We start from the raw sequence: 57671 nt of genomic DNA, 5'->3' as shown, positions 1-57671 counted from the left end.
GTATAGGTATTGGGTTTGGCATGCTGTATCGCTTTGCTGCGGTGGAATTATGTAGCCAAGGCCAACAAGCTCGAGCTATTTCTGCCATTATGGCTGGTGGCGTTATCGCCGCTATTATAGGCCCAAGTTTAGCTATCTATAGCCAAGACTGGTGGCCGCAGCAGCCATTTATTGGTGCTTTTTTAGCTTTGCTGATTTTATACATTATTGCCTTATTGTTGTTGCTCACTATTCGCTTTAAAGAGGCACGCTTAGCAGAGCAAAATCACTTAGCGGCTAGGCCATTAATCGAAGTGATAACATCGGCAAGCTTTGTGGTAGCGGTGATGGCGGCTGTCGTCAGTTACTTTGTGATGAACCTTTTGATGACTGCAACACCGTTGGCAATGCATCACCACGGTTTTGGCTTTGCACAATCAGCGAGTGTGATTGAGTGGCATGTACTAGGCATGTTTGCGCCTTCATTCTTTACTGGTCGGCTAATATTGCGCATTGGTTTGTTCCCCACCATGTTGTTGGGTTTGTTGTTAATGTTTGGCTGTGTAATGGTCAATTTATTGGGAACCAGTTTCAAGCATTTTGTTGTTGCTTTAACTTTGCTGGGTATTGGTTGGAACTTTATGTTCATTGGTGCCACCCAGATGTTAACTCAGTCATACCAGCTTAGTGAAAAAGCGAAAGCACAGGCAGTTAATGAATTTCTGGTGTTTTCGATGGTGGCGATTTCTGCTTTATCAGCAGGCTGGCTAGAACAAACCTTGGGTTGGCAAGTGGTTAACTACAGTGCGCTACCGATGTTGGGCATGGGCTTGGTCTGCTTGGTGTATTATCAGTATCAACATAAAAAGCAACTATCTAGTGAAGTTTAATTGTAGCGAGTTATTTTGTGCTGGGAATCAAAGATTATTTTTTTTAATGATTAAGTTTTAGCAGTATCGAAAGTGAATGCTGTTGTTATTTTGACTATTGCTCTTATCCTTATGATTTTTAGTTAAAAAAAAGCCACTGCTAAAGCAGTGGCTTGAAATTCTTTTTGACAGACAGGGTCAAAATAAGAAACAGGGAAGTCAGCAAAAGGCTGACAAATGCAAACACAACATAGCAATCAAAGTAATTACAAATCCGGTAACTACTTAAAGAGGCCTGACATAACACCTTGATATACGGCGCTGTGTCAGACCCCTTCGCTTGATTGCGTGTGCATAGTAATCTGCAACTGGTTGTTCAACAACAGATAATTTATAATGCCCATAGATTAGAAAAACTTATCCGTTAATAGGATGTGAATATGGCGCGTCGTTTGCCACCACTGAATGCCCTTAAGGCTTTTGAAGCTGCTGCGAGACACTTAAGTTTTACTCGCGCCGCAGAAGAGCTATTTGTGACTCAGGCCGCAGTAAGTCACCAAATTAAAGCCTTAGAAGAATTCTTAGGCTTGAAACTTTTTCGTAGAAAAAACAGGTCATTACTGTTAACAGAAGAAGGCCAAGGTTATTTTTTAGATATTAAAGATATTTTTATTTCTCTCACTGAGGCAACAGATCGTTTGTTAGCGCGTGGCGCTAAAGGGACGATAACAGTGAGTTTACAACCTAGCTTTGCTATTCAATGGCTAGTGCCACGTTTGTCTCAATTTAGTGAGATGCATCCAGATATTGATGTGCGAATTAAAGCTGTCGATCTCTATGAAGGCTCATTAACCGAAGATGTAGACGTCGCTATTTATTATGGGCGAGGTAATTGGTCAGGTTTACGGGCTGATAAGCTTCATACTGAATATCTGGTACCGGTATGCGCGCCAAGTCTACTTGTTGGGGATAAAGCCCTAACCAAGCCTGAAGATTTGCAACACCATACCTTGTTACACGATACCGCTCGTCGTGATTGGAAAGCGTGGTTTAAACTGGTGGGTTTACGTCAAATGAATGTTAACCATGGGCCGATTTTCTCCCACTCTACTATGGTGTTACAAGCGGCTGTTTATGGTCAAGGTGTGGCTTTAGGTCACAGTGTATTAGCCAAACCTGAAATTGAAGCTGGGCGTCTGATATGTCCGTTTGAGCAAGTATTGTTAAGTAAAAACGCCTATTACATGGTGTATAAACCTAGCCAAGCAGAGCAAGGAAAATTAGTCGCGTTTCGAGAATGGATGATTTCTCTAGTAGAACAAGAGCAACAAGAGTTTGTTAATGAAGGGTTGATTGAGACAGAATGAACAGTATTCGTAGCTTTAATTGGCCAATGCGCCTATTTGTTGGGCTTACTGGCGCTTTTGTTGTGGTTATGGGAGCAGGTGCCGCGCATGGTTTTAGCCGCTTCTTAGGAGAGGCGCAACTTGCTTGGATAGAAACCGGCGTGACTTATCAGCTGATCCATTTAGTGGCTGCTCTCGCGATATTCAATCAGCACCGACTCAGCGCCATCTTGTGGTTGGTGGGTAGTTGGATGTTTGCTGGTAGCTTATATGGTTTAGCTTTCTGGGGGGCGACGTTTTTGGGCCCTGTTACACCGTTAGGCGGGGTAGTGATGATTCTTGGCTGGCTATGTTTGGTTTTGCCCTCGAAGAATTCATGTAGTCGGTAATAGCTATCTTAGTCACCATAGGGTCGGATTTAAGTAGCAACAATGCTTAGATGTTAGGGGCATATATATAGCTGTACTGTATAGGGCGGCAATTAAAAAGGCAGCTAAGATAAGCTGCCTTTTAGTGTTTTTAGCCGCTTTACAAACGGTCTAAAATCGCTTGAGTAAATTCTTTAGTGCCTGCTGTGCCGCCTAAATCTCGAGTGGTTCTATCTCCACTTGATATTACGTCTTTAACAGCACTTAAAATGTTGTTAGCTTGTTCTTCCATACCTAAGTATTCAAGCATTTGAATACTGGCTAAGATGACCGACGTCGGGTTAGCAATATCTTGCCCTGCAATGTCAGGTGCGCTACCGTGTACCGCTTCAAATATTGCCGCTCGTTCACCAATATTGGCACCAGGAGCCATACCTAAACCGCCCACTAAGCCAGCACATAAGTCTGACAAAATATCACCAAATAAGTTAGTGGTAACCATTACGTCAAAACGTTCTGGATACATCACTAGATTCATACAAGCCGCATCTACAATCATTTCTTCAGATTCAATATCTGGGTATTGCTTAGCGATTTCACGCGCAACCTCGAGAAAGAGTCCCGATGTTGATTTCATGATATTAGCTTTGTGGATAGTGGTGACTTTTTTGCGATCTTCTCGACGCGCTAATTCGTAAGCGAATTTTACGATACGCTCAGCACCATCACGCGTAATAATGCTCATGGCTTCCGCACTGTCGCCGTCTTCACTGCGTTTTTGGCCAACGCCTGAATACATACCTTCGGTGTTTTCGCGAACGGTAATGATATCGATGTTTTCATAACGGGCTTTGGTTCCAACGAAGGAACGCACAGGGCGGATATTTGCGTAAAGATCAAAGTGCTTACGCATTGATACATTAATAGAGGTAAAGCCGGTACCAACTGGAGTGGTTAACGGGCCTTTAAGAGCAATACCGTTCTGTTCTATTAGCTGCAGTGATTTTTCAGGTAGTAAGCTACCATCGCTTTCCAAAGCAGCGAGGCCTGCGTTGGCAAAATCATACTCGAAATTACAACCGGCCTTGTCCATAATTGCGATTGCGCTTTCGATAATACTAGGTCCAATACCATCTCCAGGTATGACGGTGATTCGTCTTGTTGACATATATCTTCCTAATTCGTAGGCATTTTTATTATATAAGGGGAGGAGGTAACACTCCGTGTTATTACCCAACGCATGTATGGTTTGGGCAACACAGAGTTTACATTTATTTAACTCAATACTCAAAAGGATTTCGCTTAGACTAAGGTATTAGCTGACGCTAATGTGAAGCTTTGAATGCTGGTTTTTTTGGGCGGATGATATCGCTGGTTGTTTAGTTAGAGTCCTTATGTAGCCCATTTTGGGGGCTTAGACGCTCCCAAATAGCGAATGACGTGATAAGCTGTTTTGCAAAATGGCGGATTGCCGAGTTTGTTTGTTACTGAGATAGGTAAATTGCAGATGTTAACGGTGCCACGAATAGTTTCGTCAAATAGGCTTTTTGAGGTAGTTTTAACGCATTGTTATGGGATAAGCAGAGTTTAAATGAAAGATTTAAATGCGTTACATGTTTTTTTGGCATTAATGCAAACACGCTCAGCCACCAAAGCTGCACTTAAGTTAGGGCGGTCGCAGTCCTATGTATCTAAAGTGCTTGCCCAACTAAGAGAAGAGCTCGACGACCCTTTGTTTGTAAGACATGCCGGTTATTTACAAGCTACCAGTTATGCCGAGTCTATTACGCCTAAATTAACGCGCGCTCTAGTGGATTTAGATATTGCGCTAGAACCTGATGAGTTTGACCCTTCTAGCTTAAGTAAAATTACCCTACACATCGTTGAGCCTTACTTAATTACCTTGGGTAAAAACATCATCGATGCGATTAGAGCGCAAACCCAAGCAGTCATTGAAATAAGGCAATGGGGCGCAAACAGTGAATCACTTATTCTGCTTGAAGATGTGGACTTAGGCATACATATTATCAATGATAAACCGAAATCTTTTTATCAGAAGAGAATTCACTCAGGAGCGGGGTTCTTTTGTGGCAACCAAACGGGTGAATACGTCAAATTTATTATTTCTGGGGTGAACGAACATCAGGATCATTTTAAAAAACTTGATCCTACTATCAAGGCCGGCATTATCGTTGATAGCCACATACTGATGGATCAACTGATGGACACCTGCTTCACTCTTAAGTACGAACCCTATTATGAAAAAAGCCAGCAGCACCCTTTGAATCTTGATGTGGCTTTGATTATCAAGGCTTCACTGCGTTATTCAGCTAAAACCCAATGGTTATCAGAACTGATCACATCAATTATTGAGGCTCATACTCATGATTTGCTGCACTCTAAAGTTGGCAACTAAGCTAGCGTTAGCCACGTTAGCTTAGTATTGTTACCGGGCTTAGATCGCAGACAGGTAGGACTTAAAGGCTTTTAACCTGACTGTTGCGCCACCGATAATGTCCATAAAGCCAAGAGCGGGGTGTGGCTTATTTGCTGAAACCCAACCTGAACCTGTTGCGCCAATCGGTACATTATATCCTTCAGGCTCATCAAACTCGATGATGATGGTGCGCCCATGAGATCCCATGTTGTTACCAACGTGCCGACGAACTTGCTGTGAGCCGTTTATCACAGAGACTCGAGCTTCACCGGTACCGGTGGTTAAGCTGTGTACTCGGCCGCGAAATATTTCCCCTGGGTAGGCGTTAACATAGAATTCGGCAAATTGACCTACCTCTATGCCGCGATAAGTTTGGTCTGCAATACGCATTTCAACAAATTTTTTGTTGGTGTCGTATAAGTGCATGTTACCGACACGCGTTCCATTTACGATGTTAGTAATTGATAACTGACCATCAAAGGGGGCTCTGATTTCACGACGTTCATGTTGCCAATTGGCGGTGGTAATTTGCGCATCTAAGTTTAATATTTGCGCTTTAACCGACATAACATTGGCTTCAGTTTGTTCAATTTTGGTTCTTAGATCGTCCCGCTGATACTCTTGAGCATACTCACTCAAATTTTCTAAACGTTGTAGGTTCTTCTTATCGTTATCAACTTGATAAATAAGCGCTAGAATTTCCGCTTGGGCTGCTTTCTTCTGCGCTTGTAGGCTCACGACCTGGGACGCGGTATCTTCCGTTTTAAGGGTGTAAATCAGGTCTCCCTTTTTCACTAATTGGTTATGTTCTACGAATACCTGTTCAACTTCTTGGCCAATCAGCGGGCTTAATACAGCATGTGGGGCCTTCACTGTTGTGCTGTCGGTAAGATCGGCGGGTGACCAAAACCGGTGAGCAGTAAAGAGGGCCGCTGCTAGCAAAACTCCGATGCTTACCGTTAGTACTGCGTTACGCAGAGTCCACTGAATAACACCCGTTTTGACTAGGATCCAACAGATTAAAATATAGGGGAGCATTATTTCTTTCATGGTTTATTCCTCAACTCGCTTAGTCATCGCGCGTCCGTTACGTATGATGTTGGATAGCTCTCTTGCTAATACATCCCACCGAGCAAAAGCGATAATGATGGCTAACACCCACCATGTTTTATCGATGAATAGACCACATAAGGAGAGTGCAAAAATAATCTGAGTATGGGCGCTCGACATTTTTGCGGCTTTATGGACAGCCACTTCGTGCAAACACCAAAATAAGTAGGCTAGATACACAAGAATCGCGACGGTAACAAAAAATACAAAACCCATGAATATTTCGGAATCAAGCAACTTTAATATGGAGGGGTAGCCTTGAGAAAAATAGCTTTCGGGCAATTGCTTACCGTGGATAGTAGCAAGTTTTGAAAGTAATAGAGAAGAGCCCACTAGCACGCATAGTGCTATGACTAGCTTAGAGATATAACTAAGGGTTGCTTTTACGGACCATGCCGATTTTTCTCGCAGCGATCTGCTGGATTCTGTTGGAGTCGAATTATTAGACATCTAGCGTTTGCCTTCAATTAATATGATCGGCTCAAGCTTATATAAAACGATACATTTTTTTGGAATATCCAATATTCCCTATAGCTTACGCAGGTTTTTAGGGAGGAGTCGTGGATGAGGCGAGGGCTTAGCTTTGTTGGGTAACGGCCTGATAGCGAAGTTGTTTTAGTGAAAAGCCTAATTTTAAATCGGTTTTAAGGCTGAGCAGTTGCTGAGCAAGCAGCAACTTGTCACTGTTTGCTTGAACTTTAGCGACCAGCTTATTTGGTTTGGTTTCCGCTAAAATATCTGCCGTACTGGCGTAATTCTCTAACAGTGTTTGAGCACCTTTGTTTCCAATTCCCGGCACTCCGCTCACGTTAACACCGCTAATCCCAACAAGAGCCCAATAATCGGTGAGTTGGTTTATTTTTATTCCAAACTTATCTTCGACCATATTCACCGACACATACTCGCGTTTAAAGTAGTCGTATAGATATACGCCAGCGGTTAACAAAGAATAATAGCCGCGATCGGTAGAAACGATAGTGACGGGGTAGTGTGCCGTAGCCGCTTTACTGGCTATAGTTGCACAGATATCGTCAGCCTCTTCGTTGGCGGCAGAAACAGAATCGATGCCTATATCTAGAAGGTGGTCTTTTAGCGCCTCTAATTGCTTAGCCAAGGCTTCTGGCATTGGGGACCGACTCTGCTTGTAGGCGGGGAATAAATTCTCCCGCCAAGTCGATTTTTCTCCATCAAATACCGCAATGATATGGGAAGGTTTTAAACTTGATATTATCCGTTTACAGGCGCTTAACAAGGCCTGTTCGGTGGCTTTTTCTAAGGAAGCGTTAGGTGTTCTTTGTTGCTGCACAGCGTAAATCCGGCGGATTAAATTTAGTGCATCAATAATCACCAATTGTTTAGGCACTAAGTATTCCTTTCACTGTAATAGCCATCAACATTTAAGACTGACTGATCTTATAACAAGGTTCATAATGTGAGCCTGGTAGTTTCATTCTATGTTGGCTAACGAAGTCTTGTAATAATTTATCCATCATTTTCATTATTTTAGGGTCTCCGTCAATAATGAATGGCCCGTGCTGTTCAATCTCCTTGATGCCTTCATCTTTCACGTTACCACTTACAATTGCTGAAAAGGCTCTTCGCAGATTTGCAGCCAGCTGCTGTGGTGGCTGGTCGAAGTGTAGGTTCAACGTTTTTACATTTTCGTGTAAGGGTAAAAAGGGTTGCTGAAAATCGCTGTCGATCTTCAAACTCCAGTTGAAAGAATAGGCATCACCAATGGCTCGACGGTAGTCTTTTACCTTAGGCATCATTTGTTTGATAACTTGTGCAGCTGCAGCGGCATCGTCAATGATTATTTGATAGCGCTGTTGAGCCTCAGGCCCTAAGGTTTCGCCTATAAACCTATCGATACTTCTAAAGTACTCTTCACTAGATTTAGGGCCTGTTAACACAATAGGTAGCGGTTGGCGCGCATTTTCGGGATGAAGCATTATACCAAGTATGTATAACAATTCTTCTGCAGTGCCGGCCCCTCCGGGGAAAATAACAATGGCGTGTCCGGTTCGCACAAACGCTTCTAATCGTTTCTCTATGTCCGGTAAAATAACCAATTCGTTTACGATTGGGTTGGGTGGCTCAGCGGCGATAATACTCGGTTCTGTTAGGCCTATGTAGCGGCCATCATTAACACGTTGTTTGGCATGGCCAACGGCAGCACCTTTCATTGGTCCTTCCATGGCACCTGGTCCACAGCCGGTGCAAATATTAAGTTCTCGTAAGCCCAGCTGGCTGCCGACTTCCCGAGTATATTGGTATTCTACTTCGTTTATCGAATGACCACCCCAGCACACAACCAGGTTTGGCTCTGCTTTAGGGTGAATAACCCTAGCATTACGCAGCATTGAGAAGACTAAATTTGTGATGTGAGAAGATTGGCTTAAATCTAAGTTAGATTGCTTTTTGAGTTGATTCGAGACGTACAATATATCACGCAAAACACTAAATAAGTGCTCTTGTATTCCGCGAATAATAGCACCATCAACAAACGCTTCTTCTGGGGCGTTGGCTAATTCTAACTTTACCCCACGCTCACGACTTAATACATTGATTTCAAAACTCTGGTAGCGTTCAAGCATTTCGCGGCTACTGTCAGTTTTACTGCCAGAATTGAGTACTGCTAAGCTACAGTTTCTATAGAGAAGGTAGATATCTTTTGAAGCGCTTAAGGTGAGTTGGTCTACTTCTAACTGAGACAACAAGTTCATGCTGCCTACGGGATTTATATGGGTAATCATCAACACCTCACTGATTAAAAGCTATTTGCTTATTACAGTATAGCGTGAGGTGTGATGTAAGCGATGACTTATTTTACAAATTGCTCAACTAACTAGCTGATTATGTTAACTTTGTCTCTACCACTGCTCTTAGACTCGTAGAGTGCTTGGTCAGCACGCTCAAAGGCGTCCAAGGGCTTGTCGCTTTCTTTAAATAAAGTCGCACCAATGGAAACCGTTATCGATACTTGCTGGTCTTTAAACCTGAACGGCAATGTTTTGATTTGTTCCCTGATATTATCTAAAGGTACCATGACGGCATCAGGAGAAATATTTGGCATTAGCAGTACAAACTCTTCACCGCCAAAACGCGCTAAAAAGTCGGTGTCACGAAGGTTGTTTTGCAAAGCCCTAGCAATCACTTTTAGGGCTTTATCACCAGCCATATGACCAAATTTGTCATTAATGGACTTAAAATGGTCAATGTCGATAATCGCCATACCCAGGTTGTAGCCATAGCGTTTCCAGCGTTTATATTCTAGCTCTAAACGCTCGTCTAAAGCGGCCCGGTTATAAACCTGAGTAAGGCTATCTATAAACAACTTATGCTTATGTGCGTTTAAGCGTTTCTTGTATTCATGGGTTTCTTCACGTACCAAGCGTAGTTTCAGTTCCACGCCGTTTAGTTGCTCTAGCAACTCCGTAGTACGTTCTTCTAGCTGTTCTTTCTCTTTAAAGACATCGGCAATTTGAATCAGGCGGCTTTGTATAGAGCTTTTAAGGGTATCTAAATCATTACTGGAGCGAACTTCAGCACCTAATTCCAAAAGTTTACTTTTAAGCTGACCATCGCTTTGTTTTTGTTCTTTATAAACCAATTTTGACTGAGTTAACGAGTCGTTAAATTGGTCATGAACGCCTCCTAAGCTCTCATTTAAAGAGTACAAAAACTCTTGAGAGGCTTTACGTTCTTCACGACTGCCCTCTATGACCAGTTGTATGACTTTAATACATAGGCTAGGTAGTTCTTCTGGCTCTATACCAACCAGTAAGTCGGAGCGAACTTGGCCTAACTTAGTACCCACGTCACCAGAATAATCTAGTTCTGTTATTAGGCGTTGTAAATCGTCGCATATTCGCTTGTGTAAGCGATGATTTAATATACTTTCTTTAGGCTTTAATACGGCGTTGTCACCCGATGTTGGTGCGGCGCCCAAAATAGGTTTATTGAGTAGTGCTTGATAATAATAATTAAGTAGCTGCTCTAAACGCTGTTGGTTATCGTTATGCGTATAGGCTGGATCTTGCTCTAAGAAATCAGTGAGCTTACGACGCAACTGCGGGGGAAGGCCATTGATTCGCTTGAGTGACTCGCCCGATGTTTTGATTATACGTTGATTGTGCGCGAGTAATGTTTTTAAGGTATCACTGTGTTGCTTAAACAACCCATCTAATTCATTTTGGTATTGAGAAATAGCCGACAAATCATCATTTTTTTCAACTTCTTCTATGAGTTGTTGAAGTTTTTGATCGAGTTGCTCGTCTAGACCATAACAAATTTTCGATAGGCGCGAAATTAGCTGGCTTACTGCTTTTTTATCCATTCTAACCTTTGCATCTATACCTGAAGCATTCTTATTGGAATTGTCTAAGTTATTTCTCACCAATGCGAGTCGCTTCTTAATTGTGATGATATCGCTCATCGTAGAAATTAATACTTCCTAGCATGCCTAACAACAAGATTTAGCATACCATGAGATCTGCGATAACGACAGACGCTGAACTAGCAAATATTATAGTTAATGTTTGCTAATCTTTACCAGTTAATTAGGTTTTTATCAGCAGAGGCATTAACTTTTACTAAGCCCTTCGTTATTGCTTGTTTTACATCTTGAGTGACATTGGTACAGAAAAATGCCGCGTGGGAGCCACTCATTGCTGTTAACTCTACCCACTGGTTTGTTTGGGTATGAGCATAAAGCTGTTGTGCGCCTTCTAAGGCTAACCATACAACTTCTGTCATTCCTTTATCGTCAATGGCATCTTTAGCTTTAGTTAAAAATGGTGAAACACAGGTTCCGATTGCAATCTTTATTTCAATTTTCAACTGTTGAGCACATTTTTGTGTGTGTAACATCAACTGTTCGCAAAGTTGTTGTGGTGAACGTTGGTGTTGCTCAATGCGCAGTAACATTTGCTGGTCGTTGACATGGCCTAGTTGATAGCTCTCTTCAATGCTTAACATTAATGCGTCAACAAAATCTTTAATCAGTATACGTCGTTGCTCAAAACCGAGGGTGTGCTGTGATTCTGTCTTTAGCTGCTCAATCGATAACAGTAATAATATTGAGGTGCTATTTGCTGATGGCGCAGGCACAGAAGGGAGGCCATTTAAAGGCGCATCACAGTGGGCAAGTTGCTGCCAGCCGGTAACTGGGTGCTGGTTTAACTGCTGCGTCAGTCCGTTAACCGAGGCATTTCTTAATAACAATTTTTGTCTGGTGACTAGAAATAGAAACAGTAGCATTATGCCAAACACACACACTAAAACGAGGATCAGCTGTTGAAAACTACTTTGCTGCTGGGCAATCGCTTTTTCTCTGGTTAGATCTGATAGGCGTTGTGCTTGCTCAATATATTGGTAGTGTTGTTTGAATTGTTCGCGCTTTAGTTCGTTTCTGATCTGTTGATACTGCTGATTTAAACTGTGGTAAATCTTAAATTGTTCAAGCGCTAAGGCGTAATTACCATTTTTTTCATAGGCTTGGGTGAGCAATTTATACACCTTACTATGGCTACTGGTTAGCCCCATAGTATTGGCTAAAGCTTCAGCTTTCTCCAATTGTAAGATAGCTAAGCCATTTTCTTGATTACTAATGTGTAACTCGCCTAACAACAACAAGCTTCTTAATACTTCATTCGGTTTGTGAATACTGTTAAAGAGCTGCCGAGCAATTTGCAGGTGAACTAAAGCTGGGGTGTAATCAGAAAACTCCATATATGTTTGCCCCAAGCGAAGTTCTATTTGAGCAAGTAGTGGAATATTCCCATTTGATTTTGCGATGTCTTTTGCATTTAAGTAGTGCACCAAAGCCGCATCAATGTCTCCTGATAGCTCGGCCATATTTGCCAAGGTGGCGATCTCTTCTGCTTGTAGGTCTGGATTACCTAACTCAACAGCATGGGCTATCGCATCTTGTTGAAACTGTTCTGCAATGGCTAGTTCACCTTGGTCCAAATAAACTTTAGCGATATTGGCTTTTACTTTACTACTTAGAAACAGAGATTCGCTAGTGGGTTTAGCTAGATCATCCAAATCGGCTTCACTTAAGTGATTAAGAGCGAGTTCAGGTTGATTATTAGTGAGGTAGTAATTTGCAAGTAAGGCTTCTGACCAAGCCCGCAAGGTTACCGATTTACTGGTATAAGCTTCTTCTTTTGCTTTTAATAAATAGTTTTTTGCCTCATTACTTTTTCCTTGGTTCTGCATGAAACGTGCGATGACTTTCTGCAATTGAAAGCGCATATTGGGCAATGGAAAGATTTTAAGTTTCTCTAAATTAACACTGGCCAGTTCGATAAACGACTCCGCCTCAGAGCTACGGTTAGGGTCTTCACTTAATATTAATGCGGCTACGATATAGGCTTGCGTTAAGTGAGCTTGATGTTGTTGCTCTTGGGCGAGTCCGATAGCAAGGTTGATGTAGTGTTGAGCTAAATCGATGTTATCTATTCGATAAGCACACAGTGCGCCTATTTGATTACTCAACAAGGTAATGTTTTTTGTTTCAGTTGTTTGATGGACTAAACTTTTTTGTTGTTCAAGTTTTTGTTCTATTTGCTTTAAACAAACACGAGGGTTAACAATTAGTTGTTGGCGTAATGGTTCTAGTTCTTTTGGCACGTGAACAAAACCGTACTCATAGGCAGAGGCACTCAGAGAATGAAAACAAGTAACTAGCGCCAAAATACGCCAAATATAGTTTGTGTAGTTCAACTTGATTCCCACTCTATTGACGCAATAAGCGCCAGTTTCCTAATTTGCCTAAGGCATTGGGGTCGTTACTGCGCATAGGGTTGATGTCTAAACCCCCTCTACGTGTATAACGCGCATAAACGGTTAGATAGTTGGGTTTGCAATAAAGGTTAATATCGGAAAATATCCGCTCTACACACTGCTCATGAAATTCATTGTGCTGGCGAAATGATACCAAATATCTCAATAGTGCTTCTTGACTAATTTTAGGGCCTTGGTAGTCAATATAGACGCTTGCCCAATCTGGTTGATTAGTCACAAGGCAGTTTGACTTGAGTAAATGGCTGTTAAGCGTCTCTGTCACTGGCGCTTCAATATCAGCGGCATTCTCTAATAAAGATGGAGTGAGCTGGTAGTTTGAAATAGAAATATCTTGAGCGTCAATATTGCTTCCCGGTAGCGGGCTTGTGTCTATTAGGCTATTGATATCGAATAGTTGAACGCTAACTTCGCCTTCAGCGCAAGCACTTAAATCTTTGCTAAGTGTTTTTTCAATCGCGGCAACATCAGAAAAATGGCTTTGATTGAAGCTATTCAAATACAGTTTGAAAGATTTTGACTCAATTAAACAGCGTGAGCTCGCGGCCACTTTTACCTCCGCTACAGCGACAATCGGTAAGCCTTTTTCATTTAACCAAGAAAGCTCGTAGAGGTTCCATAAATCATAGCCTTGAAAGGGCAGGGGCTGCTTTTCATCCACATTAATTTGCTGACGGTTTAATGACCTTGGTACGCCTTGCAGCAATTCAGGAGAGTATTGGCTTATATAGTCAGTAGGTTTACCGAGGCTTAAGCTATTAATGAGCTGTTCAGAGGTACTTAAAGGCTTCTTTTTCATGGTGTTGTTACGTCTAATTAGTTAGGCTTAGTCTATCTCAATTCTAATCGAAACACATCTATGAGCAGCCTGATATCAAAGCCTTTAGCTACAATTTTTTCTGAGTTTGAGCGCCAATGGCAAAATACTGCCTATCCGCAAGTTGACTACGATGCGAAGTGGTTGTCTCCTTGCATTATCGGTGAGCCCTTATCACAAGTGGTATCTTGGCACCCTGTAATCCGAGATATTGCTGGTGATTTCTCTGGCATAGAAGCAGCATTAGAGCTCCAGATCCACCCTAGTATCAAAGCGTTTTATGGTGACTATTTCTCAGAAATACTTGCGGTCGATTTTCAAGACAACACCATTGAACTGGTGCAAGCCTGGAACGATCAAGATTTTGATATGTTACTAGAAAACATCATTGGCCATGTTTTAATGCAACGTCGTTTGAAACAAGCTGAAACGGTCTTCATTGCCAGTACTGAAGATGAAATGCAGGTGGTCAGTATTAACAATAACTCTGGCGAAATAGTGCTTGAGCAATTAGGTAAAGGTGTTGACCGTGTGCTGGCTAGCACATTGGAAGAGTTCTTAGCGCAGCTCAGCTTAGCTAAGTAAGCACGAGTTAACGCTTAAAATCCCATGATATATTCGATACTAGGCGGCAGGTGTCGCATTTAAAATCAAATATCTCGTGTTCGGTTTCTTGCAAAAGCCAAACTTGATTGCACTTTGGGCAACAACGGGCTTTTTCAGTCGCTAGGCTTTCACCGCCGACACGGTATAAATACAGATAACTGGGCACTTTTGTTAGATACTCTAGCCGTTTACATAAATCACTACCGCGCTGATAGAGTCGGCTAGTGATATTACTCATTTCTTGCAATGCCGAATATTCAAGTATGCTGCCATTCATTTGTAATTGATCGCAGGCAGACCAATCTTCTTGCCACTTTATCAGTTGTTTTTGGTCACCGTTGGCTATCGCGGGTAAATGATAAAGGGGGACTGGGGTAAAGTGGTCGCCGCAGCGCACCGGCGAGCAACTCTGCAAATAGTTGGTATATAAAACCAGCCAACTGGAAGATTCACACTGGTCGCTATCATCAGAGTTTATGTCTCTGCCAAGGCTTTTTACCTTCGGGCTTAGTAAGCCTACATCACTTAAGGCCAGTTTAGCGCGCTTAACTTGGGAGCTTTGGTAGCGTTCTAACAAACTATCCGCTTCGGGGCAGACAACTCTGGTTGCAAAAGTCGCCTCCTTTAATACCACTGGGAATTCTCTACCAATAATTTGACCATTGTAGCGCCAGCAGTCGAGCACTTGATTAATGGCTTTTTCAGCTTGGCTAATGGTGGTGTCGGCGTAACACTCAAATTCAACAAGGCTTAAATACATGGTTAGTCTTTGGCTTCTAATTGGCTTAGGCGTCTAAGTAACAAAGCAACTTGGCTTTCTAAGTCATCCACTCGCTTTTCTAGAGAGGGCGATTTGGATGGGCTAAGCGTTGGCTGCAGCGGGCTAAGTGTCTCAATGATACTCGGATCGCGTTTATAAGCATTGAGCGCTTCGATAACGATAGGCATAGGCTGGCGAGTGCTAAGCTTACCTTTTACCAGTGCTAGGGTTGGCTGCTTATTATCGTCGATGAGTGACTTGATGGCTAAAAGAACAACTTGTTTCGACATACTGATTTCCTCAATGATGACGTGGCGAGTGGTACAGCTGCAATAGTGTCTCAATGGCGGCTTGCAGTGTCGCTGAATTGGTCGGCTCTCTTAGTTGTGCTAATACAAAACTACGGAGTGTTGGAATAAACACTAAGTCAGCAAAAATTTGTTGGAACAACTCAGGGTCTTGCTGCTTGGCGATAGCTTCCAAAAATATCTTGAGTATTTTTGGGTCTTCTAGCTGTTGCCATAAGCGGCCGGCGATGGCGATAAAGCTATGAATAGAAGTGGCGTTTTTTAATTGGGCTAGTAGAGCTTTGTTAACCAAAGGCTTAACGCTTGAGCCAGATAAAGCCCGTAAATAAAGACTAGCAAGTTCTTCGTTGTCGGCAAGGTGTTGAGCATGAAGCTTGGCAAGGCAATGGCTAAGTTGTTGGTCAATTCTACTGTGCTCCAGTAACTCCAAGGTTTTATTGGCTACCTCTAAGGGTAAGTGCTCAAAAGCGTCGGCTAAAAGCGTACTATTTTCGTCCCTATCTAAGCGAGCAACAACATCTGCGAGGCCTTGTAAGGCGAGTTCTTGCCAATCAGCCCAATTGCCATCGCAGCTTAAGTAACGGCGAACTCTTAGGTAATGCTCCGACGGTGCTAATTGACTATCTTTTTTATACAGTGCGTTAAAGAAAGCGAGCTTTTCTTCGATAGGCTTGTAGATGTATTGGTTGTTAGCCAAAGCGTGTTGTTGGTCTTCAGTTGGAGTGCGATTTAGCTCTTGCCCCATGGCTTCTACTACCAGTTGAATAAACTGATCACGAGCACCTAAGTTGATAAAACCTTGCTCATCAACCGGCAGTTGCAAAAACCATATATACGGTGTAGTTGATTGATTTTTTTGCCAAAAACATACTGCAAAGCGAGCGTGTTGTTGGATGGGCGCAGGGTAGGGCCGTTGCGCTGTCTCAATCTGATAAAAATCTTGATTGGTGATGTGATGTATTTGTCGGCCCATTTCATAAACGCGCAATTCACTGCCCGACAGCTGAAGGATTTCACTTAAGGTAGTTATTTTGTCCATATTCTTTGCTTCAGTCATCAATTTGGCCGTCAGTATCCACATTTATAGGGGCGAGGGCAATAATAGTCAGGCATGCCACTGGTCGCTTAGCAATGATATAATCCCCCCTTTTTCAAAGATTCCGCTTAATGAGTAAACCAATCTTGCAACTATTAGATGAACTGGAACAATGTTTACGTAACAACGCAGTCTGGCAAAGCGCGCCTTTGGCCCCTGAGGCATTAGAGAGTACCTTACCTTTTAGTGTCGGTAGCCTGAGCCTACCCCAATGGTTACAGTTTATTTTTCTGCCACGAATACGCATTTTGATTACTGAAGGTAAGCCCTTGCCTCAAACCCTTGAGATTAGCCCCTATGCTGAAGAGGCATTAAGAGATGCTGATTTTGATACCCAGCCACTGTTGGCCATATTGACGGCACTTGACGAGAGCTTTACAAATGACTGAATTAACTGAATTGAGCGAAGAACTTATCGAAGTTATTCCTGATGAGCTAGACATATTGTTTCAAGACGAACATTACGTCGCCATTTATAAACCAGCGGGTTTATTGGTGCATCGTAGTTGGATAGCCAAAGAAGCCACTCAATTTGCCATGCAAATTTTACGGGATCAGCTGGGTCACTACGTTTATCCGGTGCATCGTTTAGATAGGCCCACTAGCGGAGTGTTAGTGATGGCCACTTCTTCAGAAGCGGCCAGAAAACTGTCTGAGCAATTCTCTACACATACCATCTATAAGCAATATTTAGCGGTAGTAAGAGGCTATATAGAAGGAGTGCATGATCTAGATTACCCGCTTAAAGAAAAACTCGATAAAATGGTCGATGCTAAAGCACAGCAAGATAAACCCGCTCAGTCGGCGTTTACTCAGTATAAAGGACTACAACTGGCGGAGTTAGACTACCCCTCAGGAAAGTTTGCTACATCACGTTATAGTTTGCTTAGCTTAGAACCCAAAACTGGAAGAAAACACCAATTGCGTCGGCATATGCATCACTTAAGTCATCATATTATTGGTGATACCACCTATGGTGACGGAAAACACAACCGCTTGTTTAAACAATTGGGCCACCCAGGTTTATGGTTGATATCTAAGCAACTTGGCTTTGTTCAACCCTACACACAACAGCAAATTCTTATCGATTGCCCCCTTCCGCAGCGCTGGAAAAGCCTATTTCAATTAATGTCTTGGAATTAGTTCCCTTTTTGTTGGTGATCAAGGTCACATTTTTGGCATAGGAATTGAACTTTGAAAAGGCTTTCATTGGCGTGTAAAAAAATTACATTTTTAGCATCGTAACCTTAAATATTAGCCTAGTTTTTGGTTTTTTTTGGTAATTCACCTACTGAAAGGGTTTTCTTTGTGATTGAGAGCGTTTTCATGGTCTTTCTTGTGGTGTTGGTGAGTTGTGATCTAGAACAAGTTTTACTGTTGAAAAACAGGGTTTTCAAGCGATTTTCATAACAACCAAACTGTGAGCCAGTTCAAGGTTGAACTGAACTTAGCTACCTATAATCCTCCTCAGTTAGCGGATATAAGCACGAATATAAATGCACCGCTGGCTCTTACTAAATAAAGGTAAGGGACTTGGTAGTTCTAAAGGAAAAGGAAAGGATTATGAAACTGAAAACACTTGCTATTGCAATTACAGCTGCAACAGTATCTTCAAGTGCATTCGCTCTTGATTTTAACGGTTACTTCCGTGCTGGTTTTGGCATGAATGCTGACGGTGGTTCACAGCGCTGTTACGGTACTGGCGGTCCAAACGCTCACGTAGTAGGTCGTTTGGGTGATGAGTGTGATACTTACGCTGAGCTATCTTTTAGCCAAAACGTTGTAGAACGTCCTACCGGCGAAAAATTCTCTGTTCATACTTTGCTAGCTTTCGGTACGTACGAAGATTGGCAAGGCGGTACAGATACCCGTGGTAACTCTTGGCAGGGTGTAACTGATGGAGCTTCTGAAGACGGTTCTCCTTGGTCTGGCCAACGTATGTCATTCCGTGAAGCTTATGCTAAATATGCAATGGCTAGCGGCACTGAAATTTGGGCGGGTAACCGTTACTACGGTCGTAAAGACGTTCACGTAAACGATTGGTACTACGTAAACGGTTCTGGTTACGGTTTTGGTGTTGATAAAATCGATGTGGGCTTAGGTAACATTGCTGTTGCTGTTCGTCATACTAAATGGCATGACGTATCTGGCGGCGCTGACGCTAACAACACTATGGCATCTACCCCTATTCTTGATCTTCGTTGGAATAACGTAGGTATTGGTCTAGGTTCTTTAGATATCATCGGTATGGTTGGCAAAGCTAACTTAAGCGATGCACAAGAAGCTGGCGTTGATGACGGTAACTGGAACAACAAAACTGGTTTCAGTGGTACTGTTGAGTGGAACTTAGGTTACGCTGGTGGCTTCAACAAAGTTGTTGCACAATACAACACTGAAGGTTTCGCTTGGGCTGGTTACGGTATGAATAACCACTTAGGTGACTCATACAACATCGGTGGATACGACAACGGCGGTGATGCTCAACTTGGCCGTAAATCTTGGCGCTTAATCGACCACGGTGTATACGCGTTTAGCCGTAATGTAGATATGGGCTACTCAGTGTTCTACTCTAAAGTAGAAGATGACTGTTGTGATGCAGGACCTGGTGAGCGTTACGGTGCTACATTACGTCCTCGTTACTTGTGGAACGATACTATGAGCACCCAAATCGAAATTGGTTACTACAACCAACAAGACCCATGGGAAAGCGTAAGCTCTACAATTAACAAAGTTACTTTAGCGCAAGCTTGGTCACCTCTTAAAGAAAAAGGCGGTTTCTGGGCTCGTCCTGAAATCCGTGTTTTCGTAACTAAGTACGGCGGCGACAAGCGCAGCGATGGTACTGGTGAAGACGGCGGCTGGATGGGCGTTCGCGTAGTAGAAGACAACGATACTTTCTACGGCGCACAAGTTGAAGCTTGGTGGTAAGCCATATAAATTTAGTTAAATAAATTTGTATGCTAGTCAAGGCCCTCAAAATGCATTATTTTGGGGGTCTTTTTATTTGGTTCGATGGAGATTGAAGTGCGGAAAAAAATAGGTGTTGTTTTAGGCGCGACATTGTTAGGGCTGACGGCATGTAGCTCCGGTGACTTATTAGATATGAGTAGCGATACACGTCATTTGTTCGGAGATGCCAAACAAGCAATCGTCAGCCTAGAGGGCGCTCCTGTATGTTGTGAGCAGCTAAGCCAATTATCTTATCAAGCTGTGACTTTTGATTACGTAGCTGAAGAAGGGATCGACACCAACCGACAAGCCTTTGCTTTTAATTCAGGAAAAAGCTTCGTTCTGGCTTACAAACTTCCTATATTAAATACCAATGTGCCGGTCAAAATTGAAAGTATTATAGGCGAAACACTATTCGCCCCATCAGTGGCACTTCTTGATGAAAATTTCCAAGTGACACGAGTTATTCCGGCTAATGCATTCAAATACCAAGAGTTAAAAGGTTTTAGCGGTAATATGTTGAGCGGGACTTTTAGGGTCAGCACTGAACAAAGAAGTGACCGAGTTCGAGAGGCTTACATGGTGGTATATACCACTGACCAATCACTGTTTGAAAGTACCCAGATTGTTCATCCTGAGCGTTCGCGAGCAAAGGCACAAGCTAAAGCTGATCCCGGTTTACCCGATCCGTTTATACCGCATTCACCTCTAGGGCTGGTTAACGTCACTTTCAACCCCGACTTATCTAAAGGTATTTTTGCTGATGAAGCATGGTTTGGTGGAAAGAATTCAGAGCTTCAGCCTGCATCAGTAGAACCTGTGGCTGTTCAAGGATCCAATACTGTTCAAGGATCAAATGCTGTTGGGGCAGCGGTTGTTGCAAGCTCTGTAGAGCCAGCGAAGAAATCTAATAGCCTAAAGAAGGCGATGCTGCCTGAGACAGAAGCATTTTATAACAAGCTGATTGAAGATATGATTAAGCAAGGTGAAATTGATAAAGCCCTTAAGTTAGTTGAAGAAGCCGAGTATGCAGGCTCTCGCTCAGCAAGAAACGTATTTATTGACGCGATCAAAAATAACTAGATTTGCAGATTTTCATTGTTTAAGAAGCCAGTCGTAGACTGGTTTTTTTATGCGTGTAACGAATAGGCTCATGGTGCGCTTAGGTGGTCGTGTAAGCTGATTCTTAGGGTTATAGCATGTTGTACGTGCGTGGCTAGCGGGTTTCACCTTGAGTTGTTTTCGGTGATTTAATCGGTCTTAATTGGGAGGTTTGTTGGGATGGGAATGATAATAAAAAAAGCCCTCAGAGAGAGCTTTAAATAGGCATGTTAACGTGTCTAGCTTACCACCAAGCTTCCGCTTGGAAGCCAAATGTTACTTCATCTTTCGAGCTGGTATCAGCGATATTTTTATCTGATTTAGCATAAGTAGCAAAGGCGCGTAAAGCGGGGCGAGCGAATACATTAGGGCCAGCTTGCCACTGTTGGGCAATGGTTACTTTGGCCAGTTTATTGTCTTCGTCGCCATTGATAGCTTTAGCTGCATCTTGGAATTCAACTACATCGTAGCCTAGGTCTAGGATAGTAGATAAGTTATTGCTCCAGTTGTACTGAGGACGAACACCAACAGTAAACAAGGTAGAGCCTTTGTTATCATCTTTGTCGTAGTTTTCGTAGTTAACTACGTAAGACATGGCTGCTGACTCGCCTAAATCAACCACACCCCAGTTCATTAAGCGGTACCAGCTGCCTTCATTGCTGTCGGTGCGGTAAGCCGGATCATCACCTTCGTTAGCCATATTTTCGTAGCCAAATCCGCGAAGTTGACCACTTGCGCCAATACCTGCCATAGCATCTGTTGCATAAGATACAGAGAACTTGTTAAAGCCACCAAAGAAATCACCTTGAGTGTGCTCAGCCATAACAAACACGCCGTTGTCTTTTTGGTTTTCGATGTTGAAATCTTGGTCAGCCGCTTCAGAGTACATGCCGTAAATACCTACTAAGCTCAATTCGCCGTTTGAGTTAGTAGAGATACCGTCTAGGCGTAAATCTAAGTTGTTACCAGAGAAATCAGCCATAGTTTGACCAGAGCCGGCAACGTTTGCATCAAATAATGCTTCAGAGGTATTGCGTACCCAAGCCGCAGATAGCTTAGCAAAGCCTACGTCGATGTTTTCAATACCGGCACCGGCCCCTGCGTTGGCTAGGTAGTAGTAATCGATTTGGTGTACGTCACGACGTTGATAAAAACGCTTACCAGCCCAAAGGTTTGAACCTTCGAAAGATTCAACCATGTTTTGGCCTGATACATACATTTCACGCACTGCCGATGGGCTTTCTTCCCAATCATTTCGTTGATCTACAGAATGAGCAAGTAGGGTATGTACACCCATTGCTTTGTTGCCTTCTTCATAGAGTGGAGCAGACAATGCAATTTCTGCATAAGTTTCACATTCGTTACCCAAGCGGTGCTTGTACGGAGAACCGTTCGCTTGGAAGCACATTTGCTCGCCACCAGAGCCGGTTGCGCCAATACCAGAGCGCATGTAACCATGAAATTCAGGCGTTGCTGCTATTGCTTGAGTTGACATCGCTGCCGATGCGATGGCGATTGAAAGTGTTTTTAGTTTCATTACATAAACCTTATGTGTATTAAGTTCCAAATATGGACATAAATAAGCACCCTGTTCTGTAAAATCCAATTCCTATGGAACATTATGTCGATCGCATTGTCTCAGTAGATTTCGGTTTTGTCTTGTGAACTGAATCACACTAATGGCGTGAAAACCGTTTCATGTTCTTTTATTTTTTATTTTGGTGGTTTTTTGTGCTTTGTTTGGTTTGTTTTGTGGTTTTTTATTTTAAATTGGATGGTTTGGACAGAGTAGCTATCAGTAGATACAAATTATTGCAAAAGCCCTCTTAGTAGAGCTGATTTGTTACCAATAGACAGCAACGTATCTGGGGGGATATAGCTTGTTACAAAGTGTTACAAAAAGTGGGGTTTAACATGTGCTGAATCGCATTTTTATCCAGCTAGTAGGCATAAACTATGCCTAGAAATCGTAATACGGCCAAGTTTGCGGTTACTTCATAATAATTAAAGAAAATGCGTTATTAATTAGCCTTTTTGATATTTTTGGCTAAGGCTATATTCAGTACACTAACAGCCCTCTAGGAGCTTACTATGTTTAATAATTTATTTGCGCAAGCGCAAAAGGTAGGTAAAGCACTGATGCTACCCGTATCCGTGCTGCCAGTTGCTGGTATTTTACTTGGGGTCGGCGCCGCTGACTTCAGTTGGATACCCTCTATTGTTTCACAATTAATGATGAATGCGGGTGACGCAGTATTCGGTAACATGGCGCTTCTTTTCGCCGTTGGTGTTGCTTTAGGTTTTACCAATAATGATGGTGTTGCGGCGCTAGCATCTATTGTTGGTTTCACCATCATGGAAAAAACACTGGTTGTTATGGCACCAGTTATGGGCGTAGAAAGCATCAATACTGGAGTACTTGGCGGTATTTTAGCGGGTGGTGTAGCTGGTTGGGCGTTTAATCGCTTCTTTAGAATTCAGTTACCTTCTTACTTAGGCTTCTTCGCTGGTAAGCGGAGTGTACCTATTATTACCGGTTTCTTGACCATTTTCTTAGGTGTGTTACTTGCCTTTATTTGGCCTCCTATTGGTAATGGCATCGCAGTATTCTCCCACTGGGCAGCAGAACAAAACCCAACCTTAGCCTTTGGTATTTACGGCATTGTTGAGCGTTCATTGATTCCATTTGGTCTTCACCATGTTTGGAACGTACCTTTCTTCTTCGAAGCGGGCCAATGTACTAATGCTGCTGGTGATGTGGTTAACGGCGTACTAACTTGTTACTTACAAGCCGACGAAGCTTCACGAGCTGCGGGTAATGGCTTTGGTCAATTAGCTGGCGGTTACATGTTCAAAATGTACGGACTACCTGCTGCTGCTATTGCTATTTGGCACGCGGCTAAACCTGAAAACCGCGCTAAAGTTGGCGGTATTATGATTTCAGCTGCGCTGACTTCATTCCTAACAGGTATTACCGAACCAATTGAATTTGCATTCTTATTCGTAGCGCCAATTCTTTACGTTATCCACGCGCTACTAGCTGGTTTAGCTTTTGTAATCACTAACTCGTTAGGCATGGTACATGGTACTTCGTTCTCACACGGTTTGATTGATTTCATCGTATTGTCTGGCAACTCTCAGAAAATGTGGCTGTTCCCAATAATTGGTTTGGGCTATGCGGCTATTTACTACACCGTATTCCGTGTAGTTATCGCGAAACTAGATTTGAAAACGCCAGGTCGTGAAGACGAAGACAGTTCAGCGGGTGCTGCAGTACTTAATGAAAGCGAAATGTCTAAAAACTTGGTTGATGCATTTGGTGGAAAAGACAACATCGTTAGTTTAGATGCTTGTATTACACGTCTGCGTATTCAAGTTAAATCTATCGAATCTGTTGACCAACCTCAGCTTAAAGCTTTGGGAGCGGCAGGGGTGGTGATTGCTGGTCAAGGTGTTCAAGCTATCTTTGGTACTAAGTCAGATAACTTAAAAACCGACATGGAAGCTTATTTGCAAACCATTTAAGGTTTGGTAAATACTAAAAAAGGAGGCTGAGGCCTCCTTTTTTGTTGGTTGATTTGCTTAAAGCCGCTCTAGTTTAGCCTCTATTTCCGCAATTTTGTTTATCACTACTTTTTCAAGATGCTTTAATTCGGCCAATACTTGTTGTTTGGTATCTTTTTCTTGTTGTTCACGCCGCGTTATTTTATCTAATTCTTCCACGATGAAACGTAAGTTAGTATTGATCTCTGATACGTCTTTATAAGTACCACGCCCCCCGTCAACCAGCACCGTTTTCTTTTGGCGAGGATACTTGAATTTTACGCTTCGCGTTAAAAAGTCGCCTTTTTCCTTGTGGAAGTAGATTTTGAGTGTGTCAGAGTTGGCTTCTTGACGAAGGCTGTAGCGTTCAATGTCTGATGGATTGGTGATCCCAATGCTTTTTAGGTTTTTGTACATAGACTTTCCTTCATAACGAAACGTTTAACTAATGCTGGAACAGTTATCACCGCAATACGCTGCGTAGCCTGTTAATAGCAGCATAGCTTATTCATTATGGAAGCGTTGTGAAATAGGAAGGTTTTTATCGCTGAGGAGGTATTTTTTAGATATTTTGAGATATTTAGCCAAGTGAGTTACTCACTTGGCTAATGCCTTTAATTAGTTATGAGCGTGTAGCTCTTCATTCAACTCAATAGCAGACTTGTTTGTTAAGCACTCAATTGCACCATTCACACTATTACGTCGGAATAATAAATCAGGTTTACCTGCTAAGTCGCGGGCTTTAACGGTACCAGCGGCTTGTTTATTCTCATCAATAAGCACCACTTTAGTGCCTGCTGTGATGTATAAGCCTGACTCTATGATACAGCGGTCACCAAGTGGAATACCGGTACCTGCATTGGCACCGATTAACGACTCTTCACCTACCGAGATGATGATGTTGCCACCGCCTGATAGCGTCCCCATTGTTGAGCAGCCACCCCCTAAGTCAGAACCTTTGCCTACAAATACACCCGCTGAAATGCGACCTTCAATCATACTGGTGCCAGCTGTTCCCGCATTAAAGTTACAGAAACCTTCATGCATTATGGTGGTACCTTCGCCGATGTATGCGCCTAAACGCACTCGAGACGTAGCGGCAATTCGAACGCCGCTCGGTACTACGTAATCGGCCATTTTAGGGAATTTGTCTACCGAGGTAACTTGCAAAAGTTCGCCTTTAGCACGTGCTTCTAGTTGGCGAGCAGGTAGTTCAGCTAAGTCAATGGCGCCCTGATTTGTCCACGCCACGTTAGGTAATACTGAAAAGATACCGCTTAAGTCAGTACCGTGAGGTTTCACCAAGCGGTGCGATAATAAGTGTAGCTTTAAGTATGCTTCAGGGGTTGATTCTGCGGCATTGTCTTCATTTAGTAAGCAGAGTACTCGTGGTTGTTCACTACCTACTAAGGCCTGAAGAGCGGTTACTTGTTGCTTAAGGTCTAAAGCGATGGCGTTGGCGATTAAAATATTAAGACTGGCATCGTCCAATTCGATATTCTGTTTGCCATTGGCGTAATCTAAGCCTTTGGTTAAGTGAGTGACTTCTGCATGACTTGGGTTTAACACAGGAGCGGGGAAAAAAACTTCTAGCCATTGGCCATTTGCGTTCTTACTTCCCACACCAATGGCGTAACTAAAAAAGTCTTTAGACATGGTTGTCTCCAAATAGTGGTTGAGCTTGCTATATATTATTGTTTGAGTGCTTGTTCCAGAATACTTTTAAGCTGTTGCTTTTGTTCCGGACTTAGTTTTTCTCGTTCACAATTACTTATGCTAAAGAAATCTTCGGCTTTTTCACCAATAGTAGATACTTTAGCAGCATGAATTGTGTAGTTGAATGATTGAAATACGGCGCTTATTCTAGCCAATAAGCCGGGTTTGTCCAAGGAGACTATCTCGATCAGCGTTCTATTCCCTTTGGTGGGCAAGAATTCTACTCTTGGTGCAATAGAAAACTGCTGAACTTGCCGTGGCACCCGTCGTTGTTTTAAATCTATAGGAACTGCTACATGCAGCTTGGTTGCTAAGGTTTGTTGTAACAGAATGCCGCGCTCTAATGATAGGGGTTCGCCATCTCGGTCTAGCACGACAAAAGTGTCGAGTACATAGCCGTCTCGGCTAGACATTATTTGGGCATCATGAATGGTGAGGTTTTTTTGGTCAAGCTCAGCTGCGACAGATGCAAACAGATGTGGAATATCTGGGCAGTGGATGAATATTTCCGTGCCTCCACGCGTGGCACGACGGCTCACTAATACAAGGGCTTCCTCATCACTGTGCCCCCACAGGTTGTCAGTGTGCCAAGCAATTTGTTGTGGAGTGTGGCGCAAGAAGTAATCGACTCTAAATCGTTGCCATAAACCACGTACTTGTTCTTCTGAATAGCCTTTAAGCTCTAAGCATTTGATTGCTTTTAACTGCTTGTCTCTAATTACTCCACGGATATCAACCGGGTTTTCTAAACCACGGCGTAAGGCTTTTTGAGTGGAGTTATATAATTCGCTTAATAATGTGCGCTTCCAGCTATTCCAAGTGTCATCGTTCGTGGCGCAAATATCCGCTACCGTTAAGCACAACAGCAAATCTAGATGGCGTTGGTCACGCACAACTTTGGCAAATTCGGAGATGACTTCAGGGTCATAGATATCCCGCTTTTGCGCAATAACCGACATTAATAGGTGATGTTTGACTAACCACGCTACGGTTCTGGCCGAGGGCTTACTGTAGCCATGAGCCAGACAGAACTCTTCAGCATCAACCGCGCCCAGGGTAGAATGGTCGCCTTTACGCCCTTTAGCTATGTCATGAAATATCGCTGCCAATACCAACAGGTCTGGACGCTCTAAGCGAGGATATATTTCACAGCAAAGCGGATGGGTATCCTTGGTTTTGCTGTCGTTAAATGAATGAATTTTGGTAATTAGCCGATGGGTATGCTCATCAACAGTAAATGCATGAAAAAGATCAAACTGCATTTGCCCTACAATCCGGCTCCAGGCGGGAAAGTAGGTAGATAATACCCCGTAACGATGCATTAAGGTCAAGGGTAAGCCCGTAACATTGGGGTGTTTCATTAAACGCCGGAAGTTACGACGACATTCGGGGATGTCTTGTAGCCAGTGAGTTAGGCGGCGTCTTGCTTCACGCAATTGGCGTAGGGTAGCGGAATAAATTCCGGTAATCTTTGGGTTGTCAGCAATATGCAAAAACATCACTAAGATTTGTTCGGGATGTTGCAGAAACAATGAGGCATGGTTACTGTCGATGAGGTTGCCACGTAACATGAAGTTTTCGTCAACCGACTGTACGTCCATCGCGGTATTACCGAGAATAGCTTCATCAAACAATTGTAGTAGCATTTCATTTAGTTCTGAAATGCGACGAATGGTTTGAAAAAAGTGCTTCATTAGGCGCTCAACAGGCGCGTTGTGGTCACCCGCGTAACCTAAAGATTGTGCTACCGCTAATTGGCGGTCAAACAATAAGCGATCGTCACTTTTTGTCAGATGAATATGTAATGCAAAACGTACCCGCCATAAAAAATCGCGGCAATCTTGAAGTTCTCGGCACTCGGCTTGAGTTAAAAAATTCTGCTTGGTCAACTCTTCTAAATCGCTACTGCCAAAGTGTCGACCCGCAACCCAACAGATGGTCTGAATATCTCTTAGGCCGCCAGGATTGGCTTTAATGTCTGGTTCAAGCGAGTAGGCATTACCTTTATATTGGCGATGGCGACTTTGTTGTTCGTCCTTTTTCGCGCGAAAAAATGCTTCACTTGGCCAAAAACTATCGGCACATACCGCTAAACACAACTCGGTATAAATATCTTTATTGCCAACCAATAAGCGTGACTCTTGGAGGTTGGTGGCAATAGTAATGTCTTGTAAGCCCAGCTCTAAACACTCAGCCAGCGTTCTTACACTTTGCCCTACATCAAGACGTATATCCCATAATAGAGTGATAAAAGCACTGACTTTGTCAGCGGCTTCTTTCGCAATTGTTTCTCGGCTTACTATTAAAATATCAATATCAGAGCGGGGATGAAGCTCTCCTCGACCATATCCACCCACAGCGAGAAGCGACAGATCTTGATATACGTTGAGGCCGAAATGTTGCCACAAGCTTTTTAACAAAAGGTCCATTTGGCTTGAGCGCAGTTGAACTAGCTCTACAACATGAACGCCTAGATTAAACTGATCGGTTAAATATTCCTGAAGCTGATCTAAGTAACTTTTACAGCTTTTTAATGATATGTCGTCAACTTTTGGTTGCGGCGGTGATGCGAGTGTCGTTTCCATGACTTAGCCTCAATAGCGTGTTCTTGTTATATTTAGTGCTTAATGATTCGAGGTAGGTCTTCTTCTTCACGTAATGTGAGTACTTCTACGCCATTTTCAGTGACCAATAAAGTATGTTCCCATTGAGCTGAATTCTTTCCGTCTAAGGTCGTTGCAGTCCAACCGTCGCCTGAATCTACGCGATTGCCTTTTTTGCCTTGGTTAATCATGGGCTCAATGGTGAAACACATTCCTGCTCGAAGAACGGTTCGGTCATTATTGCGATAATGCATTATTTGCGGTTCTTCATGGAAACCTTCACCAATACCGTGGCCACAAAAATTGTCCACAATACCGTAACGGTAGTTGCCTTTTTTTAAGTACTTTTGAATGGCGTTACCAATGTCACTGACTTTATTCCCAGGCTTCACCACTTTAATCGCTTGGTATAGGGCTTGTTGGGTTACACGACAGAGAAGCTTATCGGCTGGGCTGGTATTACCTACCATAAACATTTTCGAGGTATCGCCATGGTAGCCATCTTTAATTACCGTAATATCAATGTTCACTACATCGCCGTCTTGCAAGATATGAGTGGCGGATGGAATACCGTGACAAACCACATCGTTTACCGAGGTGCAGATCGATTTAGGGAAGCCGTGATAATTTAGCGGAGCAGGGATAGCTTGCTGTTCATTCACTATATAGTCATGACAGCGCTGGTCCAGCTCTTCTGTACTGACGCCTACTTTTACGTATGGCGCTATCATCGTTAATACATCGGCAGCCAAGCGACCGGCAATGCGCATTTTTTCGATTTGTTCTGGGGTTTTTATTACTATGCTCATGGGACTAATAGTTGAGTATTTAACTTGGTTATGGCGCTAGTTTACCGTAAGGCAGCGAGGAGTTGTAGTAGAAGCTAAAATTAGCTAAAACTTGGCGCTAAGCTTTAACAATATTATGATTTATGGTATAAAGCGCGCCGTGAGTAATTACTCTGGTTTTCGAATTAGGGTGTATGCTGACACTAATTGAATATTTATAGTTTAAATATTTTTAATCACACACACACATCGGCACGTTTTCCGGGGTGCTGAACGCTTGCGTTTGGTCGGTAAAATGGGATGTGTGGAGGCCTAACCCCATATGAGGAAATTATAATGGCAAACGTTTCAATGCGCGATATGCTTCAAGCAGGCGTACACTTTGGTCACCAAACCCGTTACTGGAACCCAAAAATGAAGCCTTTCATTTTTGGTGCTCGTAACAAAGTTCATATCATTAACTTAGAAAAAACTGTACCTATGTTTAATGATGCAATGTCTGTTCTTAAGAAAGTTGCATCTAAGAAAGGTAAAGTTCTTTTCGTTGGTACTAAACGTGCTGCTGGTGAAGTTATCAAAACTGAAGCGCTTCGTTCTGATCAATTCTACGTTAACCACCGTTGGTTAGGTGGTATGTTGACTAACTGGAAAACAGTACGTCAATCTATCAAGCGTCTTAAAGATCTAGAAGCTCAAAGCCAAGACGGTACTTTTGAAAAGTTGACCAAGAAAGAGGCGTTAATGCGCACTCGCGAAATGGAAAAACTTGAAAAAAGCCTTGGCGGTATCAAAAACATGGGCGGTTTACCTGACGTATTGTTTGTGATTGATGCTGAACACGAGCATATCGCTATTCGCGAAGCAAACAACCTAGGCATTCCTGTAATCTCTGTAGTTGATACAAACTCTTCACCTGATGGTGTTGATTACATCATTCCTGGTAACGACGATGCTATCCGTGCAATTAAATTGTACTTAGGCGCAGCTGCTGATACGGTACTTCAAGGTCGTCAAGACGACATCGTAGTACAAGCTGAAGAAGATGGTTTCGTAGAGGAAGCTGCTGAGTAATTGATGCATAAGCATTGATACTGAGTAAGCTTGATGAATAGCAGGGGGCAAGCTTGTCCCCTGAGTTTTATCCGATAATTAATCGAGGATCAAACAAATGGCAATTACTGCTGCCCTAGTAAAAGAACTGCGCGACCGCACTGGCGCAGGCATGATGGATTGTAAAAAAGCGTTGACTGAAACTGATGGTGACATCGAGTTAGCGATTGATAATATGCGTAAAAGTGGCGCTGCTAAAGCGGCTAAAAAAGCAGGTAACATTGCTGCTGATGGTGCAATTATCATTAAAGAAGGCGCTGGTTTTGCTGCCTTGTTAGAAGTGAACTGTCAAACAGATTTCGTGGCTAAAGATGCTAACTTTACCGCTTTTGCTGAAAAAGTTGCTGAAGCTGCTGCTGCAGAAAAAACTGACATCGACACTTTGAAAGCTAATTTCGAAGAAGCGCGCGTTCAGTTAGTGGCTAAAATCGGTGAAAATATCTCAATTCGTCGCGTTGAATACTTAGACGGCGCTTCAATTGCTTCATACCGTCACGGTGAGCGTATTGGTGTTGCTGTAACTGGTGAAGCTGACGCTGAGACACTTAAGCACGTTGCTATGCACGTTGCTGCTTCTAAGCCAGAGTTTTTATCTCCTGACGACGTTCCAGCTGATGTTGTTGAAAAAGAGAAAAAACTTCAAATCGAAATCGCGATGAATGAAGGCAAGCCTGCTGAAATCGCTGAGAAGATGGTTACTGGCCGCATGAAGAAATTCACCGGTGAAATCTCGTTAACTGGTCAAGCGTTCATTATGGAACCTAAGAAAACTGTTGGTGCAATCTTGAAAGAGAAAGGCGCTACGGTTGCTGGTTTTGTTCGCTTAGAAGTTGGCGAAGGTATCGAGAAAAAAGAAGAAGACTTTGCTGCAGAAGTTGCTGCACAAATCGCCGCAGCTAAAAAGTAATTTTAGTTGTTCTTCAGGTTGCGGTATCATGCCGCAACCTTCTTGTATTGTAATTATTGAGAGAATATCATCGCTATGAGCACCAATCCTAAACCTGCATACCGCCGCATTCTTTTAAAACTTTCAGGTGAAGCCCTCATGGGTGACGAAGGTTTTGGTATTGACCCTAAAGTACTCGACCGTATGGCTCTTGAAATAAAAGAGTTGGTTGAACTAGGGATCCAAGTTGGCTTAGTTATTGGTGGTGGCAATCTGTTTCGAGGCGAAGGCCTAGCGAAAGCAGGTATGAACCGCGTAGTTGGCGATCACATGGGTATGCTCGCAACCGTAATGAACGGCTTGGCGATGCGTGATGCGCTGCACCGAAATTTTGTAAATGCTCGTCTTATGTCAGCTATCGAGCTGAACGGCGTGTGTGATTCTTATAACTGGGCTGATGCTATCAGCAATCTAAAAGCCGGGAAAGTAGTCATCTTTTCTGCCGGTACTGGTAATCCGTTTTTTACTACAGACTCTGCTGCATGTTTGCGTGGCATCGAGATTGAGGCGGAAGCAGTGCTAAAAGGGACAAAAGTTGATGGTGTATATACTGCCGACCCAGTAAAAGACCCTAGTGCAACGCTATACAGCGAACTAGATTACAACGAAGTATTAGATAAAGAATTAAAAGTGATGGACCTTGCGGCCTTTACACTTGCTCGTGACCATAACCTGCCAATTCGTGTGTTTAACATGAATAAAGCAGGTAGCTTGAAAAATGTTGTTATGGGTTATGACGAAGGAACCACAATTCATCATTTATCGAATAAAGCTGAAACAGAGTAGGGAAAGTTATCGTGATTAATGCAATTAAAGAAGATGCTCAAACTCGCATGAGCAAAAGTATTGAGTCGCTTAAGACTCAAATGTCTAAAGTAAGAACGGGTAGAGCCCATACCAGTCTATTAGATGGCATCATGGTGCCTTATTACGGTGTCGATACTCCGCTCAAACAAGTTGGTAACGTATCTACTGAAGATTCAAGAACGCTAACCGTAACAGTCTTTGACGCCAGTTTAATTAGTGCTGTAGAAAAAGCGATCATGAGTTCAGATTTAGGTCTTAACCCCTCTTCAGCTGGCACCTTAATTCGTATACCGTTGCCAATGCTTACCGAAGAACGCCGCCGCGACTTGATCAAAATCGTTCGTGCTGAAGCAGAGCAGGCGCGTGTAGCAATTCGAAACATTCGTCGTGATGCTAATGGTGACATTAAAGATTTACTTAAAGAAAAAGAAATCGGTGAAGACGACGATAGAAAAGCACAAGACGACATTCAAAAAATCACTGACGCTTCGGTTAAGTTAGTTGATGCTGCACTCGCGGTAAAAGAAGCTGAGTTGCTGGAAGTTTAAACGTTATTTGAGTTAAAAATAGCCGTGTCTTGTTACACGGTTTTTTTTTGTAAGTACGAGTAGTAAGTATGACTTTACCCAAAGAACTGCAATTAGCAATGAAAGAGGCAATGCCTAAACACGTTGCTATTATCATGGACGGCAATGGCCGTTGGGCTCAGCAACGCGGTAAGCTTCGGATGTTCGGCCATCAAGCCGGTGTTAAAGCCGTTCGTCGCTCAGTGAGCTTCGCCACGCAACTTGAAATTAAGTCTCTTACTTTATTTGCTTTCAGCAGTGAAAATTGGCGCCGGCCAGAAGACGAAGTGTCAAGCTTAATGAATTTGTTTTTAACCGTTTTGCAACGCGAAGTTAAAAAACTGAAAAACAATAATGTACAACTAAGAATAATTGGTGATACTTCTCGTTTCAGTGAAAAACTGCAAAAACGTATCATTCAAGCTGAGCAGGATACAGCAGCTAACGACGGCCTAATTCTTAATATTGCTGCTAATTACGGCGGTAGGTGGGATATATTAAATGCTACTCAGCAAATGGCGCAAAAAGTTGCCTCTGGCAGTTTACGAGCTGAAGATATAACTGAGCAGCATATTTCTGATGTTATGGCTTGTGATACTGTTGGTGACGTTGACCTGTTGATTCGTACTGGCGGTGATCACCGTATTAGCAATTTTTTATTGTGGCAAACAGCTTACTCTGAATTGTGTTTTTGTGATGTATTATGGCCAGACTTTGACGAGCAAGCTTTTGGTGATGCAGTGGCTACCTTTGTTAGTCGTGAACGGCGATTCGGCTGTACCGGAGAACAAGTACAGGAACTGCTGAAAGACAATCAATATAATGAGGACAGTTTTGCTTAAGCAACGAATAATAACCGCGCTGGTATTAGCGCCACTCGCGCTTGCTGCCATTTTCAAACTGCCACTATTAGCGTTGGCATTGGTGTTTGCTGTAGTGCTATTACTAGCTGCAAGGGAGTGGGCTCGAATCGTTTCCGATGTACCAAAAATACGCGCCGCTTTCTTTGTCGTATTTACCTTGGTATTTGGTCTCAGCCTTTGGCAAATTCCTCTAGAGGGCGTCAGTCACTCAGTTTGGTTTAGTGTCCTGTTATCGATAGCCGCCGCCTGTTGGTTAGGAAGTATTGCATTGCTTTTTACTTATCCAAAATCAGCCACAATTTGGGGTAAATTAACTACTTTCAAAATCGTCTCTGGACTCATTATCCTTTTGCCTTTTTTCTGGTCGCTGGTATTTCTTCGCAACATCGATCAGAGCAACCCTTTGGTGGGTGGAGCGTGGGTTGTTTACGTCATGCTGCTGGTTTGGGCTGCTGATACTGGCGCTTATTTTGCCGGCAAGCGTTTTGGTAAAAGAAAACTGGCAAAAAATGTTAGCCCTAAAAAAACCATTGAAGGATTGCTCGGCGGGTTTGCTGTGGCAAGTTTGGTCACTATCGCCGCGTTGCTGTTGTTAGACATCCCTGAAGGGAAGGTGCTGATATTATTGCTTGCTAGTTGTTGTACCGTGTTGGCTTCAGTCGTTGGCGATTTGGTTGAAAGTATGTTCAAGCGTCAAGCCGGTATTAAAGATAGTGGTACTTTATTGCCTGGGCATGGCGGTTTGCTAGACCGAATTGATAGTCTTACCGCCGCAATGCCGGTATTTGCGTTCTTCTTCCTACACTGGATGTAAGCGAGTATGAGTAAGAACCTTGTCATTCTGGGCGCTACGGGTTCAATAGGCTGTAGCACTTTAAAAGTATTACGCGAAAACCCCAATAGTTATTTTTTGTATGGTGTGACCGGCGGTAAAAATGTAGCTTCTATGGTGGATATCTGCCGAGAGTTTGCGCCTAAATATGCAGTAATGGCTGACGATGAGAGTAATCAACAATTGCGCCGTATGGTGCACGATTTGGCGTTATCGTGTGAGGTGCTCAATGATCAAAATGCCATTGCTCAACTAGCTGTTGAGCCTGAGGTTGAGTTAGTGATGGCCGCTATCGTTGGTGCTGCCGGCTTACTCCCTACTTTAGCGGCAGTAAAGGCCGGCAAAACCGTATTGCTCGCTAATAAAGAAGCATTGGTTATGAGTGGCGCTATTTTTATGGACGCTGCTCGCCAAAGTGGTGCCCGAATCCTTCCTGTAGATAGTGAACACAACGCTATTTTTCAATGTATGCCTGATAATATTCAACAGTCTCTTGGGCATTGTGACTTAGCTGATTCGGGAATCAGTAAAATCTTGTTAACCGGTTCTGGTGGACCATTTCGTTATAGTGATGTAGCGAGTTTATCTGCGGTTACGCCTGCGCAAGCTTGTGCTCACCCTAATTGGTCGATGGGCAAAAAAATCTCGGTTGATTCAGCCACTATGATGAATAAGGGGCTGGAATATATCGAAGCCAAACGTCTCTTTAATACTCAGCCTAAGCAAATTGATGTCATTATTCATCCCCAATCTATTATTCACTCTATGGTTCAATACTGCGATGGGTCAGTCTTAGCCCAAATGGGAGAGCCTGATATGGCCACTCCTATCGCTCACGTGATGGCTTATCCAAACCGACAAGTATCAGGGGTTCAGCCGCTCGACTTTTTTTCTATTGGCGAGTTAAGTTTCATTCCCCCTGACTATGCGCGTTACCCTTGTCTAAAGCTTGCTGTTGATGCATGTTATGACAGTCAAACGGCGACCACCTGTTTGAATGCCGCTAATGAAATAGCTGTTGCTGCCTTTTTGTCAGGGCGTATAAAATTTACCCAAATTGCAGAAGTAGTAGCCAGTTGTTTAGATAAACTGAGTTATATCGGTTTGGAAACTGAACTTTCAGTTTTACTCGAGGTCGACAAGAGGGCGCGAATGCATGCCGATGCAGCAGTTAAAAGGATCTTTGCATGAACGAAATCATTTGGAATACCACATTTTTTGTTATTGCTTTGGGCATCTTAGTGACTGTCCACGAGTTTGGTCATTTTTGGGTAGCCAGACGGTGTGGTGTAAAAGTTGAACGATTTTCTATTGGTTTTGGTAAAGCGTTATGGCGTAAAACTGCAAAAGACGGCACCGAGTATGTAGTCGCGTTAATCCCTTTGGGGGGGTACGTAAAAATGCTCGACGAGCGAGTCGCTCAAGTGGCCCCAGAGTTGCGCGCTCAAGCATTTAATAACAAAAGCTTAAGCCAGCGAAGTGCAGTAGTCGCTGCAGGCCCGATGGCTAACTTTCTATTGGCAATAATGGCTTTTTGGCTGATGTTTGTGATTGGTGTCCCAGCGGTTAAACCTGTTTTAGGGGAAATGGCGCCATCAACTGTCGCTAGCCAAAGTGGTTTAGTGGCAGGTCAAGAAATAATCGAAATTGCCGGTGAAAGAACCTTAGATTGGGAAAGTGTAAACTTCGTCCTAGTGAGTCAGTTAGGTAGTGACTCTATTGAAATGACGGTGAAAGATGCGCAAACCTCTTTGTTATCCACCGTCAAACTAGATACCCGCGACTGGCAGTTAGATAGCGAGCAGCAAAGCCCGATTTTAAGTTTAGGATTAAGGCCATTTTCACCCGCAGTTTCACTCACTGTGTCACAGGTGGTTGATGGTAAGCCGGCAGACATCGCCGGTTTACAAAAAGGCGACCGTTTATTGGCTGTAGATGGGAACACACTCAACCAATGGCAAGACTTTGTCGATGTTGTGCAGGCTAAACCTGAGCAAGATATGGAAATAGAAGTCTTAAGAGATGGTCAAACTCAGCGTTTGACATTGGTTCCAGAATCTAGGGTTTATCAAGGTCATGCCAGTGGTTATGTTGGCCTTGCACCTGAAATTGCCGAGTACCCTGAAGAATATAGAATCGATTTACACTACGGCATTGTTGAATCTATAGGCAAATCATTAGAACGAACTTGGCATTTAAGCAAATTGACTGTTTCTATGATAGGTAAATTGGTGACAGGGGTAGTTTCTTTAGATAACCTTAGCGGTCCAATATCCATCGCTAAAGGCGCAGGTGCAACAGCCGATTATGGCTTAGTCTATTTTTTAGGCTTTATCGCGTTAGTTAGTATTAATTTGGGCATTATAAACTTATTTCCATTGCCGGTCTTAGACGGTGGTCATTTAGTCTTTTTTGCTGTTGAAGCAGTAACGGGCAAACCTGTCTCAGAGCGAGTGCAAGAGATAGGATTTAGGATTGGTGCAGTATTAGTTATGGCTCTAATGACATTAGCCGTATTTAATGACTTTATGCGCTTATAACAATTAATAGGACGTTTTATTTTCTTATGTTCAAAATGCAGTTGGTAGTTGGACTTTTTCTGGCTTGTCTCGCAGGGTCTTCTTTTGCTGAAAGTAAAACAGCGTTCACTGTGGCTGATATTCGTATCGAGGGCCTACAAAGAGTTTCTCTGGGTGCAGCATTATTACAGATCCCGCTTCGAGTGGGAGATGATGTAGACAGCGGCCAAATTAGCACCAGCATCAAACGTTTGTACAAAAGTGGCAACTTCGAAGATGTTCAAGTGTACCGTGATGGAGATGCCTTGGTGTTTAAAGTTCTTGAACGACCCACGGTAAGCAGTATCGAGTATTCAGGCAATAAGGATATTAAAACCGAGCAACTTGAAGAGTCGCTGCGCTCCTCAGGGATTAAAATAGGTGAGCCGTTAGACAAGACTAATCTACGAAACATTGAAAAAAGCTTAGAAGATTTTTATTACAGTGTGGGTAAATATAGCGCACGAGTGACATCGATTGTCACACCGTTACCGCGTAATCGAGTCGATTTAAAGTTTAACTTCCAAGAAGGTCTATCAGCCGAAATTCAACAGATAAATGTTATTGGTAATCAACAGTTTTCGTCTGGTGAGTTAATTAAACGTATGACCCTCACCGATCGTGCCCCATGGTGGAATGTATTAGCCGATCAGAAGTATCAAAAGCAAAAACTAGCGGGCGACTTAGAGACCATCAATAGCTTTTATTATGATCGTGGTTATATTCGCTTTAAAGTCGATTCAACTCAGGTAGCGCTAACGCCAGATAAAAAAGGCATCTACATTACAATCAATGTTGACGAAGGCGACATTTATCGCGTGGAAAAAGTTGAGTTAGCGGGCAACTTACTCGATAAGAGTGCAGAGCTGAATGGGCTTGTCAGTATTAAGTCTGGCGATGTTTACAGTGGCGCCGAAGTGACCAAGACAGAAGAAATTCTTTCCAAGTTTCTAGGTCGCTACGGTTATGCGTACCCGCAAGTTAGTGTGTTCCCCGTGATTAATGATGAAGACAAAACGGTGGTTCTAAATGTTAACGTTGATCCTGGTAGTCGTGTGTATGTTCGAAGAATCAATGTAAGCGGTAATACCATTACCAAAGATGAAGTGTTGCGCCGAGAAATGCGCCAAATGGAAGGCACTTGGTTATCCAGTCGCTTGGTCGAGCAGTCTCGCTCTCGTTTAAGTCGACTTGGCTTTTTTGAAACCGTCGATGTCGAGACCGTCAAAATACCGGGGTCGCAAGACCAAGTAGACATAAATTTTGTGGTAAAAGAGCAACCTTCAGGCTCGTTTAATGCAGGGGTTGGCTTTGGTACAGAGTCTGGCTTAAGTTTATCGGCAGGGGTACAGCAAGATAACTTTTTAGGCTCGGGCAATCGGGCCGGTATTAACGTTAGTACCAACAAATACTCTAAAAACTTTGATGTGAATTTTAACGACCCTTATTTCACTAAAGATGGCGTCAGTTTTGGTGGACGTTTTTATTACACGGATTTTGAAGCCTCAAAGGCAGATATTGTTGATTATAACAACGAAACCATTGGCCTACGTGGCACGCTAGGTTTTCCAGTCAATGAATATAACCGTTTAAGCGCAAGTCTAGGTTTAGAACAAAATAAGATTTCTCAATTAAATGCTTACGCACAAATTCAGCAATTTTGGGATATTTACTCACCACACCGTAATGACGATGGCTCATTAACTTTTCAGTCCTTAGATACCACGTTTGGTTGGACGAGAAACTCGTTAAACAATGGCTCGATGCCAACGGCGGGTTCTTCGCAAAAATTCGATACAAAAATTACCGTACCGGGGTCGGATGTACAGTATTTTAAAATGAGTTTTGACACCCGCCATTTCTTCCCTATTACCACTAACCATGATTGGGCTTTTACTGTTCGTGGTAAGTTGGGTTATGGTAATGGTTACGGACAAATTGAGGGCAATGATCAAATCTTGCCGTTTTTTGAGAATTTCTATGCCGGTGGCTATTCAACGTTACGCGGCTTCCGTTCTAACACCGTAGGACCTCGAGCTCTTTATATTGTTGATGCTAACGGTAGTTCTTATGTGACGGCATCAGATGACTCTGTAGGTGGTAACGCCTTAGCGGTGGGCAGCGCCGAGCTTATTTTCCCCACTCCGTTTTTAGATGAAGCGTATATTCGACAGGTCCGTACAACTGCATTCGTAGATTTCGGTACAGTATGGGATACCGAGTTTGATTTTGAACAATATAACCAAATGCAATGTATCAGCCGTTGTGACCGTTTCGGGGATTATTCTTCCCCAGATAGGATTCGAGTATCAGTGGGGGTTGCTATTCAATGGCTTTCGCCAATGGGTCCACTGGTGTTCTCATTTGCTAAACCAATAAAAAGCTACGAAGGAGATCGTTCCGAGACTTTCTCATTCAATATTGGCCAAACATTTTAATTCTTGATTTAGGAGAAAACTTTTGAAAAAACTAATTGCTTCTGTTGCCCTAGCTGCAACCATTATGGCACCGAGCTTTGCTGTATTAGCTGAGACTAAAATTGCTGTTATTAATATTGCTGAAGTTTTTCAGCAACTACCACAACGCGATACTTTACAGAAAACCCTGAAAGATGAATTTGAAGTGAGAGTCCAAGAAGTGCGTGGTTTGGAAGCTGAAATGCAACGTTTGTTCGACAAACGTGAAAAAGATGGTGAGTTGCTTGGTCAACAAGAAGTGACCAAAATAACCCGTCAGCTCGAGACTATGCAAGCTGAGTACAAGTTAAAGCGTAAAAACTTAGAAGAAGATCAACGTCGCCGTGGTGCTGAAGAACAGCAGAAATTGATGGTTAAAGTTCAGGACGCTGTGGTTGAAGTATCTAAATCTCAAGGCTACGATTTAGTATTACCTTTAGACGCTACGGCTTATGCATCAGAGGCTCTCGATATTACTAAGTTAGTGGTTCAACAAGTTAGTAAGAGTAAGTAATTATGTCTTTAAGTCTTGGCCAAATTGCAGAGCAACTTGGCCTTACTATTAAAGGTGACACTGAGCAAACGATTAAACGTATCGCTCCGTTTGAACACGCTGCTGATCAGGAAATTAGCTTTTTAACCAATGCTAAATACAAGCCTTTGTTAGCGGCTTGTAAGGCTAGCGCACTGATTTTAAACAAAGCGGACGCGGCGCTTTTTAGTGGTAATGTGCTAATTAGCGAAGACCCTTATGTCAGCTATGCTTTGTTAGCGCAATTGTTAGATACAACACCTCGTTGTGCTAATGGCATCGCTGATAGCGCCGTTATCGGTAAAGACGTTGTTCTAGGTAGTGGTGTCGCTATTGGCCCCAATGCGGTAATCGAAGATGGTGTTAAGCTAGGTGATGGGGTTCAAATAGGTGCAGGTTGTTTCATTGGTAAACAAGCCGTTATTGGCGACAGCACTAAACTTTGGGCTAATTGCAGCATTTATCACCGGGTAGAAATTGGTGCTCGTTGTTTAATACAAAGTAATACCGTGATTGGTTGTGATGGTTTTGGCTATGCTAATAAGCAGGGCCAGTGGATAAAAATCCCTCAAGTTGGCTCGGTGATTATCGGCGATAATGTCGAAATAGGCGCATCAGTGTCAATAGACCGCGGTGCCTTAGATAATACAGTTATAGAGTCAAATGTGATCATTGATAATCAGGTACACATTGCTCACAACGTAACTATTGGCGGTGGTACAGCCATCGCTGGGACAACAGGTATTGCCGGAAGTACTAAAATAGGACGTTACTGCATAATTGGCGGTGGCGTGGCTATCAATGGGCATATTAGTATCTGCGATCAGGTCACTCTAACGGGCAACTCAATGGTGACTAAATCTATCACTGAGGCAGGGGTGTTCTCATCGGGTATGCCGATACAAGCCAATCGAAAGTGGCGTAAATCCATGGCTCGGCTCTCTCAAATTGATGAGATGCACAAAAGAATTGTTAGCTTGGAGCGAAATAAAAGCTCCGATCAGGATTAACCTAGGAACACATTTTGACTAAAGAACTTAATCGCTTAGAAATTCAAGATATTATGGAATTGTTGCCACATAGGTACCCGTTCCTATTAGTTGACCGTGTACTAGATTTTGAAATAGGCAAAACCTTACATGCGGTAAAAAACGTGACCTTTAACGAACCTTTTTTTACTGGGCACTTTCCACAACAACCGGTATTTCCTGGTGTTCTCATTCTGGAAGCTTTGGCGCAATGTACCGGTATTTTGGCATTTAAATCAACCACTAAACCTAGCGAGAATGAATTGTATTTTTTTGCGGGTATTGATAATGCGCGCTTTAAGAAACCAGTAGGTCCAGGTGATGTTTTACACCTAGAGGTAGAATTATTGCGAGATCGTCGCGGGGTTGGCAAGTTCAACTGTGTTGCCAAAGTAGAAGATGAAATAGTCTGTAGTGCCGAAATTATGTGCGCCCGCAGAGCCTATAAGTAGGTGGAAAACGTTATGATTGATAGCTCGGCTAGTATACACCCCACAGCGATCATTGAAGGTAATGTCTGCATTGGTGCCAACACTACCGTGGGCGCTTTTACTATTATTCGCGGTGAAGTTCAAATAGGTGAAAATTGTCAAATTGCTTCACATGTCGTTATTAAAGGTCACTCTAAAATTGGCAACAATAATCGCATCTATCAGTTTGCGTCGGTGGGTGAGGATTGTCAGGATCTAAAATATGCTGGCGAAGAAACCTATTTGGAAATTGGCGATAACAACACTATCCGAGAAAGCGTAACCATTCATCGTGGAACCGCTCAAGATAACAGCGTAACCAAAATAGGCAGTAACTGTTTATTTATGATTAACGCTCATGTAGCTCATGACTGTGTAGTGGGTAACGGTTGTATTTTTGCTAATAATGCTACTTTAGCAGGCCACGTTACTATTGGAGATAATGTTATCTTTGGTGGTCAAGCGGCTATTCATCAGTTCGGTAAAGTCGGTTCTTATGCCTTTATCGGCGGCTGTGCAGCGGTTAATAAAGATGTCCCCCCTTATGTGATGGCAGTGGGTAACTACGCTCGTCCGGTTGCTGTTAACACCGAAGGCTTGTTACGCCGGGGTTTTAGTAAAGATGCGATTAAGGCGATTCGTCAAGCTTACAAGACTCTATATCGCAGTGGTAACACCTTGGATGAGGCCTTGACTCAAATTGAGTTGTCAGCTGAGCAGTTTCCTGAAGTTAAATTATTCGCTGACTTTTTGAAAGAGAATGGTAGGGGTATTGTTCGCTAATGGTGCAAGCCAATTTGCATATTGCCATCGTCGCCGGGGAAGTCTCCGGCGATATTTTAGGTGCAGGTTTAATCACCGCTCTTAAACAACACTATCCGAACGCTCGGTTTTCAGGTATTGCAGGCCCTTTGATGCAAGAGCAAGGCTGTGAAGCGTTGTTCGATATGGAAGAGCTTTCGGTAATGGGCTTAGTTGAAGTATTAGGCCGGTTGCCAAGGATCCTCAAGATACGCAAGCAGATCCTACAACACTACTTGAATTCCCCTCCTGATGTTTATATTGGTATCGATGCTCCTGACTTCAACTTGGGGGTTGAGCATAAGTTGCATGCTAATGGGATCAAAACAGTCCATTATGTTAGCCCTTCAGTGTGGGCTTGGAAGCAAAAGCGGGTGTTCAAAATTAAAGAAGGCTGCAACAAAATATTGGTCTTTTTGCCTTTTGAAAAGGCCTTCTATGATCGCTTTGAGGTTCCTTGTGAATTTGTGGGTCATACTTTGGCAGATCAAGTACCGATGGTTAATCCACAATTGCCAGCCATCGAACTGCTGGGCTTAAATACCAAGCAAAAAGTATTGGCGATTCTTCCTGGCAGCCGACACGCGGAAGTAGGCTTATTAAGCCCTGTATTTTTAGAGTCTGCAAGGCAGTTAGTTAAGCGTTTTCCCGGTTTACAATTAGTGGCGCCACTGGTTAATCAACGCCGCCGAGAACAATTTGAGGCTTTAATTCAAGAGCATGCACCTGAGCTGGATATAAAAATCGTAGATGGACATGCTCGGGCAGTGATGACCGCCGCCGACGCTATTTTACTTGCTTCTGGCACTGCAACTCTCGAGGCAATGTTAGTAAAACGTCCGATGGTTGTTGCATACCGCTTCAAGCCGCTTACATATCGTATCGCCAAAATGATCGTGAACGCTAAGTTTGCCGCGTTACCCAATTTATTGGCTGATGAGATGATTGTTAAAGAGTATGTACAAGAAGATTGTACTAGCGATAATATTGTAGCTGAAATTAGTCGCCTGCTGAGAAGTGACAACAGCAAGTTGCTCGAACAGTTCTCTCACTTGCATCAGCAGATCCGTTGTAATGCTGACCAAAAGGCCGCTCAGGCTGTTATCGATGTAATAAATAGCTAGTTATTCACTAGTCATATTTGTCCTTCATTGGAGTTAGTGATGACACAGTTTATCTACCCCTCTGGTTTTTGTTTATTTGCTGGTGTTGATGAAGTCGGTCGTGGTCCACTGGTGGGCGATGTAGTTACCGCCGCGGTAATATTGGACCCCAATAAACCCATTAGTGGTTTGAACGACTCTAAAAAGCTTTCGGAGAAAAAACGTATTGTTTTAGCCGAACAAATTAAGAGCAATGCATTGTGTTGGGCGCTGGGCCGAGCCAATCCGCAAGAGATTGATCAATTAAATATATTGCATGCCACCATGCTGGCAATGTCTCGGGCTGTCGAAGCATTAAGTATTGTTCCAGACTTCGCTCTGATTGATGGCAATCGTGAGCCAAGCTTATCGATACCTTGTCAAGCTATAGTCAAAGGCGATGGCTTGGTCGCTGAGATAAGTGCCGCCTCAATTATCGCTAAAGTTGCCCGTGACCAGGAAATGACAGAGCTTGACCGTCGTCACCCCGCTTACCAATTTGCGAAACATAAAGGTTATCCAACCGCAGTGCATTTAGAAATGTTAGCTAAGCATGGGCCTATCGCCGAGCATCGCCGTAGCTTTAAACCGGTTCAACGTGTTTTAGGAGAACTTTAACTTTGTCAGAGCCTTCTCAATCTCCTGCGTTTATCCATTTAAGGGTTCATTCGGACTTTTCAATGATCGATGGTCTGAAGAAAGTTAAACCTATTATTGCCAAAGCCGCAGAGCTGAATATGCCTGCTATTGCTCTCACCGATCAGACTAACTTTTGTGGTTTAGTAAAGTTTTATGGCGAAGCGCATAACCGAGGTATAAAACCGATTATTGGCTGTGACTTCTTCGTCAAGTCTGAAGAGTTTGCTGATGACCACTTTCGTTTAACCCTGTTAGCCGTTGATAATCAAGGCTATCAAAATATAACTATGCTGATATCACGCGCATACTTACGGGGCCAGCTGCAAGGTAGACCGGTTATTGATAAGCAGTGGTTAAGCGAACATGCCGAAGGGGTGATCGTATTATCCGGCGCGCGCCATGGTGATGTAGGTAAAGCTTTACTCAAGGGAAATGCAGTATTAGTTGAACGCTGCCTACGCTTTTATCAACAGTATTTCGCCGATAATTATTTTTTGGAATTGATACGCACCGGTCGCCCTGACGAAGAAAATTATTTACATATGGCAGTTGAACTAGCTGCTCAGCAACAACTCCCTGTTGTCGCGACTAATGAAGTCGTCTTTTTGGAAGAAGACCAATTTCAACCTCATGAAGTGAGAGTGGCTATTCATGATGGTTTTGGCATGGATGACAATCGCAGGCCTAAAAAATATAGTGCTCAGCAATACTTACGTAGCGAACAAGAAATGCAGAACTTGTTTGCAGATATCCCTGAAGCGTTACAAAACTCAGTAGAAATTGCCAAGCGGTGTAATGTTACCGTTCGCTTGGGAGAATACTTCTTACCCGACTTCCCCACAGATGGGCTGCCAATTGAAGAGTTTTTTTGTAAGGTATCCTGGGATGGCCTAGAAGAGCGTTTGGAGTTTCTATTTCCTGATCCCGAAGAGCGCGCGAAGCGACGACCTGAATATGATGAACGTCTACAAATTGAGCTAGATGTTATCAACCAAATGGGGTTCCCTGGGTACTTCCTGATCGTAATGGAATTTATTCAGTGGAGTAAAGATAATAATATTCCGGTGGGGCCCGGTCGCGGCTCGGGTGCAGGGTCGTTGGTGGCGTATGCACAAAAAATTACAGACCTCGATCCGCTTGAATACGACTTACTGTTTGAACGCTTTTTGAACCCCGAGCGGGTTTCCATGCCCGATTTCGACGTCGACTTTTGCATGGATCGCCGAGACGAGGTGATTGACCACGTCGCAGAGCTGTATGGTCGCGATGCGGTATCACAAATCATCACTTTTGGTACCATGGCCGCTAAAGCGGTGGTTCGGGATGTGGGTAGGGTGCTTGGGCAGCCTTATGGTTTTGTTGACCGTATATCAAAATTGATCCCTCCTGATCCAGGCATGACCTTGGAAAAAGCCTTTGAGGCCGAACCGCGATTACCTGAGCTTTACGATAGTGATCAAGAAGTTCGCGAACTGATCGATATGGCTAGGATACTTGAAGGGGTTACCCGTAATGCAGGTAAACACGCGGGAGGGGTGGTTATATCGCCCACTACTATTACTGACTTTGCCCCCTTGTATTGTGATGCAGAGGGTAAAAACCCTGTTACTCAGTTTGATAAAAATGATGTGGAGTACGCCGGTCTTGTTAAGTTCGACTTCCTTGGCTTACGTACCTTAACCATTATCCAATGGGCACTGGATATGTTAAATCCGGTGCTTGCGGCCAAAGGTGAACCGCCGGTTGATATTGCGGCTATTTCAACCACCGATCAAAAATCTTTCAGGCTATTACAAGATTGTAAAACCACCGCTGTATTCCAGCTGGAATCGCGCGGCATGAAAGATCTGATCAAGCGGCTTAAGCCAGATTGTTTTGAAGACATGATTGCATTAGTTGCTTTGTTCCGTCCAGGTCCTTTGCAATCAGGTATGGTAGATAACTTTATTGAACGTAAGCACGGCCGCGAGGCGGTGTCTTACCCAGATGAAAAATGGCAACACGATAGCCTACAGCCTATTCTTGAACCTACTTACGGGATCATTCTGTATCAAGAGCAAGTGATGCAAATTGCTCAGGTCCTAGCGGGTTATACTCTTGGCGGTGCAGACATGTTACGCCGCGCAATGGGTAAGAAGAAACCTGAAGAAATGGCCAAGCAGCGTGCGGTATTTGAAGAAGGTGCTATCAAAAATAATGTCGACGGTGAGTTGGCTATGAAGATTTTTGATTTAGTTGAAAAGTTTGCAGGCTACGGTTTTAACAAATCCCACTCAGCCGCCTATGCATTAGTATCTTATCAAACGCTGTGGATGAAGACTCATTACCCTGCGTACTTTATGGCTGCGGTAATGTCTGCCGATATGGATAACACCGATAAGATTGTTACCTTGGTTGACGAATGTAGCAACATGAAGTTGAAGCTTGTTCCGCCTGATGTTAACGCAGGTTTGTTCAAGTTCTCGGTGAATTCTGATGAAGAAATTGTTTACGGTATTGGTGCCATCAAAGGCGTCGGAGAGGGGCCTATTGACGCTATTTTAGCGGCAAGAAAATCTGGCCCATTTATCGATTTGTTTGATTTTTGCTGTCGTTTAGATCTTAAAAAAATCAATCGCCGAGTGATCGAAAAGCTCATCATGGCTGGCGCTATGGATAAGTTGGGGCCTCACCGAGCTGCACTGATGGCTACTTTACCTTCAGCCATGCAAGCAGCCTCTCAGCAGGCTCAAGCTTCGGCTCGTGGGCAAGAAGACTTATTTGGCGTATTGTCAGTAGAGGATGACACTCGGCCAAGTTTTGTTGAACAAGACAAATGGACTGAAAAAGTCTGGCTAGAGGGAGAGAAAGAAACGCTAGGCCTATATTTAACGGGTCACCCAGTAAACCGCTATTTAAAAGAGTTTCGTCATTATACAACGGGCCGCTTAGTAGATATTCGCCCAACTGGTCGGGACACTACCTCTACCGTAGCTGGTTTAGTATTGTCTACCCGCGTAATGATGACTAAGCGGGGTGCTAAGATGGGTATTATCCAATTGGATGATAGAAGTGCCCGTCTAGATATCATGTTTTTTAGTGAAGCCTTTGATACTTACCAAGAACTACTTGAAAAAGATCGCATGTTGGTCATTCAAGGGCAGGTCAGCGTTGATGATTTCTCTGGAGGCATTAAAATGACTGCTCGAGAGGTTATGGACTTATCGACAGCGCGTGAACGTTGGTTAAAGAAGCTACGCTTGAATATGTGTCGAGACCAGCTTGACGAATTATTTTGGCAACGATTTTATAAGGTTATAGAGCCATATCGTGCCGGTACCTGTCCAGTGACGATAAGTTATGAAGGCGATCATGCCAGTGGCATGTTAAGCTTAGGTACAGATTGGCGAATTACGCCAAGTGAAGATTTAATAGAGGCGTTGACCCAATTGTTGGGACAACAGCAAGTCACCCTAGAATTTAATTAAGAATAAGTTTATATGAATCCGAATTTTCTAGAGTTTGAGCAGCCTATTGCTGAGCTGCAAGCGCAAATTGAAGAGTTGTGCATCGTAAATGAAGAATCTGGTGTAGATGTTGATTTGCAAGACGAAATTTCTCGTTTGCAAGAAAAGCAAAATGATTTAACAAAAAAAATATTCTCAGATTTAGGTGCTTGGCAAGTAGCCCAATTAGCTCGACACCCTAATCGTCCTTATATGCTCGACTATATCGAACATATCTTTACAGATTTTGATGAATTAGCGGGTGATAGAGCCTACGCGAACGACGAAGCTATTATCGGTGGTATGGCCCGTTTAGACGGCAAACCCGTAATGCTTATCGGTCAGCAAAAGGGGCGCGAAACTAAAGAGAAAATTCGCCGTAACTTTGGCATGCCAAAGCCTGAAGGTTACCGCAAAGCACTGCGTTTAATGGAAATGGCCGAACGTTTTAACATGCCAATTATTACCTTCATTGATACCCCAGGTGCCTACCCCGGGGTAGGTGCAGAGGAACGTGGTCAGAGTGAAGCTATTGCTAAAAATTTATTGGTGATGGCTGGCCTAAAGGTGCCGACTATCTGCACGGTGATTGGTGAAGGTGGCTCAGGTGGCGCTTTAGCTATTGGTGTCGGTGACCGCGTAAACATGCTCCAATACAGTACCTATTCGGTTATTTCTCCAGAAGGCTGTGCTTCTATTCTTTGGAAAAGTGCTGATAAAGCACCCACCGCCGCTGATGCTATGGGGATCACCTCTGCTCGCCTAAAAGAGCTTGATTTGATTAACGATATCGTTGCTGAACCATTGGGTGGAGCACATCGCGATATACCTGAAATGGCTCGCAACCTCAAAGTAAAATTACTCAATGACTTAGAGTCATTAAGTGCTTTAGATGTTGATACCTTGCTCGAACAGCGTTACCAACGACTAATGTCTTACGGTTACTGCTAATTTCTAAGCATGCATTGAGCTGGAACGTTTCTCAATGCATGTTTAATAGGCCTGACAGTGTCCCTTACTTTTACTTTTGATAAGCACTTTAAACACTTAAGCCCAGCGGTTAGAAAATTGGTGGTCGCCTATAGCGGCGGCTTGGATTCTAGTGTTTTACTTTCTCTAAGTGCAGCCTACGCAAAAAGAAATCCACATATACGCGTCATTGCTGTTCATGTTAATCATGGTCTTCAACAACAAGCTAATTCTTGGCAGGAACACTGTCGTCAGCAGGCCTCGTTGCTTGAGGTTCGTTTTTATAGTGAAGCCTTAAATATCAAACTCGATGCTAGACAAAGCCTAGAAGCCGTTGCACGAGAGGCCCGCTACGCTGCGCTGACTAAATATATCGGCAGTAAAGACAGCCTGCTACTCACCGGCCACCATGCCGATGATCAGTTCGAAACCTTTATGTTGGCCCTAAAGCGCGGTAGCGGAGTGAATGGTTTAGCGGCAATGCCATTGCAAAGGCCCTTTGCTCAAGGCTCATTGTTACGCCCCTTGTTGGCGTTTAGTCGCGCTGAATTAGAAGATTATGCACAATCTCATCAATTGACTTGGATAGACGACCCGAGTAACGAGTCTATGGATTATGACCGCAATTTCTTGCGTCACCAAGTTATGGCGACTTTAAGCCTGCGCTGGCCTCAGATACTCAAAACGACTCAGCGTAGTGTGCAACATTTACAAGAAGCTAATCAGCTAGCGACTGAGATTGCCGAAAGTGATTATTCTCAGGTGGGCGAGAATGGCGCATTAAGCTGTTCAGCTTTGCATGACTTAAGTGAGGCTAGACGCAATAATCTATTACGCCACTGGTTTACAATCCATGATTGGTTGTACCCGAGCCAGGCTCAGTTAGGTCAAATAGTTAGTCAGTCTCTAGCTAAACAAGACGCAAAGGTTTCTGTAAAGCTCAGTGAAGGAGAGGTTCGCCGGTTTAAAGGGCGTCTTTATTTAGTAGCTAAGCAATGCTTAATTGAAAGCTCGCACCATCAACCTTGGAACATGAATAGTGTCCAACATTTGTTGTTGGAAAATCACAGCAAAATAAGTTGGTATCAGGGCGGCAATTTATTGCCACCTAAACTGGGCGAAGTGGTTACGCTACGATTTCGTTCAGAACTTACCGTGAGTGATTTTGTCGCCGCTGAACATAATGGGCGTAGGAGTATTAAGAAGTTACTACAAGAAGCGCAATTGCCGTCTTGGCAGCGTAATCGCATTCCCTTTGTATTTTACGATGATTGTTTAGTCGCTATTGGCGACTTATATACCAACGCTAGCTTGCAGGCTGATAATAACCAAGGCATTAGGTTTAGTTGGACGCCAGCTTGTTAGCGTAAAGCCGCTCATCAGCTAATTGTATTAGCTGGGCGCTATTTCGACCTGGCTCCCAGGTACATACTCCGACACTAGCGGATACTTCGTATTGGGCCAATAAAGGCGTATTTGCCAGTTCATTATTCAGTCTAGCTACCACTTTTTGGGCTGAGTATTCGGTGGCTGGACGAAGTAACATGGCAAATTCATCCCCCCCAATTCGAAAAGCTTGGTCGCCACTGCGAATTACTGATTTTAGTATGTCGGCAAAACCAATTAAAACCTGATCACCGACAGGGTGACCGAGCGTATCATTAACTTGTTTAAATTTGTTTAAATCTAGTAACATCAACACCAAACCACCATGTTGCTGCTGACATTGGCGCGTTTGTTGTTCTATAGACGTATGTAACGATTCGTCAAAATGCGCCCTATTACCAATACCAGTGAGGTAATCATTTCTCACTCTTTCTTGCAAACGAGAAATTTGCAAAGCATGTTTTAGCGGTGCTTGTAACAACTGACTTAATTGACGTAATTGTTGAATCTCGTTGCGTTGAAAAGGCGTATCGCGGGTAAACGTTGCGATCCCTAAAGGGCGTTTTTTGTCATTGAGTGAAAAACTACGGTAGTAACGTTGCCCTTCAAACAAGCTTACTTCTTGCTGAATGCCATCGCTAACTAAACGTAATGCCGAAAACTCTACGTAACTACTTGCCGCGGCGGCAAAGTTTTGCAGTAGATCTTCCAATAACAGGCTTTCTTGAAGCGCTTCAATAATACTGAGTTTCTGTAATGGGTTTAACTCAGCACTATTAGAAAATTGTGATATTTTTCTTGGGCTTACAATATCATTTTGTGCTAATTGTAGCGAATCCATAATTACTTTACTCTCGATAATATCTTGCTATATTGCGTCAAATAACGCCGCTATCTAAGATAAAGCAATTTTTAGGCCATGTTATTTTTCTAAAAAAGCCAAAATATTGTCAATTTGTTTTAAGCCGTCTTGGTATCCATGACTTATTAAGCAGTTTGTGTAAGCTTTCTCAAACATTAAAAAGCTGGTAATAGCTGAAGGTTTGTCGCGTTTAATGCCTAAGGTGATAAGCATCATTCTCACACTAAAAGGCAAGTGGGAATAATAATCATGTGACAGTTGCTCGAAATCTAATTGGGGTTTAATACTGAGGGTTTCCACAGGCCGTAAGTCTAATTGCTGCTGCTGTTGTTCAGTCAATAAATCTAGAGTGCGGTTTATTCGCTCTAGGCGTTCAAGATCAGAGTTTAGAGTATCGGAAAACACCGAATCTAATAAATGACCTGCAATGGTAGCACTGTTGGGGGCGGGAGCATCTATGCCTGAGGAAGGGTGGCGCTGTTGTTCTAGGTGAATCGCCAGTATTTTATCGGCCCCTAAATGAATCGCTGGGCTAAGCGGGCACAACTGATGAATTGAACCGTCACCATAAAAATCTTTTCCTACTTTGGCCGCAGGAAAGATTAAAGGTATCGCCGTTGAAGCCAGTAAATGGGTAGTATGAATTTGGGTTTTTTGTCCTAGTCGCCGCGCCCTTTGCCAGTTTTGTTGCTTTTCGTCAGCCTGAAAAAAAGACAATGAATTTCCATCTTGATAGTTAGAAGCGGTAACAGAGAGCGCATGCAGGTATTGGTTTGCGATGTTTTTATCGATACGTTTATAGTTGAGGTAGGCATCTAATAAATCTTGTAAAGGCTCGTTGTTAAGTAGCGAAAAGCCCTGCTGTTGCTTGTAGTCGGCATGTAAACTTTTACACACGATTGAGGAGAGCTGCTTGGCGATGGCTAAGCCGTCGGTTTTAAATACCTGCTTACATTCGAAGTTTCGCCAAATATACTCAAGTTTTTTAACGCCAAGGCGAAAGCACGAAGCATACACCGATAATGCAGTAGCATTAATCGCTCCGGCCGAAGTTCCGCAAATAATCGAAAACGGACTAGCGTGATTTCTTGGGTATTGTTCAGCAATTGCTTTTAGTACACCAACCTGATAGGCGGCACGAGCGCCGCCACCGGTGAGTACGAGCGCCACTTTTTGGTTGGATTTAACGGTAGCCTTTTGATTCATAATTATATGTTAGCACAGCGATAGCGGGGAGCTTGCTAAAGCAATCACACATCTAAGACAAAAAAAGCTGGCCTAAGCCAGCTTTTAGTCACAATGAAAGTGCTTTTCTAGAACTGTTCGAAGATATCTTCAACGGCTACTTCTGTCTTTTCTCCAGTGCGACGGTTTTTGTACTCGATAACACCTTTATCTAAACTGCGATCACCAATCACAATCACGTGAGGTATACCGATCAGTTCGATGTCTGCAAACATTACACCTGGGCGCTCTTTGCGATCATCGAATAATACATCGATGCCTCGTTGCTTCGCTTCTTCATAAAGTTTGTTAGCTACTTCTTGTACTCGATGAGATTTATGCATATTCATTGGTACGATAGCTAGCTTAAATGGCGCGATAGCTTCTGGCCATGTGATGCCATATTTATCATTATTTTGCTCAATGGCTGCAGCCACGATGCGAGAGACACCAACACCATAACAGCCCATCGTTAGAACTTGGTTTTTACCTTGTTCATTAAGTACTGAGGCATTCATTGATTTTGCGTAGCTATCTCCAAGTTGGAAGATGTGACCTACCTCAATACCGCGTTTAATAGCTAAAGTGCCTGAGCCACAAGGACTTGGGTCACCCTCTACTATGTTACGTAAGTCAGCGACTTCACCAAGAGGTAAGTCTCGCAGCCAATTGATACCAAACAGGTGTTTGTCATCAACGTTGGCACCGGCACCAAAATCACTACAGTGAGCTGCACTTCGATCGACAATGATCGGCATCGGCAAGTTTACAGGGCCTAATGATCCGGGACCAGCCCCCACTGCTTGGCGAATTTCTTCTTCGCTCGCAAATTCTAAAGGCGCGGCAACAAGCGCCAGTTTCTCCGCTTTGATTTCGTTTAACTCGTGGTCACCGCGAAGAATTAAGGCAATCAGTTTATGCCCTGACTCTTCATCAGCTTTAACAATGAGTGTTTTAACTGTCTGTTCAATTTTAAGGTCAAACTGCTCGACCAACTCGGCGATGGTTTTCGCATTGGGTGTGGCTACCTCATGCATTTCTTGGCTAGGTGCAGTGCGTTCACCGACTGGCGCTAGCGCTTCAGCTTTTTCAATGTTTGCTGCGTAATCACTGCCATCGGAAAATGCGATAGCATCTTCACCCGATTCAGCCAGAACATGGAACTCGTGGGAGACTGCGCCTCCAATACTGCCGGTATCAGCGAGTACGGGGCGATATTCCAGACCCAAACGTTCAAATATTCGGCAGTAAGCGGCGTGCATTTCGTCGTAGGTTTCTTGCAAACACTCATCAGAAAGATGGAATGAGTAGGCATCTTTCATTAAAAACTCGCGTGAGCGCATTACGCCAAAACGTGGTCGCACTTCATCACGAAACTTTGCCTGAATTTGGAAAAGATTGAGTGGTAATTGCTTATAGCTATTTATTTCTTTACGCACTAATTCAGTCACCACCTCCTCGTGGGTAGGACCGAGTACGAAATCTCGCGAATGGCGATCTTTAAAACGTAGTAGCTCTGGGCCAAATTTATCCCAACGACCCGTTTCTTCCCAAAGGTCAGAAGGTTGTACGGTTGGCATGTGGATCTCAATTGAGCCACTGGCATTCATTTCTTCTCGAACAATTTGTTCGACTTTAGACAGCACTCTTAAACCATTGGGTAGCCAAGTATATAAACCTGAGGCGAGCTTACGGATCATCCCGGCTCGTAACATTAATTGGTGAGAGATAATCTCAGCATCACTTGGAGTTTCTTTCTGAGTTGCCAGAAGATATTTGCTAGAACGCATATCTAACCTTTCATATTCGCTAATAAATTGCGGCGATTGTAACAGGCTAACAATACTCTGTCAGGCCTTGTCACGACGGTCGCCGATGATTTTTGCTGGGTTGCCAGCCATAATCGCCCAGTCAGTAACACTTTTGGTGACAACTGAGCCCATTCCAATCACTGCATGGTCACCAATGGTGACTCCGTCAACGATGCAAGCGTTGGCGCCTATCCAAACGTCTTCACCAATATGCACACCTTTGGAGCTATTATTTTGTTTCCAAATGGGTGTGTCGGGATGCATGCCATGATTGAACGCATATATTTTTACGCCGTTAGCAATTCGAGTGTTATTACCGATAACTATGCCATTTTTTCCTCCGTCAATTGAACAGCTATGGTTTATAGCGACATCATGGCCAATAGTAATCGGGCCATGGAGGAAGCTTTGCGCTGCAATAAACGAGTTATTACCTATTGTTATATCGCGTCCGGGTTCGGCAAACAATTGAGCGTCGGGTGCGACAAAACAATTATTCTTAAATACGATGGTTTCTAGTTCAGTTAGGGTTTGCTGTAATTCTTGTTGCCATGGCTGAGCCCAAACGAGATGTTTGGCTTTCAGTCGGTAATAAAGCCAGGGCATCCAAGCAAGTCTTTTCTTATGCTGCTGTTGGTAATCTAATTGTTTTTCAGACATGGCTAAGCGACATTATGTAGAGTTGAGGCCTTGTAGCGCCAGAATTAATCACTTGCCATCTAATATTTAAGTCGTATAGGTGAACGCCATATATTTTATCATCCGGCTTATTTCGTTTATAAGCCGGTCGGGGGTCTTGAGCTAATACCTGCTCAATAACTTGTTGTTGGTTTTTGCTTATGCCTAAGAGATTGCAGTGTTCTTCTGCATCTTCATGCCAGTTAATCTGCAGTGCTGGTGTTGGCTCGCTCTGGGCATAGCCAGCCAGAGCATTTGGTTCACTATCTGAATATGGCAGGTAGGGTTTAACATCATAAATGGGTGTGCCATCTACCAAATCGCCCCCCTTAAAATGTAGCTCAAGGCAGCTTTTTTCCCGCACCACATGGCTCAATTGCATCAATGATAACCCGAGGTTATTTGGGCGAAAGCTAGAACGAGAAGCTAACACGCCTACTTTTTGATTTCCGCCTAAGCGAGGAGGGCGCACTTTCGCTTTCCAGCCTGCATCGCTATTTTGATGAAAAGCGAAGATCAACCAAAAATGACTGAACTGTTCAATATCAGCTAGCATATCTGGGTTATTATAAGGGGCCGTAAATACGAGTGTACTCGTGGTGGCGGTAACCAAGCCTGGCTGCCTAGGCACTGAGAACTTCTCAGCGTAAGGTGAGCGAATATATCCCAAAGGTTCAATGCTTAGTGTCATAACAACTAAATCTTATATGCCTTTGCAAAACAACTTAGCATGGCAAGGCAAGCCACAGGCTCAGCGATGGGATAGCATTGTTGGATTACTACCGCGTTTGCACCCAGCAAAGCTGCTTGCTCTCGTAGGCTATTGCGGGCATCTACTTCTTGTGGTGGAGCGTGGTTAGCTTTTTCTTGGCAGCTTACACCTTCAACAATACCCAAGTATTCAGCGCTGAGAGGATCAATTTGGTCAGATTGGTAAACTGACACATCGGCTGCTGGGATGTAGTTATCGAAATTCTCTTTATCAAGGTTACTATTAAAAGAATAATTGCCGCTACATGCGCTTACGAGTACGGAGAGTGACAAGCAAAGAACCAATCTAGAAAAAAAATGCATAGTAATCCTGTTTGCGATGGCATTTAGCTGTTTAAGGCTAGACAAATAGCCAGATCCTAATTAGTACCGACTATAACAATTCAGCCTGCTAGCTAACAATGCAAAACAATATCTTTTTGTTTCGCTACTATAATTAAACACTCAAGAGGGTCTGGCTGGCAGTTTTCCCTCTTGTTTAGACACTTCTGGCGCATTTCCAAGTGCTATATGCTGCAAGTCGCCAAGGTGTTATTGATAAGGAAAACTCAGTGAAAGCGTTTGTATCTATGATTTAGCCTATTTTTGGCAATTATCACTGGAAATGCTTTCCCAAATGAGTTTATATCTTGTGTCGGTATTTATGATTATCAAAGGAAGTGGTTCACTAACTATCGTTGTGCGTTGACCTAATGTCGACCATGACATTTAGCCGAACCGATTAAAGGAGTTAACGGTGTCTATTTCAAATAAACTATTAGCGGCGTTTGGTTTTGTTGCCGTATTAATGGTTATTTCCGCGTCAATTGTATTTCTTCAGCTGTCTAGCATTACGCAGAAAGAGCAGCAGATCGTTGAAGTTAGTGTCCCTGTTGTTTCAAAAAGTAAAGAAATTGAGCGGCAACTCCAGCTTTCTGTCAGCGCAGTACGAGCGTATTTAATCCACGGTTCAGATCCTCAACGGGCTGAACATTTTCAAGCGGTATTTGACAAGGCTTGGAGCGAAATTGCTATTAACATAGAGCAAATAGCGCTATTAACTCAAGCTAGCGTGCCTGAACAAACGATCGTTGATTTTGAAAAATTAAAGCAATTACAACAACAAATTATTGAGATTTCTAATAGCGAAGACAACTTGCCTGCTCATGCTTTATTACTGTTTGATATAGCGCCGCTAGCTGAAGAAGCGATGAATCAAGTATCCAGCGCCGTGGCTGAAGAGATTTCAAAACCGGGCTTATACAGCCCTAAAAAGCGCGTGCGTTTGCTGGCAGATATGAGCGAAGCTCGCAATCAACTGGCAAATGCTTTAACCAGCCTGAGAAGTTTTATTATAACTGGCGATTCGTATGAGCAAGAAAAATACGCCGAATATTTTTCTCGTCATAAACTGCTCGTCGCGGATGTTGAAGCCGCGGCTAATTTGTTTACTGAAGAGCAAGCTCGTCTTTGGCAACAGTTTGTCGAGCTTGTCGATATTTTCGTTCCATTAGTCGATGAGTTATTTGTTATCCGAGCAGCTGAAGATTGGAATATTGCCAATCATCGTATGGCCAATGAAGTGGTTCCTTTAGTGGGCGATATTGAACAGCAATTACTACAGTGGAACATACAGCAACAACAGTTGTTGGAACAAAATCAGCAAGAGCTTAAGTCATTAGGCCAACATATCGTCGTGGTCGTATTTGGTGGAGCCCTTGTGGCAGCGTTATTGGGAGGTCTAGTCGTTTTTTGGCTTAGTCAAAGAATAAAAACAAGTTTAGCCTCTGTAAATTTACGCGCGATGCAAATAGCCGAAGGTGACTTAGCTAATCAGCCATTAGTCGTTAAAGGAAAAGACGAAATTGCCCAGTTAACGGGTTCTATCAATGCTATGTCAGAACAATTGAAATCGCTGATAGCTGAAGTTAACCAAACAGCCAGTGACGTGAGTAGCAATAGTCATCGTATTTACGAAAAAAGTGATGCGATTAGTCACGCTCTAAATGAACAGCGTCTAAAAGTTGATTCTGCCGCAACCGCGATTGAACAAATGTCGGTTGCGGCAAGAGAAATCGCGCAAAACACATCCCAGGCCGCTGATCACGCGCGAGATTGTGGTGATGTAGCAGAACAAGGTGGAAAAGTCGTCACTGATACCATCGCTATTATGCAAAACATAGAGAGTTCTGTTGGCGACAGCAATCAACATATCACCAAGCTAAACCTTGCGGGCGCCGAGGTAGAGAAAATCACAGATGTTATTGCAGGTATTGCCGAACAAACCAACCTATTGGCCTTAAATGCTGCGATAGAAGCCGCGCGTGCTGGTGAGCAAGGCAGAGGGTTTGCTGTTGTAGCCGATGAAGTGAGAAGTCTAGCGAGTCGCACTAGTCAATCTACAGAAGAGATCAGCCGCATTATTAATCAAATTCGTAGTCTAACTGAAGCGGCCAACCAAAGCATGAATCAAAGTACCGAGTTGGTGACCAATGGAAGGCGTGTGGTTCATAGTGCTGGGGATGCGCTTAATCAAGTTATCGATACTAC

50 protein-coding genes and 1 pseudogene (2 of these 51 cut by a window edge) are annotated in these 57671 nt (G+C 43.3%); 29 read left to right on the top strand and 22 right to left on the bottom strand.

All coding sequences use genetic code 11. From position 1 onward, the window contains the following. The 3 genes from M0C34_RS13090 to M0C34_RS13080 form a co-directional block, all read left to right on the top strand. On the top strand, nt 1-869 hold the 3' portion of the coding sequence (locus M0C34_RS13090) for an MFS transporter (protein WP_248712131.1). It extends 313 nt beyond the left edge of the window; 869 of the gene's 1182 nt are visible here — the last part of the coding sequence; the start codon falls outside the window, past its left edge; it ends in the stop codon at nt 867-869. A gap of 419 nt (nt 870-1288) precedes the next feature. Next, a complete protein-coding gene (locus M0C34_RS13085; RefSeq protein WP_248712130.1) occupies nt 1289-2215 on the top strand; it encodes a transcriptional regulator GcvA in 927 nt (308 codons plus the stop codon). Further along, on the top strand, nt 2212-2583 hold the full coding sequence (locus tag M0C34_RS13080; protein ID WP_248712129.1) for a DUF423 domain-containing protein: 372 nt from the start codon (nt 2212-2214) through the stop codon (nt 2581-2583). The genes M0C34_RS13085 and M0C34_RS13080 overlap by 4 nt, the downstream gene beginning before the upstream one ends. Nucleotides 2584-2722: 139 nt before the next feature. On the opposite strand, the gene M0C34_RS13075 is transcribed toward M0C34_RS13080, so the two are convergent. Further along, on the bottom strand, nt 2723-3730 hold the full coding sequence (locus tag M0C34_RS13075) for an isocitrate dehydrogenase (RefSeq protein ID WP_248712128.1): 1008 nt from the start codon (nt 3728-3730) through the stop codon (nt 2723-2725). Between the two features lie 423 nt (nt 3731-4153). Here M0C34_RS13075 and M0C34_RS13070 point away from each other — a divergent pair, with 423 nt between their 5' ends. Continuing rightward, nucleotides 4154-4978 (top strand): LysR family transcriptional regulator, encoded by an 825-nt coding sequence (locus M0C34_RS13070; RefSeq protein ID WP_248712127.1) that lies wholly within the window; start codon nt 4154-4156, stop codon nt 4976-4978. A 39-nt stretch (nt 4979-5017) separates the two neighbouring features. Here the strand turns inward: M0C34_RS13070 and M0C34_RS13065 are convergent, their stop codons facing one another. The 7 genes from M0C34_RS13065 to queF all read right to left on the bottom strand — a co-directional run bounded on the left by M0C34_RS13065 (nt 5018) and on the right by queF (nt 13718). Beyond that, nucleotides 5018-6049, bottom strand: coding sequence for an HlyD family secretion protein (locus M0C34_RS13065; protein WP_248712126.1), 1032 nt, complete (start codon nt 6047-6049; stop codon nt 5018-5020). A gap of 3 nt (nt 6050-6052) precedes the next feature. Next, on the bottom strand, nt 6053-6559 hold the full coding sequence (locus M0C34_RS13060; RefSeq protein ID WP_248712125.1) for a magnesium transporter: 507 nt from the start codon (nt 6557-6559) through the stop codon (nt 6053-6055). A gap of 127 nt (nt 6560-6686) precedes the next feature. Continuing rightward, entirely contained in the window at nt 6687-7472 is a 786-nt protein-coding gene (xni, locus tag M0C34_RS13055) for a flap endonuclease Xni (protein ID WP_248712124.1), read from the bottom strand. Nucleotides 7473-7506: 34 nt separating this feature from the next. Then, on the bottom strand, nt 7507-8865 hold the full coding sequence (gene ppnN, locus M0C34_RS13050) for a nucleotide 5'-monophosphate nucleosidase PpnN (RefSeq protein ID WP_248712123.1): 1359 nt from the start codon (nt 8863-8865) through the stop codon (nt 7507-7509). 92 nt (nt 8866-8957) lie between these two features. Further along, nucleotides 8958-10547, bottom strand: coding sequence for a GGDEF domain-containing protein (locus M0C34_RS13045; RefSeq protein WP_248712122.1), 1590 nt, complete (start codon nt 10545-10547; stop codon nt 8958-8960). Between the two features lie 113 nt (nt 10548-10660). After that, nucleotides 10661-12841, bottom strand: a complete 2181-nt coding sequence (locus M0C34_RS13040) for a tetratricopeptide repeat protein (protein WP_248712121.1) — start codon at nt 12839-12841, stop codon at nt 10661-10663. A 13-nt stretch (nt 12842-12854) separates the two neighbouring features. Further along, nucleotides 12855-13718 carry an NADPH-dependent 7-cyano-7-deazaguanine reductase QueF gene (queF, locus tag M0C34_RS13035; protein WP_248712120.1) on the bottom strand — a complete coding sequence of 288 codons (864 nt, stop codon included), beginning with the start codon at nt 13716-13718 and terminating at the stop codon, nt 12855-12857. A gap of 60 nt (nt 13719-13778) precedes the next feature. Between queF and syd the strand changes: the two genes are divergently transcribed. Beyond that, nucleotides 13779-14321, top strand: a complete 543-nt coding sequence (gene syd, locus M0C34_RS13030; RefSeq protein ID WP_248712119.1) for a SecY-interacting protein — start codon at nt 13779-13781, stop codon at nt 14319-14321. Nucleotides 14322-14328: 7 nt separating this feature from the next. Here the strand turns inward: syd and M0C34_RS13025 are convergent, their stop codons facing one another. Genes M0C34_RS13025 through M0C34_RS13015 form a run of 3 tightly spaced genes read right to left on the bottom strand, consistent with a single transcriptional unit; the run spans nt 14329 to nt 16449 of the window. Continuing rightward, nucleotides 14329-15102, bottom strand: a complete 774-nt coding sequence (locus M0C34_RS13025; RefSeq protein ID WP_248712118.1) for a Zn-ribbon-containing protein — start codon at nt 15100-15102, stop codon at nt 14329-14331. 2 nt (nt 15103-15104) lie between these two features. Further along, nucleotides 15105-15392 (bottom strand): hypothetical protein, encoded by a 288-nt coding sequence (locus M0C34_RS13020; protein WP_248712117.1) that lies wholly within the window; start codon nt 15390-15392, stop codon nt 15105-15107. A 10-nt stretch (nt 15393-15402) separates the two neighbouring features. After that, nucleotides 15403-16449: a DUF3549 family protein gene (locus M0C34_RS13015; protein ID WP_248712116.1), complete on the bottom strand. Its 1047-nt coding sequence runs from the start codon at nt 16447-16449 to the stop codon at nt 15403-15405. Between the two features lie 128 nt (nt 16450-16577). Here M0C34_RS13015 and M0C34_RS13010 point away from each other — a divergent pair, with 128 nt between their 5' ends. From M0C34_RS13010 to M0C34_RS12995, 4 genes are all read left to right on the top strand, one after another. Beyond that, on the top strand, nt 16578-16895 hold the full coding sequence (locus tag M0C34_RS13010; protein WP_248712115.1) for a YqcC family protein: 318 nt from the start codon (nt 16578-16580) through the stop codon (nt 16893-16895). After that, nucleotides 16888-17649, top strand: coding sequence for a tRNA pseudouridine(65) synthase TruC (gene truC / locus M0C34_RS13005; RefSeq protein ID WP_248712114.1), 762 nt, complete (start codon nt 16888-16890; stop codon nt 17647-17649). The genes M0C34_RS13010 and truC overlap by 8 nt, the downstream gene beginning before the upstream one ends. 420 nt (nt 17650-18069) lie before the next feature. Continuing rightward, nucleotides 18070-19434, top strand: coding sequence for a carbohydrate porin (locus M0C34_RS13000; RefSeq protein WP_248712113.1), 1365 nt, complete (start codon nt 18070-18072; stop codon nt 19432-19434). 96 nt (nt 19435-19530) lie between these two features. Next, on the top strand, nt 19531-20538 hold the full coding sequence (locus tag M0C34_RS12995) for a MalM family protein (RefSeq protein WP_248712112.1): 1008 nt from the start codon (nt 19531-19533) through the stop codon (nt 20536-20538). Nucleotides 20539-20800: 262 nt separating this feature from the next. Here M0C34_RS12995 and lamB read toward each other — a convergent pair whose 3' ends face one another. After that, a complete protein-coding gene (lamB, locus tag M0C34_RS12990) occupies nt 20801-22093 on the bottom strand; it encodes a maltoporin LamB (RefSeq protein WP_248712111.1) in 1293 nt (430 codons plus the stop codon). A 554-nt stretch (nt 22094-22647) separates the two neighbouring features. Between lamB and ptsG the strand changes: the two genes are divergently transcribed. Continuing rightward, entirely contained in the window at nt 22648-24081 is a 1434-nt protein-coding gene (gene ptsG, locus M0C34_RS12985) for a PTS glucose transporter subunit IIBC (protein WP_248712110.1), read from the top strand. Between the two features lie 57 nt (nt 24082-24138). Here ptsG and M0C34_RS12980 read toward each other — a convergent pair whose 3' ends face one another. The 4 genes and pseudogenes from M0C34_RS12980 to map all read right to left on the bottom strand — a co-directional run. After that, nucleotides 24139-24516 carry a DUF3461 family protein gene (locus M0C34_RS12980; RefSeq protein ID WP_248712109.1) on the bottom strand — a complete coding sequence of 126 codons (378 nt, stop codon included), beginning with the start codon at nt 24514-24516 and terminating at the stop codon, nt 24139-24141. Between the two features lie 201 nt (nt 24517-24717). Further along, a complete protein-coding gene (dapD, locus tag M0C34_RS12975) occupies nt 24718-25755 on the bottom strand; it encodes a 2,3,4,5-tetrahydropyridine-2,6-dicarboxylate N-succinyltransferase (protein WP_248712108.1) in 1038 nt (345 codons plus the stop codon). A gap of 35 nt (nt 25756-25790) precedes the next feature. Then, on the bottom strand, nt 25791-28400 hold the full coding sequence (gene glnD, locus M0C34_RS12970; protein ID WP_248712107.1) for a bifunctional uridylyltransferase/uridylyl-removing protein GlnD: 2610 nt from the start codon (nt 28398-28400) through the stop codon (nt 25791-25793). Between the two features lie 32 nt (nt 28401-28432). Further along, nucleotides 28433-29242: pseudogene (map, locus tag M0C34_RS12965) on the bottom strand (type I methionyl aminopeptidase); the annotation flags it as partial. Nucleotides 29243-29542: 300 nt separating this feature from the next. Between map and rpsB the strand changes: the two are divergent. From rpsB to tilS, 18 genes are all read left to right on the top strand, one after another. Beyond that, nucleotides 29543-30277, top strand: coding sequence for a 30S ribosomal protein S2 (gene rpsB / locus M0C34_RS12960; RefSeq protein WP_248712105.1), 735 nt, complete (start codon nt 29543-29545; stop codon nt 30275-30277). A gap of 97 nt (nt 30278-30374) precedes the next feature. Next, the gene (gene tsf / locus M0C34_RS12955; protein WP_248712104.1) at nt 30375-31223 is read left to right on the top strand and encodes a translation elongation factor Ts; all 849 of its coding nucleotides are present in this window, start codon (nt 30375-30377) and stop codon (nt 31221-31223) included. Between the two features lie 75 nt (nt 31224-31298). Next, the gene (gene pyrH / locus M0C34_RS12950; RefSeq protein ID WP_248712103.1) at nt 31299-32048 is read left to right on the top strand and encodes a UMP kinase; all 750 of its coding nucleotides are present in this window, start codon (nt 31299-31301) and stop codon (nt 32046-32048) included. 11 nt (nt 32049-32059) lie between these two features. After that, complete coding sequence (frr, locus tag M0C34_RS12945; RefSeq protein WP_248712102.1) at nt 32060-32617, top strand: ribosome recycling factor; 558 nt, start codon at nt 32060-32062, stop codon at nt 32615-32617. Nucleotides 32618-32685: 68 nt separating this feature from the next. Next, nucleotides 32686-33477, top strand: coding sequence for an isoprenyl transferase (locus M0C34_RS12940; RefSeq protein WP_248712101.1), 792 nt, complete (start codon nt 32686-32688; stop codon nt 33475-33477). Then, nucleotides 33470-34312: a phosphatidate cytidylyltransferase gene (locus M0C34_RS12935; protein ID WP_248712100.1), complete on the top strand. Its 843-nt coding sequence runs from the start codon at nt 33470-33472 to the stop codon at nt 34310-34312. The genes M0C34_RS12940 and M0C34_RS12935 overlap by 8 nt, the downstream gene beginning before the upstream one ends. 6 nt (nt 34313-34318) lie before the next feature. After that, nucleotides 34319-35521, top strand: a complete 1203-nt coding sequence (gene ispC / locus M0C34_RS12930) for a 1-deoxy-D-xylulose-5-phosphate reductoisomerase (RefSeq protein ID WP_248712099.1) — start codon at nt 34319-34321, stop codon at nt 35519-35521. Continuing rightward, complete coding sequence (rseP, locus tag M0C34_RS12925; protein ID WP_248712098.1) at nt 35518-36870, top strand: sigma E protease regulator RseP; 1353 nt, start codon at nt 35518-35520, stop codon at nt 36868-36870. Before ispC ends, rseP begins: the two co-directional genes overlap by 4 nt. A gap of 26 nt (nt 36871-36896) precedes the next feature. Next, the gene (gene bamA, locus M0C34_RS12920; RefSeq protein WP_248712097.1) at nt 36897-39326 is read left to right on the top strand and encodes an outer membrane protein assembly factor BamA; all 2430 of its coding nucleotides are present in this window, start codon (nt 36897-36899) and stop codon (nt 39324-39326) included. Nucleotides 39327-39348: 22 nt separating this feature from the next. Next, nucleotides 39349-39858, top strand: a complete 510-nt coding sequence (locus tag M0C34_RS12915) for an OmpH/Skp family outer membrane protein (protein ID WP_248712096.1) — start codon at nt 39349-39351, stop codon at nt 39856-39858. 2 nt (nt 39859-39860) lie between these two features. Next, nucleotides 39861-40886: a UDP-3-O-(3-hydroxymyristoyl)glucosamine N-acyltransferase gene (lpxD, locus tag M0C34_RS12910; RefSeq protein WP_248712095.1), complete on the top strand. Its 1026-nt coding sequence runs from the start codon at nt 39861-39863 to the stop codon at nt 40884-40886. A 14-nt stretch (nt 40887-40900) separates the two neighbouring features. Beyond that, complete coding sequence (gene fabZ / locus M0C34_RS12905) at nt 40901-41356, top strand: 3-hydroxyacyl-ACP dehydratase FabZ (protein WP_248712094.1); 456 nt, start codon at nt 40901-40903, stop codon at nt 41354-41356. 12 nt (nt 41357-41368) lie between these two features. Continuing rightward, the gene (gene lpxA, locus M0C34_RS12900; protein ID WP_248712093.1) at nt 41369-42157 is read left to right on the top strand and encodes an acyl-ACP--UDP-N-acetylglucosamine O-acyltransferase; all 789 of its coding nucleotides are present in this window, start codon (nt 41369-41371) and stop codon (nt 42155-42157) included. Further along, nucleotides 42157-43299: a lipid-A-disaccharide synthase gene (gene lpxB / locus M0C34_RS12895; protein ID WP_248712092.1), complete on the top strand. Its 1143-nt coding sequence runs from the start codon at nt 42157-42159 to the stop codon at nt 43297-43299. The genes lpxA and lpxB overlap by 1 nt, the downstream gene beginning before the upstream one ends. A 39-nt stretch (nt 43300-43338) precedes the next feature. Further along, the gene (gene rnhB, locus M0C34_RS12890; RefSeq protein WP_248712091.1) at nt 43339-43935 is read left to right on the top strand and encodes a ribonuclease HII; all 597 of its coding nucleotides are present in this window, start codon (nt 43339-43341) and stop codon (nt 43933-43935) included. Nucleotides 43936-43997: 62 nt separating this feature from the next. Beyond that, entirely contained in the window at nt 43998-47423 is a 3426-nt protein-coding gene (gene dnaE, locus M0C34_RS12885; protein ID WP_248712090.1) for a DNA polymerase III subunit alpha, read from the top strand. Nucleotides 47424-47435: 12 nt separating this feature from the next. After that, on the top strand, nt 47436-48392 hold the full coding sequence (accA, locus tag M0C34_RS12880) for an acetyl-CoA carboxylase carboxyl transferase subunit alpha (protein ID WP_248712089.1): 957 nt from the start codon (nt 47436-47438) through the stop codon (nt 48390-48392). Nucleotides 48393-48449: 57 nt separating this feature from the next. Beyond that, a complete protein-coding gene (gene tilS / locus M0C34_RS12875; protein WP_248712088.1) occupies nt 48450-49775 on the top strand; it encodes a tRNA lysidine(34) synthetase TilS in 1326 nt (441 codons plus the stop codon). Here tilS and M0C34_RS12870 read toward each other — a convergent pair. From M0C34_RS12870 to rcsF, 6 genes are all read right to left on the bottom strand, one after another. Continuing rightward, the gene (locus M0C34_RS12870) at nt 49753-50637 is read right to left on the bottom strand and encodes a GGDEF domain-containing protein (RefSeq protein ID WP_248712087.1); all 885 of its coding nucleotides are present in this window, start codon (nt 50635-50637) and stop codon (nt 49753-49755) included. The genes tilS and M0C34_RS12870 overlap by 23 nt on opposite strands. An 81-nt stretch (nt 50638-50718) precedes the next feature. Then, nucleotides 50719-51864: a patatin-like phospholipase family protein gene (locus tag M0C34_RS12865; protein WP_248712086.1), complete on the bottom strand. Its 1146-nt coding sequence runs from the start codon at nt 51862-51864 to the stop codon at nt 50719-50721. 107 nt (nt 51865-51971) lie between these two features. Further along, the gene (locus M0C34_RS12860) at nt 51972-53672 is read right to left on the bottom strand and encodes a proline--tRNA ligase (RefSeq protein ID WP_248712085.1); all 1701 of its coding nucleotides are present in this window, start codon (nt 53670-53672) and stop codon (nt 51972-51974) included. Nucleotides 53673-53732: 60 nt separating this feature from the next. Then, nucleotides 53733-54353 (bottom strand): acyltransferase, encoded by a 621-nt coding sequence (locus tag M0C34_RS12855; RefSeq protein ID WP_248712084.1) that lies wholly within the window; start codon nt 54351-54353, stop codon nt 53733-53735. Next, nucleotides 54346-55062, bottom strand: a complete 717-nt coding sequence (gene tsaA, locus M0C34_RS12850; protein WP_248712083.1) for a tRNA (N6-threonylcarbamoyladenosine(37)-N6)-methyltransferase TrmO — start codon at nt 55060-55062, stop codon at nt 54346-54348. The genes M0C34_RS12855 and tsaA overlap by 8 nt, the downstream gene beginning before the upstream one ends. 5 nt (nt 55063-55067) lie before the next feature. After that, entirely contained in the window at nt 55068-55445 is a 378-nt protein-coding gene (rcsF, locus tag M0C34_RS12845) for an Rcs stress response system protein RcsF (protein WP_248712082.1), read from the bottom strand. 433 nt (nt 55446-55878) lie between these two features. Between rcsF and M0C34_RS12840 the strand changes: the two genes are divergently transcribed. Then, a protein-coding gene (locus M0C34_RS12840; protein ID WP_248712081.1) for a HAMP domain-containing methyl-accepting chemotaxis protein crosses the window boundary here: on the top strand, nt 55879-57671 show its 5' portion. 208 nt of this gene lie beyond the right edge of the window; 1793 of the gene's 2001 nt are visible here — the first part of the coding sequence; the start codon lies at nt 55879-55881; the stop codon falls past the right edge of the window.

The sequence above is a fragment of the Agarivorans sp. TSD2052 genome (assembly GCF_023238625.1).
GTDB lineage: Bacteria > Pseudomonadota > Gammaproteobacteria > Enterobacterales > Celerinatantimonadaceae > Agarivorans.
The sequence above is the reverse complement of the archived record's forward strand: the minus strand, read 5'-3'. Positions and strand labels throughout refer to the sequence as shown.

Excerpts from the sequence above, each read along its gene's own strand:
- M0C34_RS13075 (WP_248712128.1), bottom strand. The coding sequence starts at position 3,730 with ATGTCAACAAGACGAATCACCGTCATACCTGGAGATGGTATTGGACCT.
- lamB (WP_248712111.1), bottom strand. The coding sequence starts at position 22,093 with ATGAAACTAAAAACACTTTCAATCGCCATCGCATCGGCAGCGATGTCA.
- lpxB (WP_248712092.1), top strand. The coding sequence starts at position 42,157 with ATGGTGCAAGCCAATTTGCATATTGCCATCGTCGCCGGGGAAGTCTCC.
- tsaA (WP_248712083.1), bottom strand. The coding sequence starts at position 55,062 with ATGACACTAAGCATTGAACCTTTGGGATATATTCGCTCACCTTACGCT.
- dapD (WP_248712108.1), bottom strand. The coding sequence starts at position 25,755 with ATGTCTAAAGACTTTTTTAGTTACGCCATTGGTGTGGGAAGTAAGAAC.
- tsf (WP_248712104.1), top strand. The coding sequence starts at position 30,375 with ATGGCAATTACTGCTGCCCTAGTAAAAGAACTGCGCGACCGCACTGGC.
- bamA (WP_248712097.1), top strand. The coding sequence starts at position 36,897 with ATGTTCAAAATGCAGTTGGTAGTTGGACTTTTTCTGGCTTGTCTCGCA.
- M0C34_RS13065 (WP_248712126.1), bottom strand. The coding sequence starts at position 6,049 with ATGAAAGAAATAATGCTCCCCTATATTTTAATCTGTTGGATCCTAGTC.
- lpxD (WP_248712095.1), top strand. The coding sequence starts at position 39,861 with ATGTCTTTAAGTCTTGGCCAAATTGCAGAGCAACTTGGCCTTACTATT.
- M0C34_RS13025 (WP_248712118.1), bottom strand. The coding sequence starts at position 15,102 with ATGTATTTAAGCCTTGTTGAATTTGAGTGTTACGCCGACACCACCATT.
- M0C34_RS13070 (WP_248712127.1), top strand. The coding sequence starts at position 4,154 with ATGAAAGATTTAAATGCGTTACATGTTTTTTTGGCATTAATGCAAACA.
- ppnN (WP_248712123.1), bottom strand. The coding sequence starts at position 8,865 with ATGATTACCCATATAAATCCCGTAGGCAGCATGAACTTGTTGTCTCAG.
- M0C34_RS13020 (WP_248712117.1), bottom strand. The coding sequence starts at position 15,392 with ATGTCGAAACAAGTTGTTCTTTTAGCCATCAAGTCACTCATCGACGAT.
- glnD (WP_248712107.1), bottom strand. The coding sequence starts at position 28,400 with ATGGAAACGACACTCGCATCACCGCCGCAACCAAAAGTTGACGACATA.
- ptsG (WP_248712110.1), top strand. The coding sequence starts at position 22,648 with ATGTTTAATAATTTATTTGCGCAAGCGCAAAAGGTAGGTAAAGCACTG.
- M0C34_RS12980 (WP_248712109.1), bottom strand. The coding sequence starts at position 24,516 with ATGTACAAAAACCTAAAAAGCATTGGGATCACCAATCCATCAGACATT.
- queF (WP_248712120.1), bottom strand. The coding sequence starts at position 13,718 with ATGAAAAAGAAGCCTTTAAGTACCTCTGAACAGCTCATTAATAGCTTA.
- M0C34_RS13010 (WP_248712115.1), top strand. The coding sequence starts at position 16,578 with ATGAGTAAACCAATCTTGCAACTATTAGATGAACTGGAACAATGTTTA.
- rpsB (WP_248712105.1), top strand. The coding sequence starts at position 29,543 with ATGGCAAACGTTTCAATGCGCGATATGCTTCAAGCAGGCGTACACTTT.
- M0C34_RS12860 (WP_248712085.1), bottom strand. The coding sequence starts at position 53,672 with ATGCGTTCTAGCAAATATCTTCTGGCAACTCAGAAAGAAACTCCAAGT.
- lpxA (WP_248712093.1), top strand. The coding sequence starts at position 41,369 with ATGATTGATAGCTCGGCTAGTATACACCCCACAGCGATCATTGAAGGT.
- M0C34_RS12940 (WP_248712101.1), top strand. The coding sequence starts at position 32,686 with ATGACTTTACCCAAAGAACTGCAATTAGCAATGAAAGAGGCAATGCCT.
- accA (WP_248712089.1), top strand. The coding sequence starts at position 47,436 with ATGAATCCGAATTTTCTAGAGTTTGAGCAGCCTATTGCTGAGCTGCAA.
- M0C34_RS12865 (WP_248712086.1), bottom strand. The coding sequence starts at position 51,864 with ATGAATCAAAAGGCTACCGTTAAATCCAACCAAAAAGTGGCGCTCGTA.
- M0C34_RS12855 (WP_248712084.1), bottom strand. The coding sequence starts at position 54,353 with ATGTCTGAAAAACAATTAGATTACCAACAGCAGCATAAGAAAAGACTT.
- ispC (WP_248712099.1), top strand. The coding sequence starts at position 34,319 with ATGAGTAAGAACCTTGTCATTCTGGGCGCTACGGGTTCAATAGGCTGT.
- dnaE (WP_248712090.1), top strand. The coding sequence starts at position 43,998 with ATGATCGATGGTCTGAAGAAAGTTAAACCTATTATTGCCAAAGCCGCA.
- rnhB (WP_248712091.1), top strand. The coding sequence starts at position 43,339 with ATGACACAGTTTATCTACCCCTCTGGTTTTTGTTTATTTGCTGGTGTT.
- M0C34_RS13000 (WP_248712113.1), top strand. The coding sequence starts at position 18,070 with ATGAAACTGAAAACACTTGCTATTGCAATTACAGCTGCAACAGTATCT.
- M0C34_RS13085 (WP_248712130.1), top strand. The coding sequence starts at position 1,289 with ATGGCGCGTCGTTTGCCACCACTGAATGCCCTTAAGGCTTTTGAAGCT.
- M0C34_RS13080 (WP_248712129.1), top strand. The coding sequence starts at position 2,212 with ATGAACAGTATTCGTAGCTTTAATTGGCCAATGCGCCTATTTGTTGGG.
- M0C34_RS13015 (WP_248712116.1), bottom strand. The coding sequence starts at position 16,449 with ATGGACAAAATAACTACCTTAAGTGAAATCCTTCAGCTGTCGGGCAGT.
- M0C34_RS13060 (WP_248712125.1), bottom strand. The coding sequence starts at position 6,559 with ATGTCTAATAATTCGACTCCAACAGAATCCAGCAGATCGCTGCGAGAA.
- M0C34_RS12870 (WP_248712087.1), bottom strand. The coding sequence starts at position 50,637 with ATGGATTCGCTACAATTAGCACAAAATGATATTGTAAGCCCAAGAAAA.
- pyrH (WP_248712103.1), top strand. The coding sequence starts at position 31,299 with ATGAGCACCAATCCTAAACCTGCATACCGCCGCATTCTTTTAAAACTT.
- syd (WP_248712119.1), top strand. The coding sequence starts at position 13,779 with ATGAGCAGCCTGATATCAAAGCCTTTAGCTACAATTTTTTCTGAGTTT.
- truC (WP_248712114.1), top strand. The coding sequence starts at position 16,888 with ATGACTGAATTAACTGAATTGAGCGAAGAACTTATCGAAGTTATTCCT.
- M0C34_RS13045 (WP_248712122.1), bottom strand. The coding sequence starts at position 10,547 with ATGAGCGATATCATCACAATTAAGAAGCGACTCGCATTGGTGAGAAAT.
- rcsF (WP_248712082.1), bottom strand. The coding sequence starts at position 55,445 with ATGCATTTTTTTTCTAGATTGGTTCTTTGCTTGTCACTCTCCGTACTC.
- rseP (WP_248712098.1), top strand. The coding sequence starts at position 35,518 with ATGAACGAAATCATTTGGAATACCACATTTTTTGTTATTGCTTTGGGC.